Source organism: Mycobacterium europaeum, assembly GCF_002102155.1.
Lineage (GTDB): Bacteria > Actinomycetota > Actinomycetes > Mycobacteriales > Mycobacteriaceae > Mycobacterium > Mycobacterium europaeum.
Genome location: NZ_LQOU01000046.1, coordinates 1 through 57,671 on the forward strand (window position 1 = coordinate 1; position 57,671 = coordinate 57,671).

At 65.1% G+C, this 57,671-nt stretch carries 53 protein-coding genes and 1 pseudogene (1 of these 54 running past the window's edge); 37 read left to right on the plus strand and 17 right to left on the minus strand.

The window, feature by feature from the left end; translation table 11 throughout:
- A pseudogene (locus tag AWC03_RS20940) lies at positions 1 to 203 on the minus strand (2-keto-4-pentenoate hydratase); the annotation flags it as partial.
- Positions 196 to 1,071, minus strand: coding sequence for an enoyl-CoA hydratase (locus AWC03_RS20945; RefSeq protein WP_085242636.1), 876 nt, complete (start codon positions 1,069 to 1,071; stop codon positions 196 to 198). The pseudogene AWC03_RS20940 and the gene AWC03_RS20945, both read right to left, overlap by 8 nt.
- Positions 1,072 to 1,288: 217 nt before the next feature.
- Between AWC03_RS20945 and AWC03_RS20950 the strand changes: the two genes are divergently transcribed.
- Positions 1,289 to 1,726, plus strand: a complete 438-nt coding sequence (locus AWC03_RS20950; RefSeq protein ID WP_158089987.1) for an SRPBCC family protein — start codon at positions 1,289 to 1,291, stop codon at positions 1,724 to 1,726.
- 253 nt (positions 1,727 to 1,979) lie between these two features.
- Here AWC03_RS20950 and AWC03_RS20955 read toward each other — a convergent pair whose 3' ends face one another.
- The gene (locus AWC03_RS20955; RefSeq protein ID WP_085242717.1) at positions 1,980 to 2,342 is read right to left on the minus strand and encodes a hypothetical protein; all 363 of its coding nucleotides are present in this window, start codon (positions 2,340 to 2,342) and stop codon (positions 1,980 to 1,982) included.
- Positions 2,343 to 2,506: 164 nt separating this feature from the next.
- Positions 2,507 to 3,313 carry an SDR family NAD(P)-dependent oxidoreductase gene (locus AWC03_RS20960; protein ID WP_085242718.1) on the minus strand — a complete coding sequence of 269 codons (807 nt, stop codon included), beginning with the start codon at positions 3,311 to 3,313 and terminating at the stop codon, positions 2,507 to 2,509.
- 238 nt (positions 3,314 to 3,551) lie between these two features.
- On the opposite strand from AWC03_RS20960, the gene AWC03_RS20965 reads away from it, so the two are divergent.
- From AWC03_RS20965 to AWC03_RS21030, 14 genes are all read left to right on the plus strand, one after another.
- Positions 3,552 to 4,400, plus strand: a complete 849-nt coding sequence (locus AWC03_RS20965; protein ID WP_085242638.1) for an MlaE family ABC transporter permease — start codon at positions 3,552 to 3,554, stop codon at positions 4,398 to 4,400.
- 7 nt (positions 4,401 to 4,407) lie between these two features.
- A complete protein-coding gene (locus tag AWC03_RS20970) occupies positions 4,408 to 5,253 on the plus strand; it encodes an MlaE family ABC transporter permease (RefSeq protein ID WP_083178771.1) in 846 nt (281 codons plus the stop codon).
- Between the two features lie 13 nt (positions 5,254 to 5,266).
- The gene (locus tag AWC03_RS20975) at positions 5,267 to 6,454 is read left to right on the plus strand and encodes an MCE family protein (protein ID WP_085242639.1); all 1,188 of its coding nucleotides are present in this window, start codon (positions 5,267 to 5,269) and stop codon (positions 6,452 to 6,454) included.
- Complete coding sequence (locus AWC03_RS20980) at positions 6,451 to 7,476, plus strand: MCE family protein (RefSeq protein ID WP_085242640.1); 1,026 nt, start codon at positions 6,451 to 6,453, stop codon at positions 7,474 to 7,476. The genes AWC03_RS20975 and AWC03_RS20980 overlap by 4 nt, the downstream gene beginning before the upstream one ends.
- Entirely contained in the window at positions 7,476 to 8,555 is a 1,080-nt protein-coding gene (locus AWC03_RS20985) for an MCE family protein (RefSeq protein WP_085242641.1), read from the plus strand. The genes AWC03_RS20980 and AWC03_RS20985 overlap by 1 nt, the downstream gene beginning before the upstream one ends.
- A complete protein-coding gene (locus AWC03_RS20990) occupies positions 8,555 to 10,042 on the plus strand; it encodes an MCE family protein (protein WP_085242642.1) in 1,488 nt (495 codons plus the stop codon). Before AWC03_RS20985 ends, AWC03_RS20990 begins: the two co-directional genes overlap by 1 nt.
- The gene (locus AWC03_RS20995) at positions 10,039 to 11,286 is read left to right on the plus strand and encodes an MCE family protein (RefSeq protein ID WP_085242643.1); all 1,248 of its coding nucleotides are present in this window, start codon (positions 10,039 to 10,041) and stop codon (positions 11,284 to 11,286) included. Before AWC03_RS20990 ends, AWC03_RS20995 begins: the two co-directional genes overlap by 4 nt.
- Positions 11,286 to 12,872, plus strand: a complete 1,587-nt coding sequence (locus AWC03_RS21000; protein ID WP_085242644.1) for an MCE family protein — start codon at positions 11,286 to 11,288, stop codon at positions 12,870 to 12,872. The genes AWC03_RS20995 and AWC03_RS21000 overlap by 1 nt, the downstream gene beginning before the upstream one ends.
- A 59-nt stretch (positions 12,873 to 12,931) precedes the next feature.
- Positions 12,932 to 13,390: an Rv2253/PknI dimerization domain-containing protein gene (locus tag AWC03_RS21005; protein ID WP_142278461.1), complete on the plus strand. Its 459-nt coding sequence runs from the start codon at positions 12,932 to 12,934 to the stop codon at positions 13,388 to 13,390.
- Positions 13,391 to 13,490: 100 nt separating this feature from the next.
- Positions 13,491 to 13,844 (plus strand): hypothetical protein, encoded by a 354-nt coding sequence (locus tag AWC03_RS27960; RefSeq protein ID WP_085242646.1) that lies wholly within the window; start codon positions 13,491 to 13,493, stop codon positions 13,842 to 13,844.
- 28 nt (positions 13,845 to 13,872) lie between these two features.
- Positions 13,873 to 14,298, plus strand: coding sequence for a hypothetical protein (locus tag AWC03_RS21015; RefSeq protein ID WP_085242719.1), 426 nt, complete (start codon positions 13,873 to 13,875; stop codon positions 14,296 to 14,298).
- A 158-nt stretch (positions 14,299 to 14,456) separates the two neighbouring features.
- Complete coding sequence (locus AWC03_RS21020; protein WP_085242647.1) at positions 14,457 to 15,299, plus strand: hypothetical protein; 843 nt, start codon at positions 14,457 to 14,459, stop codon at positions 15,297 to 15,299.
- On the plus strand, positions 15,296 to 15,934 hold the full coding sequence (locus AWC03_RS21025) for a twin-arginine translocation pathway signal (protein WP_142278455.1): 639 nt from the start codon (positions 15,296 to 15,298) through the stop codon (positions 15,932 to 15,934). The genes AWC03_RS21020 and AWC03_RS21025 overlap by 4 nt, the downstream gene beginning before the upstream one ends.
- Before the next feature lie 107 nt (positions 15,935 to 16,041).
- Complete coding sequence (locus AWC03_RS21030) at positions 16,042 to 17,313, plus strand: amidohydrolase family protein (RefSeq protein ID WP_211279263.1); 1,272 nt, start codon at positions 16,042 to 16,044, stop codon at positions 17,311 to 17,313.
- Positions 17,314 to 17,545: 232 nt separating this feature from the next.
- On the opposite strand, the gene AWC03_RS21035 is transcribed toward AWC03_RS21030, so the two are convergent.
- Positions 17,546 to 18,034: a MarR family winged helix-turn-helix transcriptional regulator gene (locus AWC03_RS21035; RefSeq protein ID WP_085242649.1), complete on the minus strand. Its 489-nt coding sequence runs from the start codon at positions 18,032 to 18,034 to the stop codon at positions 17,546 to 17,548.
- Between the two features lie 93 nt (positions 18,035 to 18,127).
- Between AWC03_RS21035 and AWC03_RS21040 the strand changes: the two genes are divergently transcribed.
- Both AWC03_RS21040 and AWC03_RS21045 read left to right on the plus strand, forming a co-directional pair.
- The gene (locus AWC03_RS21040) at positions 18,128 to 18,751 is read left to right on the plus strand and encodes an NADPH-dependent F420 reductase (protein ID WP_085242650.1); all 624 of its coding nucleotides are present in this window, start codon (positions 18,128 to 18,130) and stop codon (positions 18,749 to 18,751) included.
- A gap of 67 nt (positions 18,752 to 18,818) precedes the next feature.
- Positions 18,819 to 19,718 carry a TIGR03619 family F420-dependent LLM class oxidoreductase gene (locus AWC03_RS21045; protein ID WP_085242651.1) on the plus strand — a complete coding sequence of 300 codons (900 nt, stop codon included), beginning with the start codon at positions 18,819 to 18,821 and terminating at the stop codon, positions 19,716 to 19,718.
- A 523-nt stretch (positions 19,719 to 20,241) separates the two neighbouring features.
- Here AWC03_RS21045 and AWC03_RS21055 read toward each other — a convergent pair.
- The 8 genes from AWC03_RS21055 to AWC03_RS21090 all read right to left on the minus strand — a co-directional run bounded on the left by AWC03_RS21055 (position 20,242) and on the right by AWC03_RS21090 (position 28,190).
- Positions 20,242 to 21,066, minus strand: coding sequence for an enoyl-CoA hydratase/isomerase family protein (locus tag AWC03_RS21055; RefSeq protein WP_085242652.1), 825 nt, complete (start codon positions 21,064 to 21,066; stop codon positions 20,242 to 20,244).
- 48 nt (positions 21,067 to 21,114) lie between these two features.
- Complete coding sequence (locus AWC03_RS21060; protein ID WP_085242653.1) at positions 21,115 to 22,299, minus strand: iron-containing alcohol dehydrogenase; 1,185 nt, start codon at positions 22,297 to 22,299, stop codon at positions 21,115 to 21,117.
- Between the two features lie 38 nt (positions 22,300 to 22,337).
- A complete protein-coding gene (locus AWC03_RS21065; protein WP_085242654.1) occupies positions 22,338 to 23,363 on the minus strand; it encodes a zinc-binding dehydrogenase in 1,026 nt (341 codons plus the stop codon).
- Between the two features lie 237 nt (positions 23,364 to 23,600).
- A complete protein-coding gene (locus tag AWC03_RS21070; RefSeq protein ID WP_085242655.1) occupies positions 23,601 to 24,191 on the minus strand; it encodes a TetR/AcrR family transcriptional regulator in 591 nt (196 codons plus the stop codon).
- A gap of 37 nt (positions 24,192 to 24,228) precedes the next feature.
- Positions 24,229 to 25,383, minus strand: a complete 1,155-nt coding sequence (locus AWC03_RS21075; RefSeq protein WP_158089989.1) for a CaiB/BaiF CoA transferase family protein — start codon at positions 25,381 to 25,383, stop codon at positions 24,229 to 24,231.
- On the minus strand, positions 25,380 to 26,174 hold the full coding sequence (locus tag AWC03_RS21080; protein ID WP_085242657.1) for an SDR family NAD(P)-dependent oxidoreductase: 795 nt from the start codon (positions 26,172 to 26,174) through the stop codon (positions 25,380 to 25,382). Before AWC03_RS21080 ends, AWC03_RS21075 begins: the two co-directional genes overlap by 4 nt.
- A 20-nt stretch (positions 26,175 to 26,194) precedes the next feature.
- Positions 26,195 to 27,004 carry an enoyl-CoA hydratase/isomerase family protein gene (locus AWC03_RS21085; protein ID WP_085242658.1) on the minus strand — a complete coding sequence of 270 codons (810 nt, stop codon included), beginning with the start codon at positions 27,002 to 27,004 and terminating at the stop codon, positions 26,195 to 26,197.
- Position 27,005: 1 nt separating this feature from the next.
- On the minus strand, positions 27,006 to 28,190 hold the full coding sequence (locus AWC03_RS21090; RefSeq protein ID WP_085242659.1) for a thiolase family protein: 1,185 nt from the start codon (positions 28,188 to 28,190) through the stop codon (positions 27,006 to 27,008).
- 146 nt (positions 28,191 to 28,336) lie between these two features.
- On the opposite strand from AWC03_RS21090, the gene AWC03_RS21095 reads away from it, so the two are divergent.
- The 14 genes from AWC03_RS21095 (at position 28,337) to AWC03_RS27085 (ending at position 44,695) form a co-directional block, all read left to right on the plus strand.
- A complete protein-coding gene (locus AWC03_RS21095; RefSeq protein ID WP_085242660.1) occupies positions 28,337 to 29,905 on the plus strand; it encodes an AMP-binding protein in 1,569 nt (522 codons plus the stop codon).
- A 44-nt stretch (positions 29,906 to 29,949) separates the two neighbouring features.
- A complete protein-coding gene (locus AWC03_RS21100) occupies positions 29,950 to 31,107 on the plus strand; it encodes an acyl-CoA dehydrogenase family protein (protein WP_142278456.1) in 1,158 nt (385 codons plus the stop codon).
- A 118-nt stretch (positions 31,108 to 31,225) separates the two neighbouring features.
- Positions 31,226 to 33,343: a hydantoinase/oxoprolinase family protein gene (locus tag AWC03_RS21105; RefSeq protein WP_085242662.1), complete on the plus strand. Its 2,118-nt coding sequence runs from the start codon at positions 31,226 to 31,228 to the stop codon at positions 33,341 to 33,343.
- Complete coding sequence (locus AWC03_RS21110; protein WP_085242663.1) at positions 33,340 to 35,379, plus strand: hydantoinase B/oxoprolinase family protein; 2,040 nt, start codon at positions 33,340 to 33,342, stop codon at positions 35,377 to 35,379. Before AWC03_RS21105 ends, AWC03_RS21110 begins: the two co-directional genes overlap by 4 nt.
- A complete protein-coding gene (locus AWC03_RS21115; protein WP_085242664.1) occupies positions 35,380 to 35,673 on the plus strand; it encodes a DUF1330 domain-containing protein in 294 nt (97 codons plus the stop codon).
- The gene (locus AWC03_RS21120) at positions 35,674 to 36,738 is read left to right on the plus strand and encodes an alcohol dehydrogenase catalytic domain-containing protein (protein ID WP_085242665.1); all 1,065 of its coding nucleotides are present in this window, start codon (positions 35,674 to 35,676) and stop codon (positions 36,736 to 36,738) included.
- Positions 36,735 to 37,487, plus strand: coding sequence for an SDR family oxidoreductase (locus AWC03_RS21125; RefSeq protein WP_085242666.1), 753 nt, complete (start codon positions 36,735 to 36,737; stop codon positions 37,485 to 37,487). Before AWC03_RS21120 ends, AWC03_RS21125 begins: the two co-directional genes overlap by 4 nt.
- Complete coding sequence (locus AWC03_RS21130) at positions 37,484 to 38,530, plus strand: phosphotransferase family protein (RefSeq protein ID WP_249025926.1); 1,047 nt, start codon at positions 37,484 to 37,486, stop codon at positions 38,528 to 38,530. The genes AWC03_RS21125 and AWC03_RS21130 overlap by 4 nt, the downstream gene beginning before the upstream one ends.
- Positions 38,530 to 39,783: an acyl-CoA dehydrogenase family protein gene (locus AWC03_RS21135; protein ID WP_085242668.1), complete on the plus strand. Its 1,254-nt coding sequence runs from the start codon at positions 38,530 to 38,532 to the stop codon at positions 39,781 to 39,783. The genes AWC03_RS21130 and AWC03_RS21135 overlap by 1 nt, the downstream gene beginning before the upstream one ends.
- Complete coding sequence (locus tag AWC03_RS21140) at positions 39,776 to 40,936, plus strand: acyl-CoA dehydrogenase (protein WP_085242669.1); 1,161 nt, start codon at positions 39,776 to 39,778, stop codon at positions 40,934 to 40,936. The genes AWC03_RS21135 and AWC03_RS21140 overlap by 8 nt, the downstream gene beginning before the upstream one ends.
- Before the next feature lie 30 nt (positions 40,937 to 40,966).
- A complete protein-coding gene (locus tag AWC03_RS21145; RefSeq protein ID WP_085242670.1) occupies positions 40,967 to 41,779 on the plus strand; it encodes an SDR family NAD(P)-dependent oxidoreductase in 813 nt (270 codons plus the stop codon).
- Between the two features lie 392 nt (positions 41,780 to 42,171).
- A complete protein-coding gene (locus AWC03_RS21150) occupies positions 42,172 to 43,614 on the plus strand; it encodes a lipase family protein (RefSeq protein ID WP_249025927.1) in 1,443 nt (480 codons plus the stop codon).
- 80 nt (positions 43,615 to 43,694) lie between these two features.
- Positions 43,695 to 44,390, plus strand: a complete 696-nt coding sequence (locus AWC03_RS21155; protein WP_085242672.1) for a DJ-1/PfpI family protein — start codon at positions 43,695 to 43,697, stop codon at positions 44,388 to 44,390.
- A 77-nt stretch (positions 44,391 to 44,467) separates the two neighbouring features.
- The gene (locus AWC03_RS27085) at positions 44,468 to 44,695 is read left to right on the plus strand and encodes a hypothetical protein (RefSeq protein WP_142278457.1); all 228 of its coding nucleotides are present in this window, start codon (positions 44,468 to 44,470) and stop codon (positions 44,693 to 44,695) included.
- Between the two features lie 512 nt (positions 44,696 to 45,207).
- Here AWC03_RS27085 and AWC03_RS21160 read toward each other — a convergent pair.
- Positions 45,208 to 45,642 (minus strand): nuclear transport factor 2 family protein, encoded by a 435-nt coding sequence (locus AWC03_RS21160; protein WP_142278458.1) that lies wholly within the window; start codon positions 45,640 to 45,642, stop codon positions 45,208 to 45,210.
- A gap of 203 nt (positions 45,643 to 45,845) precedes the next feature.
- Complete coding sequence (locus tag AWC03_RS21165) at positions 45,846 to 46,781, minus strand: alpha/beta hydrolase family protein (RefSeq protein WP_085242674.1); 936 nt, start codon at positions 46,779 to 46,781, stop codon at positions 45,846 to 45,848.
- Between the two features lie 125 nt (positions 46,782 to 46,906).
- On the opposite strand from AWC03_RS21165, the gene AWC03_RS21170 reads away from it, so the two are divergent.
- Entirely contained in the window at positions 46,907 to 47,503 is a 597-nt protein-coding gene (locus AWC03_RS21170) for a TetR/AcrR family transcriptional regulator (RefSeq protein ID WP_085242675.1), read from the plus strand.
- A 257-nt stretch (positions 47,504 to 47,760) separates the two neighbouring features.
- Here AWC03_RS21170 and AWC03_RS21175 read toward each other — a convergent pair whose 3' ends face one another.
- Positions 47,761 to 49,563, minus strand: coding sequence for an NAD-dependent malic enzyme (locus tag AWC03_RS21175; protein WP_085242676.1), 1,803 nt, complete (start codon positions 49,561 to 49,563; stop codon positions 47,761 to 47,763).
- Between the two features lie 772 nt (positions 49,564 to 50,335).
- Between AWC03_RS21175 and AWC03_RS21180 the strand changes: the two genes are divergently transcribed.
- The 5 genes from AWC03_RS21180 (at position 50,336) to AWC03_RS21200 (ending at position 57,036) form a co-directional block, all read left to right on the plus strand.
- Entirely contained in the window at positions 50,336 to 51,805 is a 1,470-nt protein-coding gene (locus AWC03_RS21180; protein WP_085242677.1) for an NAD-dependent succinate-semialdehyde dehydrogenase, read from the plus strand.
- A gap of 374 nt (positions 51,806 to 52,179) precedes the next feature.
- A complete protein-coding gene (locus tag AWC03_RS21185; RefSeq protein ID WP_158089990.1) occupies positions 52,180 to 52,884 on the plus strand; it encodes a Crp/Fnr family transcriptional regulator in 705 nt (234 codons plus the stop codon).
- 101 nt (positions 52,885 to 52,985) lie between these two features.
- On the plus strand, positions 52,986 to 54,668 hold the full coding sequence (gene hcp, locus AWC03_RS21190) for a hydroxylamine reductase (protein ID WP_085242679.1): 1,683 nt from the start codon (positions 52,986 to 52,988) through the stop codon (positions 54,666 to 54,668).
- Positions 54,668 to 55,726 carry an FAD-binding oxidoreductase gene (locus tag AWC03_RS21195; RefSeq protein ID WP_085242680.1) on the plus strand — a complete coding sequence of 353 codons (1,059 nt, stop codon included), beginning with the start codon at positions 54,668 to 54,670 and terminating at the stop codon, positions 55,724 to 55,726. The genes hcp and AWC03_RS21195 overlap by 1 nt, the downstream gene beginning before the upstream one ends.
- Before the next feature lie 305 nt (positions 55,727 to 56,031).
- Positions 56,032 to 57,036 (plus strand): glycoside hydrolase family 6 protein, encoded by a 1,005-nt coding sequence (locus AWC03_RS21200; RefSeq protein WP_142278463.1) that lies wholly within the window; start codon positions 56,032 to 56,034, stop codon positions 57,034 to 57,036.
- A gap of 119 nt (positions 57,037 to 57,155) precedes the next feature.
- On the opposite strand, the gene AWC03_RS21205 is transcribed toward AWC03_RS21200, so the two are convergent.
- Positions 57,156 to 57,671, minus strand: the 3' portion of a protein-coding gene (locus tag AWC03_RS21205; RefSeq protein ID WP_085242682.1) for a mycofactocin-coupled SDR family oxidoreductase. 312 nt of this gene lie beyond the right edge of the window; only the last 516 of its 828 coding nucleotides appear in the window; the start codon falls outside the window, past its right edge; the stop codon is at positions 57,156 to 57,158.

The window sequence follows — 57,671 nt, forward strand, 5'->3', positions numbered from 1 at the left end:
GCCTTCGACGACAGGCCCACCTTGTGCCCCAGCACGCGGGCGCCCTCGGCGACCCGCTGGCGGATGTTGATGAGCTGAATCTCGTACGCGTCGACGACGTCGATCTCCGGGTGAACAGCGGTCAGCGGAGCGATCGGCTCACGGCTCCGCTCAGCCTCCGCCAGCTGGACACCCAGCTGGCGCCGTAATTCCCTGCTAAGCACGAGAACTGCTTCCCTCAGCATTTGCAGGCGAAGTCATTGCCTTGGCGTCCATCCCGCCGAGTGGGCCGGTGCCGATCTCGGCATTATGGGCATGCGCGAAGTGGTGAAGACCGAAGACAGCCTCCATGCCGTTGCGTAATCCCATGTGGTCTTCGCATTGGTTGACCGCTCGCTTGGCCAGGGCGAGCCCGAATTGGGGCATCGCCGCGATACGCGTTGCAAGGCTCAAGGTTTGGTTCCACAGCTGCGATCGCGGAACGACTCGATTGACCATGCCGATTTCGTAGGCGCGCTGTGCGCTGAACCTCTCACCTGTGTACAGGATCTCCTTGGCAAACCTGGGTCCGAGCACCCAAGGGTGGGCGAAGTATTCGACGCCCGGAATACCCATGCGCACAACGGGATCGCTGAAGAAGGCATCATCGGCGGCCACGATCAGGTCGCAGGCCCAGGCCAGCATCAGTCCACCGGCCACACACGCGCCTTGCACCATCGCAATAGTGGGTTTGGGGATCTCGCGCCACCGACGGCACATCCCAAGGTAAACCTCCGCCTCCCGCGCAAAACGTTGGTCGCCGGCTGGCTTGTCAACATGGTCCCACCACAACACCGCCCGATTTTCGTAGCGCACATTGTGGTCGCGTTCGGGGGTGCCGATGTCATGGCCGGCGCTGAAGTGCTCGCCGGCCCCGGCCAACACGATCACCTTGATGTCGTCGTCGTTGACTGCGCGGCTAAACGCGGCATCCAGGGCGTAGGTCATCGCCGAGTTCTGCGCATTGCGGTAGCGCGGACGGTTCATGGTGACCACAGCGACCCCGGAAGTCACTTCATAGGTGACCACCTCGTCTACATCTGGCGTGTCCATGTTGATGCCTTCCGTCACCACGCATTCCGGTCCCGACCATCATCAGCGCAGTCCGACTCAGACAGGTGGTCGGTGTCCATACACCGGGAGTCATCTCGCTCACAGTTGTTGGGATCCATCCCGGCAATCAGTGCGGCACCGCCACGTCACTCGGAGCATCCCGACTGTCGGGATTACCGAACCAGTACATGCGCCGTTGTCTCGTAGCGTCAACGCTATGCGCTTCTCCTGCCGCTTCGAGCGGACATGTGCCGCGCCGGCGCAGATCGTTTACGACCTGCTCGCTGACGTCGCGCGATGGCCGCAGTGGTTGGACGGTGTACGGGCGGCCGACTGGGAGTACCCCGGAACGGCCAGCTCCCGGATAGGGGCTATCCGCCGAATCACGGTGAGCGGCTTGACCATGCGGGAAAAGATTCTCATTGCCGATCGGCCGTACCACCACGCCTATACCATCCTGTCGGGAATCCCCGTCACCGATCACCGTGCCGACGTTCACATATCCACGACACCTAGCGGATCTCGCATCGTGTGGAAGGCAACGTTTCGCCCCCGCATCCCGCTCACGGGGCCGCTGATCTGGCTGCTGCTGCGCGCGAGCATGCCCACGATGGTGACCGCTCTAGCCCGGGGAGCCGAAGCGCAGCCGACGTAACCACCGTGCCGGTGAGCATGGATTGCAACCGGTCTCGGCTGCAGGATCACGATGTCCCAAAGCCATTTGCCGCCAGGCTCGTTGGTCGTTACACGCGGCCCGACAACGGGCTGGGTTTGGTGTCCCACGTGGGCCGGATCCAGCCCGTTGTCCTCGCATCGCCGATCACCGCTACCCACACGTGCGGACCAGTGACCGAAAGTCGTTGATGTTAGCCACTCGCCGCGCAGGGGAGGAGGTTAGAATGCACGAGCTACATGCGCACCAGGGTGAACGGGTACGTGTAGGTTCCCGCCGGCGACCCGTTACAGCCCGAGGAAAACGAGGAGTCCAACGAGCCGGCAAGGGTGGACGCATCCCATGCGTAGACGTCGTGCGTGGGTATCACGGGGCCGTAGTAGATGTCACCACAGCGCAGACCGTCGGGAACGTCGACACTCAAGATATAGCGGCCATCGGCGAACCGCGCGCTGCCATGGTACTCGAATGCCCTGGCCACCGGTTGGGGTATCGCGCTCACGCTGACACAGTCACCGCTGCACGACGAAATCGCCCAGATCCAGGTATGGAAGTCGTACCTGCCGGTGATCAAAAGCTGGTAATTGCCGGTTCGCATCTCCGCATGGGCCACGGGCGCGAGCCCTAAGGCCGCCGGCGCCAGGCAGATGCCCAGTATGAGCGCCTTCATGTTCGTTCCATTCTGCTTGGGCCGAGGATCAGACAACATGCCATTACCCACCGCAATGGTGGCCTGCTCATGGCGAAGCCGCTGGTTTCGGCTCACATATGCGAGCCGCCGTCGACACGGACTTCGGTGCCGGTGATGAAATAGGCGTCGGGACAGCCCAGCATGGCCACCACGGCGGCTACGGCGTCTGGTCTGGCGAAGATCGCGCCGTCAGCCAGTGGAAGCACAGGCTGCACCTTGCCGAAGAGGGAAAAGTCGACGTCAGCGGGTAGGCCCGGACCGATGCTCTGCTTCGATTCTCCTGTGCCATCAGTCATTCCGGAGGAAATCGAACCCGGCTGCACTGAGTTGAACCGGATTCCCTCTTTGCTGAACTCCATGGCCAACGCATGTGTCATCGCCTGAATTCCGCCCTTGGACGCGGCGTAGGCGGACATATACGGGTGAGCAAAGGCCGCCGAGGTGGAGCTGAAGTTGACCACCGCTGGACCGACGCCCTGGCGTAGGGCCGGGATCGCCTCGCGGGTCATCAGGAAGGTGCCGACCAGGTTGATGCGGAGTACCTGCTCAAAATCGGCCGCGGTGGTCTCCAGGAAATGGGCCGAGCGCAGAATCCCCGCCGCGTTGACCAACGTGTCGAGACCTCCCAGCGCGGCGAGCGCCCGGCCGACACCGTCGCGGACGGACTGCTCGTCTCCGACGTCCAACGTCACCGTGGCGAGTCGGTCCGCATACGTGTCGGCCTTGGCCACCGTGTCCTTCAACCCGGACTCGCTGATGTCGGCGGCCACAACTCGCCCGCCTTCCTCCAGCACGCGCAGCACGGTTGCCTGTCCGATGCCCGAGCCACCCCCGCTGATCAGGACGCGGCGATTCGCATATCTCTGAGGACTGTTCACAGCGGGGATGGTGCTCCGCGGAATCGGCAATGTCAGCCGCGTGTCCCGGTGGGTGGTCCTCTCCTCGGCGGGAACGGCCCGGAATGGACCCGGTTCGGGCACCCTCGCGCCGTGATCCGCAGCGATGGATAGGCGTCCCGGTAAGCGGGACATCGTGTGGTCCACGTCTCACCCGACTGGGAGGGTTCTGCTCGACGCAGCTCGGACCGATGTGGTGCAGGGCGTGACCCGAGCTGCGATGTCTGCTGTCGACGAGGTGAAGGAGCCACAGCTAGTGATCACGAAGGCGCCCGACCGTTGGTCGCCGGGGCTTTCGTCGTATGGCGCCAAGCTGGCCGGGCCCATGCAGGCTATCGGGGGGCTGGCCGCGATGGCGGCCGATGCGGCGAAGTTCGCTGTCCGCAGGCCATTTCAGGGACGAGAGTTCCTGGACCAGTCGTGGTTTGTCGCGCGCGTCTCGCTGATGCCCACGCTGCTGGTAGCCATTCCGTTTACCGTGCTGGTCAGCTTCACGCTCAATATCTTGTTGCGCGAGCTGGGTGCGGCCGACCTTTCGGGGGCGGGTGCGGCCTTCGGGGCGGTCACCCAGGTCGGCCCCCTGGTCACTGTGCTGATCGTTGCCGGCGCCGGCGCCACGGCGATGTGCGCCGATCTGGGTTCGCGCACCATCCGTGAAGAGATTGACGCGTTGGAAGTGTTGGGAATCAATCCCGTTCAACGATTGGTGACTCCGCGCATGCTGGCGTCGGGACTGGTGGCATTGCTGCTCAACAGCGTCGTCTGCATCATCGGCATTCTTGGTGGCTACACGTTCTCGGTGTTCGTCCAGGATGTCAACCCGGGTGCCTTCGCAGCGGGCATCACGCTGCTGACCGGGGTGCCCGAATTGATCATTTCCTCGGTCAAAGCGCTGCTGTTCGGTCTGATCGCCGGCCTGGTGGCCTGCTACCGCGGGCTGACGATCACCGGTGGCGGCGCCAAAGCTGTGGGCAACGCCGTCAACGAGACGGTGGTATACGCGTTCATGTCGCTGTTTGTCATCAACGTCGTGGTGACGGCTATCGGTATTCAGATGACGGCGAAGTAGGCAGCCGGTGACGCTGCGAGCGGCATATCCGGGCCTGGCCCGGGAAATCAACAGACCGATCACGGCGCTGACCGGGATCGGTGACCACGTCGCGTTCTACGGGAAAGCGATCGCCGGGGCCCCGTTTGCGGCCACCCGCTACCGGCGAGAAATCATCCGCTTGATCGCCGAAATCAGCATGGGCGCTGGCACCTTGGCGATGATCGGCGGGACAGTGGTCATCGTCGGGTTCCTCACCTTGGCGACGGGTGGGACGCTGGCTATCCAGGGATACAGCTCGCTGGGCAATATTGGCATCGAGGCGTTGACCGGCTTTTTGGCCGCGTTCATCAACGTCCGTATCTCGGCGCCGATTGTCGCCGGTATCGGCTTGGCGGCCACCTTCGGCGCTGGCGTGACCGCCCAACTGGGTGCCATGCGCATCAATGAGGAAATCGATGCGCTCGAAAGTATGGGGATCCGGCCCGTTTCCTACCTAGTGAGCACACGGATCGTCGCCGGGATGCTCGCGATCACGCCGCTGTACTCGATCGCGGTCATCTTGTCCTTTGTGGCTAGCCAATTCACCACCGTGGTCGTGCTGGGGCAATCCGGTGGGCTCTACGGTCACTACTTCTCGACCTTTCTGAACCCAACCGACCTCTTGTGGTCATTTCTGCAGGCGATCCTGATGGCCTTGGCCATCCTGTTCACCCACACCTACTACGGCTACTTCGCCAGCGGCGGACCCTCGGGTGTCGGGGTCGCAGTGGGCACTGCGGTGCGCACGTCCCTGATCATCATCGTGTCGGTCACCCTGCTGGTTTCGCTGGCCATATACGGCGCCAACGGCAATTTCAACTTGTCGGGCTAGGGGAAGAAAGCTGATGTGGAACAACGCAGTCCGCCCCTTGCTGGGTCTGGCCACCGTCGCGGTGATCGGCGCGATCGTCGCTGCCACCGTCGTGTTGTTTGAAGGCGGCGCCATCGAATCGGTACCGGTCACGGTGCTGTCGCCCCGGGCGGGACTGGTGATGAACCCCGACGCCAAGGTGAAGCTGCATGGTGCACAAGTGGGCAAGGTTTCCTCGATCGACAACCTGCCCGACGGCCGGGCCGCGATTCACCTGGCGATCAATCCCTCCTGGCTGCATCTGATTCCCGCCAATACCGGCGTCGACATCGAGTCCACGACCGTCTTCGGGTCGAAATTCGTGCAACTCATCCCGCCGCGCGATCCCTCCCCCCAGTCGCTGAAGGCGGGCCAAATCCTTGACTCCGAGCATGTCACCGTCGAAATCGACACCGTATTCGAGCAATTGGTGTCGGTGTTGTCGCAGATCGAACCCGCAAAGCTCAATGAGACGCTTGGCGCGCTCGCGCAAGCGTTCAGCGGTCGCGGTGACAAACTCGGACACACCCTGGCCGATCTGGACACCCTGTTGACCAAGATCGACCCGAGCCTGACCTCCCTGAGCCACGAACTCTCGGTGGCCCCAGAGGTGCTCAACGCCTACGCGGACGTGGCCCCCGACCTGGTCAAGACAATCCAAAACGCGACCCGGCTGAGCGACACCGTGGTCGACCGGCAGCGTGATCTGGACACCGCGCTCATCAGCGCGATTGCACTGGCCGACATCGGAAACGACGTCCTGGCCGGCAACGCGCAGGCGTTCACTGCCGTCCTTCATCTGTTGGTCCCCACCACGAACCTGACCAACAAATACAACCAGGCCATCACCTGCGCCCTGGGTGGCCTCAAGCCGCTGGCCACCGGTCCGCCCCTGCCCGTACCGGGTGTCCTGTTGCTGGATTCGTTTCTGCTGGGCACCGAACGTTACCGGTACCCGCAGAACCTCCCCAAGGTCGCGGCGACGGGCGGTCCGCAATGCATGGGCCTACCAGACGTGGGCTTCGGGAACCGCCCGCCCTACCTGGTCACCGATATTGATGCCAACCAGGCACAGTACGGAAACCAGGGAATCCTGCTGAACTCCAATCGCCTTAAGCAATGGCTGTTCGGGCCGATCGACGGGCCGCCGCGCAACACCCCACAGATCGGGATGCCGGGATGACGGGCTCGGTCGCGACGACCATCAAGTTTGGGGTGTTCGCGGCGGTGACCATTGTGCTGACGGCTGCCCTGTTCGCCATCCTCGGCCAATACCGCACCGGTTCGACATATGGCTATTCCGCGGTGTTCAGCGATGCCTCCAGCCTGAAGACCGGTGATTCGGTGCGTGCCGCCGGGATCCGGGTCGGCACAGTCAACGGTGTTGCACTGCAACCGAATAACACCGTATTGGTGCGTTTCGACGCCAACCGCGAGGTCAGGCTCACTACCAGCACGCGCGTCGCGGTGCGTTACCTCAACCTGGTCGGGGATCGCTACCTTGACCTGCTCGACGCGCCCGGTTCTGCCGGGATTCAGCCGCCCGGATCGCGGATTCCGCTAACCCGCACCGAGCCGGCGCTCGATCTCGATTTGTTGTTGGGTGGGCTCAAACCGGTGATTCAGGGCCTTAACCCTCAATCGGTGAATGCACTGACCAATTCGTTGATCCAGATTCTGCAAGGCAGCAGTGGCGATGTGGAGTCGTTGTTCGCCAAGACCTCATCGTTTTCCAATGCGCTGGCAGACAACGGGCAAGTGGTGCAGCGATTGATCGACAATCTCAACGAGGTGGTCGCTACGGTGGCCAAGGACGGCAGCAAATTCTCGGCGACGGTCGAGCGCCTCGAGCGGCTCATCACCGACTTGTCGGCTGACCGCGATCCGATCGGAGACGCCATCACCGCGCTCGACAAGGGAACCGCATCGTTGGCCGACCTGCTTACCCAGGCCCGTCCGCCGCTGGCCGGTACCGTCGACCAACTCAACCGGCTGGCTCCGTTGCTCGACAATGACAAGGCGCGGCTGGACCTCGCGCTGCAGAAAGCCCCCGAAAACTACCGCAAACTCGTGCGGTTGGGCGCCTACGGAAGCTTCATCAACCAATACCTGTGCGGCATCTCCATTCGCGTCACCGACCTGCAGGGCCGCACGGCCGTCTTCCCGTGGATCACCCAAAACACCGGACGATGCGGGGAACCCTGATGTTGAAATATCGTGGCGCACAACTTATCCGGGCCGGCTTCATCGCGTTCGTGCTGGTCGCGCTAGTCATCATCATCGGCCTGCACCCCCAACAGCTGGTGTCGATGGCCACCTCCATCCGGTACCAGGCGCTGTTCACCGAGGCCGGAGGCCTAACTCCAGGCAACGACGTCCGAGTGTCGGGCGTGAAAATGGGAACGGTCTCCGACGTCACGCTCAGCCATGGCAAAGCATTGGTGACGTTTAGCCTCGACGCCAAGGTGCACCTGGGATCGAGCACGACGGCCCACATCAGGACGGGCACCCTGCTGGGTGCGCGGATGCTGGCCGTAGAGCCCGCAGGCACCGGCAGCATGCACGCCTCCGATGTCATCCCGGTACATCGGACGTCCTCGCCATACTCCCTGACCGACGCCGTCAGCGACTTCACCGCCAACACCGCCGCCACCGACACCGGCGCGCTCAACGCATCCTTGGACACCTTGGCCGAAACGATCGAGCGGATCACACCACGACTGGGGCCCACGTTCGACGGCCTGAGCAGACTGTCGCAATCGTTGAACAGCAGGAATGAATCGCTGGCCCATCTGCTCAAAAGCGCCGCCGATGTCACCGGCATCCTGTCGGAACGCAGCCAGCAGGTCAACACCATGTTGCTCAATGCCAACGACCTGCTCGGAGTTCTGAATCAGCGTCGCCACGCGATCGTCAACCTGTTGGCCAACACCTCGGCGCTGGCCAAGCAGCTCTCGGGCATGGTGGCAGACAACGAAAAAGAACTGGCGCCCACGCTGGCCAAACTCAACTCGGTCACCGCGATGCTGGAGAAAAACCGCGACAACATCGCCAAGGCGATCGTCGGACTCGCCAAATACCAAGTAACCCAAGGCGAATCGGTCAACAACGGCTTCTATTACAACGCATTCGTCGGCAATCTGATCCCGGCGCAGGCCCTGCAACCGTTCCTGGACTACGCGTTCGGATTCCGGCGAGGCGTCAATGCGGGCCAACCACCCGACAATGCCGGCCCGCGCGCGGAATTCCCCTGGCCGCACAACGGCATTCCCGGAGGACGATGATGGCGGCCGGGCCGAACAAGGCGTGGTACACCAAGGCGCTGCTGTTGACGTTGGTGGGACTTGTCGCTGCGGGAACGGCTCTCGTGGTACATGCCGAGGTCTTCGGGCCCAAGATGATTACCGCATATTTCAGCTCCGCGACCGCCATCTACCCCGGCGACGAGGTACGCGTGGTCGGGGTCAAGGTGGGCACCATCAAGTCCATCGAACCCGAAGGAACCCAGGCCAAGATGACACTGGCCGTCGACCGTGATGTGCCGATCCCGGCCGACGCCAAGGCCGTGATAGTGGCACAGAACCTGGTGGCGGCACGGTATGTGCAGCTGACGCCGGCTTACGACGCCGCGGGAACCGGCGGCCCCACGATGGCCGATGGGGCGGTGATCGGCGTGCAGCGAACCGCGGTGCCCGTCGAGTGGGATCAGGTCAAAACGCAACTGATGCGGCTGGCCACCGAATTAGGTCCCGCAAGTGGCCTTTCCACCAGCTCGCTCGGGCACTTTATCGACACCGCGGCCAACGCCATGGCCGGCAACGGCGACAAGCTCCGGCGGACGATCACCGAGCTGTCTCAGGTTGGGCGCATCCTTGCCGGCGGTAGCGGCAACATCGTCGACATCATCAAGAATCTCCAGATCTTCGTTACCGCCCTGCGTGACAGCAACGTCCAGATCGTCGAATTCCAAGACCGCCTCGCAGCGGTGAGCAGCGTCGTGGACGGTAACCGGTCAGACCTGGACGCCGCGCTGACCAACCTATCCTCGGCGGTCGGCGAGGTACGCCGATTCATCGCCGGAAGCAGAGACCAGGCCGCAGAACAGATTCAACGGCTGGCCAACGTGACGAAAAATCTCGCCGACAACCGCATGGCGGTGGAAAATCTTCTGCACGTGGCGCCCAATGCAATCGCCAACGGCTACAACATCTATAGCCCGGACTCCGGAACGGCGCGGGGAGCCTTCGCCATGTCGAACTTCGCCAATCCGGTGGCACTGGTGTGCTCGGCGATCGGCGCGGTCAAGAATGCCACCGCGACCGAAACGGCGAAGCTGTGCGCCCAATACCTGGGCCCCGCACTGCGTTTGATCAACTTCAACTACCTGCCGATCCCGTTCAACGCCTATCTGGCCAAATCGCCGAGCCCGGACAACCTCGTCTACTCGGATCCGAACCTGATGCCCGGCGGGCCGGGCGGGGTCCCCCCCATCCCGACCGATCCACCCGCAGTATCGGCGTACACCGGCGCGGGTGACATACCACCCCCTCCGGGATGGGAATTGCCCCCGGGTCCTCCGGGAATTTACGCCCCCGACGGATTACCCGCGGACCCTTCGCCAGCGCTGTTTCCCCGTGCGCCAATCCCACCGGGAGTGCCCCGGCCAGCCCCAGTGGCCCCCGGACCGGCCAACCTGCAGGACATGCTGCTGCCGGCTGGTCCGCAACCACCGCTGCCGGCCGCATCGCAGCCCGCCGGAGGCACACCATGATCGACTTGCGATCAACGCGTCGTCTCGCAACGATCGCGTCATGGGTGGTGTTGACGGCGAGCGGATGCGCCTTCGATGGCCTCAATTCACTGCCTCTGCCCGGCACTGTCGGACGCGGCCAGGACGCGGTGACCTACCACGTCCAAATCGCTAACGTCGGTACACTGGAATCTAATTCGCCGGTCATGATCAACGACGTCGTCGTTGGCAGCGTGGGCAAGATGACGCTGCGCGACTGGCACGCCGACGTGGATATCTCGGTGCGTCCCGACACCGTGGTGCCGGCCAACGCTATCGCCAGGATCGGCCAGACAAGTCTGCTGGGCTCGATGCACCTGGAACTGAACCCCCCACCAGGCGTGCCCGCGGCCGGCAGGCTCGCGCCCGGGGCGACCATCGGTCTGCAACGCTCCTCGACCTATCCATCCACCGAGCAGACCCTGTCTTCGCTGTCGGTTGTCGTCAACGGTGGGGGACTGGGCAAGGTAGGCGGCCTCATCAACGAGTTCAATGCGGCACTGGGCGGGCGCGAGGACAAGATCCGTGATCTGCTGACGCATTTGAACGACTTCGTCGGTGTTTTGGATTCCCAGCGTGACAACATCAACGCATCCATCACGGCATTGAACGCCCTGGCCGGCACCCTGGCCGGGCAAAGCGGCGTCATCACCCAAGCACTGCAACGGATTCCTCCCGCCCTGGACGTTCTGATCAAAGAGCGGCCCAGGATCACAACAGCGCTGGAAAAATTTCGGGTGTTCAGCAACACCGCTACCGGATTGATCAATGCCACGCACGCCGATCTGGTCGCCAACCTGAAGAACCTGGAGCCGACCGTGCGCGCACTCGCCGACGTCGGCCCGAGCCTCGACACCGTCCTGGCCTTCGCGCCGGCCTACCCCTACCCGCAGAACTTCATCGACCGCGCGATCCGGGGCGACTATTTGAACGAGTTCATCACCTTCGACTTCACCATCCCGCGACTGAAGAGGGGACTGCTGCTGGGCACGCGATGGGGGCAGGAGGGAGCCACGCTGGTGCCCGCCCCGGGAGATCCCTGGTATGCCACCTTCACCAAGGATCCGCTCAACGCCCCCCTCACGGCCCCGCCCACCGCGGTGGCGACGCCGCCCATGGCCGGTCCGCCAACGCCAGCCGGCGCCCCGCTGACCACCCAACAGCTCAGCCAGCCACCGATCCCGGCGCCTACCGATTTCGTGCCACAGGATGTGGGGGACCGCTGATGTTGACGCGCTTCGTCCGAATTCAGCTGACCATCTTCACCATCGCGTCGGTCATCGGGATGACCGTGATGATCGTCGAATACCTGCAAGTGCCCACCCTGCTGGGCGTCGGCCGCATGCGCGTCACGCTGGAATTGCCGGGCACCGGCGGACTTTACCGGTTTTCCAACGTGACCTATCGCGGAGTGGAGGTCGGAAAAGTCACCGACGTGCGGCCCACCCGCGCCGGCGCCGTGGCCACACTGTCGTTGAACACCAGCCCGAGAATCCCGGCGGAGCTGCGCGCAGAAGTGCTCAGCGTTTCGGCGGTCGGAGAGCAATATGTGGACCTCCAGCCAGCGACGGCGGCGGGTCCGTACCTACACGACGGTTCCATCATTCCCGCGGCACACACCTCGATCCCACAGGCCGTCGGACCGATGTTGGATCAAGTCAGCACACTGATCAACAGCGTCCCCAAGACCAAGATCAGCGGGCTGCTCGACGAAACGTTTAAGGCCTTCAACGGATCCGGGTACGACGTCGGGTCGCTGCTGGACTCCTCGTCACAACTCATCGGCGACGCCAACGCCAACGCCGAGCGGTCACGCACCCTCATCGACGACAGCCGGCCCCTGCTCGACGGCCAGGCGCAATCCGGCGACGCCATCCGCACGTGGGCGCGCAGCCTCGCCGGCATCAGCCAACAACTCGTCACCGACGACCACCAGACACGGACGCTGCTGCGCGGGGCACCCGGCGCGGCCGATGAGGCGTCACGCCTGTTCAACCAGGTCAAGCCGACGCTGCCGATGCTCCTGGCGAACCTCACCACGCTGGGCCAGGTCGGTGTCACCTATCACCCCTCCCTCGAACAGCTGCTGGTGTTGCTGCCGCCCACCATCGCCTCCACTCAGTCCTACGGCGCCCCCAAGAACAATCCCACCGGATTCTCGCTGGGCGACTTCACCCTTACCATCGGTGACCCGCCCGCCTGCACGGTAGGGTTCTTACCGCCGTCGTCGTGGCGGTCACCAGAGGACACCACGGTGATCGACACTCCCGACGGCCTGTACTGCAAACTGCCGCAGGATTCACCCATTGGTGTGCGCGGCGCCCGGAACTACCCGTGCATGGGCCATCCCGGTAAGCGCGCGCCCACGGTCGAAATCTGCAACAGCGACAAACCTTTCGAGCCGTTGGCGATCCGCCAACACGTCCTGGGTCCCTACCCCCTCGATCCGAACCTCCTCACGCAGGGCATCCCGCCCGATGACCGCGTCACCTTCGGAGACCAAATCTTCGGACCACTCGAGGGCACCCCGCCGCCAGGACCGCTGCCGCCAGCGGCCGGCCCCGCGCCCGCGCAGCCGGATTCGCCGCCGCCCGCCCCGGCCCCAGCGCCGCCACCCGACGGTTCCGAGGGGCCAGCCCCGGCTGCCGCGCCGAGTGCCTACACACCCCAGCGGCCCGGCCCATCGGTTGCCGTCGCAACCTATGACCCGCGAACCGGGCGGTACGCCGCCCCCGACGGCACCGTGTATCGGCAATCCGACCTGGTCCCCCACGCCGGTACGCGGTCCTGGAAAGACCTCTTCCCCACATGAGCAGCCGCTCACGCCGACGTCTTCGGATCGCAGCCCTCATCGGCGCCGTCGTGGTCGCGATGCTGGGCACCGCACCCCCCGGCAGCGCGACCGGCGACTGGGGCCTCAACGGCACCTACACCGCGACGTCCAACGGGGAGTGGGCCAAGACCAACGAAATCTTTCACAACGAGGCCAGCATCCGAAGCATCTGGACGATCAACACGACCTGCAGTTATCCCACCGAATGCACCGGCACGGTAGTCAGTGACTGGGGCTGGCGGGCACCGATCTATCAAACCGGCGGTGTCTGGTTCGTCAAGCACATCGTCGACAATTGGCAGCCCTGCCCGGACGGAACCGCGGTTCAGGGATTCCAGGTCTTCAGATTCGCCCCCACCAACCCCGACGGAGATGCCGTCGATCCAACCTCGGCCGTTCTCACCGGCGCCGACGAGACGACCGGCGTCAGCGGCGCCTGCGGACGAAGTAAGACATGGTTCATCAGCATGCCGTTCAAGCTCGTCAAGACGGGGTGAGGGGTCGAGAATGAAACCGTACATCCCCTTGCAGCATTCGGGTCGTCTTGCACTCCCACGCCTCAAAAGCATCGCGACGCAAGCGATCCTGCCCGCAGCCATGGCGGTGACGGCCCTCGTGGCGTGCACACCCGTCCACGCGTGGGCCGAACCGTCCGCATGTGACAACCCATCCTGCGTCCCGGGTATCACCGGAGGTGTCGTGCTGGGCGCGCCGTGCCCGGACACCACCCACTTCGTGTTCGGCACCACCTCGTGGGGCCGGTTGGTCTTCTGCGGATCTCCGCGGCGTTATGAACCGCGATACTTCCGTTCCCCCTCGATGTGGGGAATCAAAGATGAGAACTCGAACTGCGAGGGCTTCGAAAACTCGGTCGCACAAGCCCCCGATGGCCTGTTCCTCACCTGCGTGTCTGTCGACGGTGCACCCCGGTGGGTTCGTGGCGACACGTAAATCACCCCACGTGACCGTGGCGAACAATATGCTCAGGCGCCCCGCGCAGTCCCTCGCCGGGCTGGCCGCGACAATTCTCGTTGCGGCGGCCGCAGCCGCAACGCCGGTCACCCGCGCTGACGAGCCGGTGCTGCACCACGTCACCTACACCGTGACCGCGCAGCGCCGCGTCACCGCAGACATCTACTTCCGGGACGCCGATCCACCCGGCTGGGCCGAATATAGCCACGACCCCTACCAATTCAGTCCCAAGGTCGAGGCCGACGTGGGTCCAGGCACACGGTGGACGCGGGACGTCTGGTTGGCAACTCCCGATGAATGGGCCATGGTCATCGCCACCAGCGGGATGTCGCCGGCCACGCCGGACTTTCACTGCGAACTCGCCGTGGACGGGACAGTCGTGGCCACCAACAACGGCGCCAAAGGCGCGCTGTGTTCGGTGCGTCACTGGTAACTCGGCGGCCACCGGTACCCAGGTGAATGCTCACTGAGCGGGAACTACAGTCCACGACCGTTTCGCCGAGGCCTATCGTGTGCTCTATTAGCCGCTGGTATCAACCAACCGCCGGGTCGGCTTCCCTCATACCCGGTGGAAACGGAGAGAGGACGGCAATGCCCGCCACGAATTCATCCCCGAAACGTGACGCCGGCCCTCTCGATGTCACCTCAGAGCGGGCCGATGATGCAGACCTCATCGAAGCAGCGGAGGCAGCAGCTGCCGAAGCCGAAGCACTCGCTGCGGCTGCGCGCGCCCGCGTCCAGGCCATCCGGCAACGCCAACAGGCCGAAGCAACCGACACCGCATCGGCAGAAACCGCTGAGACCTCCGCCGACGATAGGGCAGCAACCCCCACTGACGAAATAACCTGCGCTGCAACCCTACTCGCCGATCCCGAGCGCACCTATGGCACCGAACCGCCTGATCAAGGCGGGGCGCCACCCCGACGGCGCAGGAAGACACACTTTCGCCGCCCGAAACTAACCACAATGGTGGCTGTCATCGGGATACTGAGCACCGCGGCGCTTCTCGCAGCAAGCGCGGTCATGGTCCGACACCACGATCAGCTGCTCAGCAAGCAACAACGGGGCGCGGAATTCACGGCTGCCGCGCGACAAGCCGTCGTCACCCTGATGTCGATTAGCGCCGACAGCGCTAAAGACGACGTACAGCGCATCATCGACAGCTCGACCGGCCAGTTCAGAGATGACTTCCGCGGCGCGGCCGACGAGTTCGTCAAAGCCGCGCAGACTGCGAAAGTCTCGACCAAGACAACTGTGCAAGCCGCGTGCCTCGAGTCCATGACCGAAGACACTGCGGTCGTGGCCGTTGCTGCCAGCTCCACGCTCACCAATACCGCCGGCGCCGCCGAGCAGCCACGCTCGTGGCGGTTGAGCGTCAAACTGGCCCGCGACGGTGGGAAAATCAAAATGTCGAGCATGGAGTTCATCCCATGACCATCGGACAGCTCGAAAACCAAAGCCTCACTGACCTTGAACTCGCCCTCGCAGTGGCCGGCGACGACCAGCGCGACGACATCACCGGTGACGATCAACGGACGACCGCGAACGACGCCACCAACAGTCGCCGCATCCGGATAGGAACCGCACTATCGCACTGGCCACTACTGATCGTCGGCCTGCTGTTGGTCGCGGCCACTATCGCAGCCGCCGCGCTGTACTTCGGTGAATATCGACACGACCAGCAAACCAACGACTCCACAGCCAAGTCGGTGATCAGTGCGGCAAGCGAGGGAACCGTCGCGCTGCTGTCGTATACGCCCGAGAAACTGGACAGTGACCTGGCCGGCGCAAAGTCACACCTGACCGGCGACTTCTTGACGTACTACGGCAAATTCGCCGACCAAATAGTGGCGCCCGCGGCCAAGCAGAAAGCCGTCAACACCCAAGCCGCGATCAAGCGCGCCGTCATCAGCGAATTGCACCCAGACACCGCCAGGGTATTGGTCTTCCTCGATCAAACCACAACAAGCAAGGATGCACCTGAGCCGGTTCAGACCGCCAGTAGCGTCATGGTTAGCTTAACCAAAGTCCGTGGTGCATGGCTTATTTCGGCATTCGATCCCATCTAGGATTGCCCTCACTCCACCCGGGCGGGATTGATTCCGCTGAACGAAACATTCAGCGTATCGGCTACGAGACAATGACCGGTGTCGCATTCTCATTGAGGAGATGATTGATGGCCACCCCTGAGACCCCGTCCCGCTACACTGTCATTTCTGCGGATACCCACGCCGGCGCCGACCTCCTCGAATACAAGCCGTATCTCCCGCAGGCTTTCCATGACGACTTCGACGCGTGGGCCAAGACGTATGCGAGTCCATTCGATGACTTGATCATCGCCACCGCGAAGCGCAACTGGGACCATGAGTTGCGTATCTCCGAAATGGACGCTGACGGGGTCGCAGCGGAGCTGTTGCTGCCCAACACTGTTCCTCCCTTCTTTCCGACATCCCCCAACATCACCATCTCGTTGCCCGAGAACCGAGCGGAATTCGAACACCGCTGGGCGGGCGTGCAGGCGCACAACCGATGGCAGGTCGATTTTTGTTCGCTGGCACCCGCACGCCGGCGAGGATTGATCCAGGTATTCCCCAACGACGTTGACGCCGCACTGGACGAAATCCGTTGGGGCAACGAGCAAGGCTGCTTTGGTGGAGTGTTGCTGCCCCCGGTATCGCCGGGCGACCCCAATGTCGCCCCGCTGTTCCACACTCGATATGAGCCGATTTGGCGGTTGTGCAGCGAACTGGATCTGACGATCGTGCAGCACGGCGGCCCCGGAAGTCCGGCAATGCCCATGGATCAGCCGGCATCCAACGCCGTGCTCATTACGGAAATGGCGTTGTGGGCACAGCGGACCCTGGGACATCTCATCCTGGCCGGGGTTTTCGAGCGTCACCCCACGCTGAGGTTCGCCCCCACCGAGCAGGGCACACTGTGGGTGCAGCAGCAACTGATGATGCTCGATGCGATGGTGCCGACGATGAAGTCCGAAGCCGGCAACCGCACGTACGGCATGTTCGGTGGTTCCTCGGTCGATGGGCTTACCCTCACGCCGAGTCAGTACGCCCAGCGGAACTGCTACCTGGCCAGCGAATTGGCGCCCTTCGAATCAGTCATGATCGATTTCATGGGTGCAGACCACATTCTGTGGGGAAGCGACTACCCGCACGAGGAGGGCTTCGCTCCGCAATCCAGGCTGGCCATCCGGTGGGCGCTACACAACAGATCGGAAAGCGAGTGCCGAAAAATTCTGGCGGAGAATGCGGCCCGGCTGTACCGATTCGACCTCGACGCGCTGGCACCGATTGCAGCCGAGATCGGGCCGACCGTGGCCGAAGTGCATACGCCCCTCGAAGACACCGGGTACCGCGCCCCAGCCGCATTCGGCTACCGCCCTTTCGAAGGCGGACTCGCGTTGAAGCGCCTCGCTCCCCAACGCCAGTAAACGCGGTCTCTCACGAGAATCTCAAAAGCCCAGTGCATAAAACTTGCCTGGGATTAGGCTCCGCGTCACCCGGTAGAGCGGTCTTGTGCAGTGCGCTGTTTCCGGCCTACTGCGGCGGTTGTCTCGGTGTTAGATCCAGAGTCGGACGTGGTGATGGGGGCCGCCCGGCACAACCGTTCGGTTCCAGGATCCGCCGTAGAGGTGAGCGCCTTTGATGTCTGTGCCTATGAAGTTATGAAGGCTCTTCTTTGGCGGCTTTGGCGGCGGAGTCTTCTGTGGCGAGATGGTGCAGGACGCGTTCGTTGAGGGCGGCGAGTATGTCGAGTTCAGCCGGGCTGAGCAGGTCGATGAAGTTCCGGCGGACATCCTCGACGTGGGCGGGCGCCGCCTTCTCGATGGCGGCGCGGCCAGCCGGTAGCAGGCAGACCATGGTGCTGCGGGCGTCGTCGGGGTTGGGCTCGCGGCGGATCAGCCCGCCATTCTGCATGCGCCGCACCTGATGGGAGACACGGCTCTTCTCCCAACCCAGGGCGTGGCACAGCTCGTGCGCGGGCATGCGGTCCCCGTCGTGACTCGAGAGCACCGCGAGGATCTCGTAGTCGGCCCCGGATAAGCCGGACTTCTGCAGGCCCCGACTCAGGTGCACGTCGAGCCGATGATGCGCGTGCTGGAAGGCGCGCCAGGCACGGTCTTCACGAGGGTTCAGCCAGTTCGGTTCCATCGAGCCCCACTCTACCCGATTGGTTGACATGTCATCCAACTGCCATTAAGGTGGACATGTCAACCTTTTCGACTCGTTCAGACGGAGACCCTCATGAGCAGCATCAGCATCATCGGCACGGGAAACATGGCCCGGGCCATCGGGGCGCTGGCGGTAGCGGGCGGCAACACCGTCGAGGTCATCGGCCGCGATCGGTCCAAGGCCGCCGACCTGGCCAAGGATCTCGGCGGCGGCGCCACGATTGGAGAGTTCGGCGCCGTCCCGGCCGGGGACATCGTCATCCTGTCCGTGCTGTACGCCAACGTCGTTCCGGTCGTCGCCCAGTACGGGGACGCCCTCGCGGGCAAGGTCATCGTCGAGATCAGCAACCCCTTCAATGCCGCGGCTGACGGGCTGGCCATCCCCGGTGACACGTCGATCGCGCAGGAAGTGGCCAAGGCCGCCCCGGCCAGCGCCAGCGTGGTGAAGGCGTTCAACACCATCTTCGGCGCGGTCCTGGCTCAGGGCCGGCCGCTCGACGTCTTCGTCGCCGGGGACGACGCGCGCGCCAAGGCGGGCGTGGCGGAGTTCATCGAGAGCCTCGGGCTGCGCCCGCTGGATGTCGGCGGCCTGCACATGGCGCACTGGCTGGAAGGAACGGGCCTCGTCATGATGGGTCTTGCCCGTCACGGGGTGGGGAATTTCGATTTCGCCCTCGGCGCCGTCGTTCCGGCCTGAGCCGCGTTGACGACCGGGGCGCCTTGTGCCCCGACAATGGTTGATGGATCACCGAAAGGAACTCCTAATGAAGCTTGGTTTCGCAATTCCGATGGTCGGGCCCGCCGTCAGCGGCGCCGCTGGTCTGGGCGTGTTCTGTCGCGGACTCGAGGATCTGGGCTACGACACGCTGTGGGTCGGCGATCGGCTGGTCACGCCGGTTGCTATGCACAGCACCTATCCGGGCAAAGAGCAGCCGTACCCGCCGCAGATGACCCGTTACCTCGATCCGGTGCTGCTGTGGACGGTCGCCGCGACGGCGACCACCCGGATCCGGCTGAACTCCAGCACGCTCAGCACGTTCTATTACGAGCCGCCGCACCTGGCCCGCCTGCTGACCACGCTCGACGTGCTCAGCGGCGGCCGCCTGGACGTGGGCGTGGGAATCGGATGGATGAAGGACGAGCACGACGTCGCCCGCGGCGCGGACTGGAGCCGGCGCGGGAAGATGCTCGATGACCTGCTGGCGTTCCTGCGCGAGTGGTGGACGACCACCCCGGTGAGCTGGGAGAGCGAGTTCTTCTCGCTGCCGCCGGTCCATGCCGACCTGCGCCCGGTCCAGCCCGGCGGCCCGCCCATCTGGATCGGCGGTGCCAGCGAGGCCGCCATGCGCCGGGTCGGCCGCAGCGGCACCGGCTGGCTCGGGGTCGAGGGACTGCAGGCCGAGGTCACCGACCACCTGTGGTCGGTCGCGCGTCGTGCGGCCCAGGACGCCGGCCGTGACCCCGACGCGCTGAGGACGGCCATGCGGATCAACCTCGAATCGGGCACGTCGGTGGACTCGGTTGCCGACAGGCTCGAGCGGCTCGCCGGGTCCGGTGTCGATGAGGCGATTGTGGATGCCTTCGCGATGTTCCCCAGCCTTGACCAGATGCTCGACTTCGCCGGCCAGGTAATCGCCCGATGGAGTGGTCATCGGAAAGCTTGACGGCAAGGCGGCGGTGACCACGGTTGGATCAAGCGGTATGCCGCACCGCCGGTGCCACGTTGTCCGTGGACGAGGAAGCTCACGTTTTCGTCTCGGGTCGGCGGCAGGAAGCCATCAAGCCGGTCGGCCGGAATATGATTGGCGTGCAGGCGGATTCGGCGCGGTCAAGCGGAAAAAGGGACGCCGTCGACGTGCTGTGGGGTAGCGCCGGGACGGGCGAGCACCAGTTGTCACTTCGAGGAGACGGGGTGCCAATAGCGTGCACGAAGGCCAGCGAACGGTATCACTTCCGCAGACACGGTTTGTGCGCAAGTTCTTGGTTCCAGGACCTGCCGTAAACTTAAGAAACACGCTGCCGGCAATCTCCCGAGAATTCCACAAACCCACAGTTAGAGACATGTCCTCTCATGACCGAAGGGGAATTGCAGCGGCCCCCACCCAACCATCACGGTCGTGTTCAACATGCATCACGTTGCGGCTTGGTCGAGCGCAGTCATGATGTTAAACGCCCTCTTGCTCTACGCTATCGCCGTTCTGCGCCAACAGAGTCTTCGAAGACCGGAGGCCGTTTCTCGGAGAATACGCGCACACCTTCGAGGCCGTCGGGAGTGGCGCCAAGCCGAGAGATGTTGTGCGCCTCCACATCAAGGTGCGCGAACAAGTCGGTCGTCATGCTTGACCGGATCAGTCGCTTGGTGGTGGCAAGGGATTCTCGCGACATTGACGCGAGAAGCGCGGTAACCTGGTCCACCGTTTGGTCGATGCCGGCATTCGAGTCACTCACCGGCCCCACAAGTCCGGTGCGCTCCGCCTCATCGACTCCCACCGTCCGGTTGGTTAGCGTCATTTCCAACGCTCGGCCCAGGCCGACACGCTGAGTCAAGAACCATGACCCACCACAGTCCGGAGACAGTCCGACGCCGGTGTAGGCCATTTTGAATTTCGTTGCCGGGGACCCGATGACGATGTCTCCGACCAAAGCCAGCCCGACTCCGCCGCCGGCAGCTACGCCATCGACGACGGTGACAATGGGAACCGGCGCCGTCACAAGAATTTTGATGGCTTCATGGATCGACCCGGCAACGTAGTTGAGCTCGGCGGCCATGTTCGCCACGCTGGTGAAGTGAACGAGATCGCCGCCGACACAGAACCCGAACCCTTCGTTGCGTAGGACTGCCACTCGCAGCCGACCAGCCTTAGCGTCGGCCACCACCCGATCCGCCCATGCCACCAACGAATCCGCGAGAAGGCGGTCGATCCCGTTGCCCACGTCACCACGGCATAGCGTCGCGGTCATGACGGCCCCCCGCTGCCTGATTCGAATACGTTCGTCGCTCACAGCGTGCATCAGCCTCTCCGTCTCTCGGGTCGTCTTTGAGTAGGTGGGTAGCGCCCGTCACCATGCCGCGTCGAGGAGCGCGAGGATGTCTTGTTTGCCGACAGGTCGTCGGCTTGCTGCGACGGCGGCATCGCCCATGATGTGCTCGGCCAAGTCGGCCAATCCTTCGCGGGTGCCTCCGGCTGCCGAGATGGTGTTGGTGACGCCGAGGCGGGTGACCAGGTCCCGAACGGCCGAGATGGCTTGCTGCGCAGCAGAAGCGTCGTCTAAGTCGCGTGTGTCGCGCCCCAGCGCGTCGGCGATGCGGCGCAGTTGCGGCGCGGTGAGCGCGGCATTGAACTCCATGACGTGCGGCAACATGATGGCCGAAGTGACGCCGTGGGTGATGTCGAATTGCGCGGCGAGCTGATGCCCGATCCCGTGCGACAGACCCATGCCGACGTTGGTGGCGCCGAAGATCGACAGCCAGCTGGCCAGCAAACAGTTGGTGCGCGACTGCGCGTCGTGGGGATTTTTGGTGCTGTGCTCGAGGTTGGCGGCCAATAGGCGCAGTGCCTCGAGTCCGAGGGCGTCCGCCATGGGCATGCTCCTCGCCGAAAGTATTCCCTCCACTGCGTGGTCGATGGCGCGGACCCCCGATGCCGCCCAGAGCCAAGGGGGGGTGCGTGCCGCTACTTCGGGGTCGAGGATGACCGACTTCGGTGTAAGGGTTGGCGCCGTGTAGGCGTGCTTTGTGTGGGTGATCTCGTCGGTGACGCCCGCCAGCCCGGTGTGTTCGCCGCCGGAAAGGGTGGTCGGAACCGCGACGTGCGGGATGGCGTGTCCGGGGATGGCGGGGACGTCGTACACATCTGGATAGGTGAAGCGAATTCGGTACTTCTCGAAATCGTCGGGTGTCGTGATGCCGGTAGCCAGGCACATCGCGACGGCTTTGGCGCAGTCGATGGGTGTTCCGCCTCCGATGCTGATCAAGCTGTCAGCACCGCCGTCACGCGCCATCGCGGCGGCCTCGAGCACGGCCGCCCTCGGTACGTGCTGGGGAATGCTGGCATAGACCCCGACCAGGGCGTCGCCGAACTGAGCTCGAAGCGCTTGGGCGACATCGGTTGCCGCCAACGATCCCGACATGATGGCGGCGGGCCGGCGCCCTCCCTGCGCGCGGACAGTATCGCCCAGTGCGTCGAATGCCCCCTCGCCGTAGGTGATTCCCTCGACCTTGGGAACGGTGAATGTGCGTGCCATGGTGTACTCCCGATGTGCCGTGGTGTGGTGCCGAGTGACTATGCCGGTGCCGCGATGTCGACGACGACGTTTCCCGCGCCCGTCCCGGCCTCGACGGCTTCGTGGGCTGCGGCGGTGTTCTGCAGGCAGAAGCGGCGCCCTATCCGTGGGGTCAGGTCGCCGGCGGCGATCCAGCGATTGAGATCGTCTGCGGCGAGCCGATGTTCGTGGTGCGGGAGGTTGTAGAGCAGCACGTTGCGTAGGTTGACGCTTTTGTTCATCAGGCGCCACAGCGGCAGCTTCGGTGCGTGACCGGAGTCGGTCGCATAGACGGCGATGGTGCCGTTCGTCGCGATCACCCGGCTGTCGGTGTCGATGTTGGCCGCGGCGTCCACTTCGACGATCCGGTCGAATCCGTGGCCGTCGGTCAGCTCCAGGAGTTCGTCGGCGATACGGTCGGAGCGGTAGTCGATGACATGATCGCATCCCGCATCGAGCGCGACCTTGCGGTTCTCTTCGCGGCCAACGGTTCCGATGACTCGGGCGCCGCTGAGCCGGGCCTGTTGTACGGCTGAGTGACCGACCGAGCCTGCCGCACCCGCTACCAGCACCGTGGCGCCGTCGATGGGCCCGTCGGTGAACAGGCATCGATGCGCGGTCCTGCCGGGGATGCCCAGGGACGCTCCTGTTGCGAAGTCGACACTCGCCGGCAGCGGCTCGACCTTGATGTCTGGAACGCAGACGTATTCGGCCGCCGTCCCGGTCTGTCGTCCGAGTCGTGCGTCGAACACCCAGACGCGGTCGCCTTTGTGCACACCCGCCACGCCGGGTCCGACCGCGTCGACGACCCCGGCGCCGTCGTCGTGGGGAATGAGGTAAGGGGTGTCCAGCGTAATCCGGCCCCATCCCGAACGCCGTTTGACATCAGCGGGATTCACGCCGGAGGCATGGACGCGGACACGGACTTCTCTGTAGCCCGGCTCGGGGACGGGCAGATCCACTTGTTCGAGCACTTCCCTGGCTGGACCGGTTCTCGTGTACCGCACCGCGCGCATATGTTGTCTCCATCGCCACCGTTCGTCCATTCTATCTTTACTAATCAGTAAGTATTAATCAAGCGAGCGCTCACCCGATCGGTGCGCATTTCGGGCGGCGGTTTCGAACTTATCGGGTGGCCGCCACAGCCGATCCGCACGAACCTCGAATTAATCCTGGGCGCCCGCCTCTACCGGGCCATCAGGCACGGCAACAGCGAGTGCTGTTCTACGCCCGGGATGTTGCCTCAAGGATCGCCCAGCGCGGACCGGCCCGAGGAACGGCGGCTATTCGAAGACGCTCCCGAACAGCAACCAGATCTGTTCTGCCAGGCGTTCTGGCGAGGTGCTGCCCTCGGGGTCATACCACCGATACAGCGTCGCCAGCATCGATTCGAGCAGGTTGGCCGCGATACGGGTGTCGACGTCCGGGCGCTTTCGTTTCGAGCCGGCGCGTGCGGCGAGGCATTCGTCGAGTAGCGAGGCGAATTCCTTCGTTTGCTGATGGGCCCAGCTGCGGAACGTCTTTCGTGCCGCGTCCGAGAGTTCGGCCTCCTCGCTGAAAACGATCGCGTAAAACGTTCTGTTCGCCGACGACGCCTGGATGTGGGCCATGATCGTCTTCCGGAGGCGCTCCACCGGGTCGTCGGCAGCGGACTGGACGCTGCGTAGTTCCTCTTCCAGTTTCATGGTCATCTCATCGACCATGAGATCGAGAAGCTGTTGCTTGGTGCGGGTGTACTTGTACACCGTCGGCCGGGATATACCGGCGGCCAGGGCGATGTCGTCGATGGTGGAGTTGCGGTAGCCCTTTTCCCGGAATGTTTTCGCGGCGGCTGACACCAGCGCTTGCGTATCGGTTGCGCGTTCCCTGGCCATCAACCCTCCGATGGATCGGATCGGTAATATTACCCAGTCAATATAGAGCTTGGATCGGGCTCTCGGGCGTTGCGGCGAGTCGATCGACCACCTCGGGTGGCACACCGGCTTCTCGGAGAATCTCGGCGGTGTGCTCGCCGAGGCGTGGGGTCCCCCGTGTGGGCCCGTGGGGCACACCGTCGACGATCAAGGGCTGCCGGACGAAAGACCTCTCACCGTCCGGGGTCGCGACTGACTGAATCATCTGTCGGGCCAGGGTGTTCGGGTCACCGAGCACATCGGCCAGTGTGCTCACCCGGCCGTAGGGCACGCCGGCCGCTAGCAGGACCTTGTCCCAGTGGTCGGCCGGTGAGGCGAGGATCCGCGCCGCGATCAGGCCGCGCAGACGTTCGCGTTCCCCGATGCGCTCCGCGGCCGAAATGGCACCGATTTCAGGCAGGTCCAACGCCACGCAGAGGGCCATCCAGAAGTGGTCCTCGAAGGCGATGCTCAACGAGATCCATTCGCCGTCGGCCGTGGCGAACAGGCCGTACCCGGGGTCGAGGCCCAGAGTGTCGGGCGGCTGACCATTGGCCGACGGGACCAGCCGTGTCGCCGCCAACGTCAACAGCGTGTCCAACATCGCGACGTCGTAATGGCCGCCGCGGCCGGTCTTCTGGGCCGCGACGACACCGGTGAGCGCGGCGAACGCGGCGAACATCCCGGCGCTCAGATCCGCGAGCGCCAACACCGGCGGGTGCGGGGCCGCCTCGGAATCGAGCAGCCCGGCCATCGCCTGGAAACTCAGGTCGTGCGCCGGATGATTCCGCAACGGGCTCTCCTGACCGAAACCGGAGACCGACACGTAGACCAGGCGTGGATGTCGGCGCAGGAGTTCGTCGGGCCCGAAGCCGAGTCGGGAGAGCACACCCGGTCGGAAACCTTCCAGCAATACGTCCGCGTGACTGACGAGCCGGCCGAATGCGTCCGCGCCGTCGGCATCCTTGAGATCCAGGGCCACCGAGCGCTTGCCGCGGTTGAGCGCGTCGTAGTGGCCGGGGAACGCACGTGACGGGTCGCCCCCGTTCGGGCGTTCGACCTGGACGACGTCAGCACCGAGGTCGCTCAGCAGCAGCGTGGCGAACGGGCCGGGAAACTGCTCGGCGAGGCTGACGACACGGATGCCCGCCAGGGGCGCATCGGGGGTGGTCATGCCGAGACGGCGTAGCCGCCGTTGACCGGGTAGGTCTGGCCGGTGATCCATTCGCCGGCAGACGAGGCGAGGAACACCACCAGGCGCGCGGGATCGTCGGGCTCGCCGAAGCGCCTGACCACGTAGGAGCGCAATGCCTTCTTGGCCACGTCGGGGTTCTCCAGGGCGGTCGCCACCCCCGGGGTGTTGATTCCGGACAGGGCAACGCAATTCACCGTGATCCCGTAGCGGCCCACGGCCTTGGCAAGGCCGCGGGAGAAGCCCGCGGCGCCGGCCTTGGCGCCGCCGTACACCACGAGATTGGGTTCACCGATGCGGCCTGCATCGGAGATGACGGTGATGATGCGCCCATACTGCCTGTCGACCATCCCGGGCAGCACCGCGCGAGAGGCGTTGAGCACGCCGAAGAAATTCGTCCCGATCCACGGCCCCCAGTCCTCGGGGCCGGTTTCCCAGAAGGGCGGTGCGGGTGCCATCGGGTCTTCGGCCGGCCCAGCGTTTCCCGCGTTGTTGACCAAGACGTCGATGGCGCCCAACTCGCCGGATGCCCTGCGCGCCATCTCCATCACCGCGTCGAATCGGGTGACGTCGCACTGGATCGGCAGTGCGGTGCCGCCACCGCACTCGATCTCCGCGGCGACCGCCTTCGCCCGCTCCTCGTGGAAGTCGTTGACTACCAACGCCGCGCCCTGTTTGGCGCAGTGCAACGCGACCGCACGCCCGACGCCCTGCCCGGCCCCGGTGACGAGCACGACGCGGCCGGACAAGCTCAGGAAGTTTTCCTCAGTCATAGGATGTGGCTCTCTTTCCGTTATCGTCCAACGTATTTCGGCGGGCGCTTCTCGTTGAATGCTGCGAGGCCTTCGCGCCAGTCGGCTGAGGTCTCGTGCAGGGCGGACTGCTCGAGCTCGATCGTCAGTCCGACGTCCGGTGGTACCTGCAGGGCGGCATTGGCGAGCATCTTCATCCGCGCCAGGCCCACGGGGCTCTTGGTCGCGATCTGCGCGGCGATCGCCTCCACCTCGGGTTCGAGCCGGTCGTCGTCGACGACGGCGACGAGCAGATCGGTGCCCTCGAACCGTTCCGCGGGATGGAGCTCGCCGGTGAACATCAGATGTTTGGTTCGGGACAGTCCGAGTCGACGTGTCAGACGGACCGAGGCGCCGCCTCCGGGGATCTGGCCGTAGGTGGCATGGCCGTCGCCGATGCGTGCGGAGCGGGAGGCGAGCGCCATGTCGCAGCACAGGACCAGTTCCAGGCCACCCCCGACGGTGATCCCCTGGATGGCGGCGATGGTGGGCATCTCGACGGCCTCGAGCCGGTCGAACAGCTCGCGGACGCGGCGCAGAAAGAGTTGACCGGGGCTGTAACGACCGGGCGGCCGCTCTTGGGCCGCCAGGGACCGCGCGTACGCCAGGTCGGCGCCCGCGCAGAACGCGCGTCCTGATGCCGCGATGACGATGCAGCGGGTGCCGGGGTCGCCGGCGGCCTGATCCAGACCGCGGTGCAGCCCGTCAAGAATTTCCTGATTCAGCCCGTTCATCGCGGCGGGCCGGTTCAAGCGCAGCCATAGCGCGCTGTCACGCCGTTCGACCAGCACCGCATCACTGCCAGTAGCCATGTCAGTCCCTGCTCAAGATGGTGACCGCGCAGGCGGCGGCTTCGGGATGGCTGTAGCCCCCGGCGTTTTCGGCGAGGGCCCGGCGTGCGCCACTGACCTGGCGGTCGCCGGCACGCCCGCGCAGTTGGGTCACGAGTTCGACGATTTGAGCCGCGCCGGTCGCGCCGACCGGATGTCCCTTGGACACCAGCCCGCCGCTGGTGTTGACCGGCAGGTCCCCGCCGAGGGCGGTCGCGCCGCTGCGGGCGAGTTTCGGGCCTTCGCCGGGGGCGCACAGACCGAGCTCTTCGTAGAGGATCAATTCGTTCGGCGATGCGGCGTCGTGCAGCTCGACGACGTCGAGCTCGTCGGGCCCGAAACCCGCCTGCTCGTAGGCGGCCTCGGCGGTGCGGCGTTCCAGGGTCTGGCTGCCGCCACCGGGTATGCCCGTGCGTACCACCGACGCCCGCACCCGCACGGCGTCGGGGGACTCGGTGTCGTCGGTCGCGCGCAGCACCAGCGCCGCGGCGCCGTCGGCGACCGGCGAGCACATCAGCATGGTCAGTGGGTCGGCGATGAGCCGGCTGGCCAGCACCTCGTCGGGGGTCCGTCGAGTTCGGTACTGCGCGTGCGGGTTGAGCGCGGCATGACCGGAGTTCTTCGCGGCGGTCGATGCGAAGTCCAGCGGGGTGGCTCCGGAGCGGGCCATGTAGTCGCGGGTTTCCTGCGCGTAGATCTCCATGAAGAAGGACTCGGCGCCGTCCGTGCGGCCGGTCAGCTCCCGGTTGAACTCCTCGATCCGGTCGACGTCCGCCGCCGTGGCCAGTGCATCCAGGACCGCGCGGGTGCCGCGGCCGCTCATCTTCTCGTTCCCCACGACCAGGACGGTGCGGTACATGCCCGACAGGATCGCGGCCGTGGCCAGGTGCAGAGCCGTCGAGCTGCTCGCGCAGGCGTTTTCGACATTGACCAGGGGGGCCCCGGCCAATGCGGTCCCGGAGACGACGACCTGTCCCCGGGTCATCTCCTGCCCCGTCAGCAAACCCCCGGCGGCGTTGGCGTGGACGACGAGGTCGATGTCCCCCTCGGCCACGCCGGCGTCGGTGAGAGCTTCGGCGATCGCCGCCGTCCCGAGATCGCGCAGCGACCGGTCGGGGAACTTGCCGAACGGCGTCATCCCCACGCCGACGATGCTCACGGTGTCCATACGGCCTCCGAACTGGCAATTTGTATTAAGTCGACATTCACTATTGCGAAATACTAACTGATAAGTCAAGATTGGCTGAGCGGAGACCCGCGTCACAGCGGCGGGATCTGTGAGGTGGACGTCACGAGACGGCAGAGGAGCGATGTGTGACCACGACAGCGGCTACCGGGCCGAACTACAGCAGCCTGATCGTCGAGGCGCTGACCCGGTATCCCACCCGGGAGGCGTTCGTCCTGGGGGATCGACGCGTCACCTATGCCGAAGCCGCCGACACCACCGCCCGCATCCAGCGGGTCATGCACGACCACCGCGTCGGGCGCGGATGCGGCGTCGGGGTGCTCAGCCCCAACGCACCCGAAGTCTTCATGACCCAGGCCGCCGCCTTCCTGTCGGGCGCCCGCTACAGCGGACTGCATCCGATGGGATCGATCAGCGATCACGTATTCCTGTGTGACGACGCCGAAATCGAACTGCTGGTGGTGCACCCCAAGTTCGCGGAAGCCGCCGCGATCATCGCGGAGCGCGCCGCCTCGGTGCGCCACGTGCTCACGATCGGACCCACCGGCGGTTTCCCGGACCTGCTGGAACTCGCCGGCCGCGTCGCACCGGGCCCGCTGCGGGCGCTGCCGGTTGACGAGGAGGAGGTCGGCTGGCTGCAGTACACCGGCGGCACGACCGGCAAGCCGAAGGGGGCCATGTTGTCCCACCGCGCCCTGGTTCAAGAGGTGCAAAGCCTGACCGCCGGCTGGGGCTTGCCGGAGAACCCGCGCTACCTGGCCGCGTCGCCGATCACCCACGCCGCGGTGCTGCCGCTGCTGCCGACGCTGTTGCGCGGCGGGACGGTGGTGCTGCAGCAGGGCTTCGACCCCGACGCGTGGCTGCGTGCCGTTGAGGCCGAAAGGGTCAACTACACCTTCCTGGTGCCGACCATGCTCTACACCCTGCTGGACAAGACCGACCCGGGCGCGGTCGAAACGTCGTCATTGGAGACCCTCGTCTACGGCGCGGCACCGATGTCGGCGGCCCGCATCGAGGAGGCCCAAGAAGTCTTCGGCCCGGTCCTGCTGCAGGTCTACGGACAAACCGAATGCATGGGCATGACGACGAGCCTGCGCAAAGACGAACACGACCCGGTCCGCCGGCCCGAATTGCTGGCCTCCTGCGGGCGCCCGGTACCGGGAGTGGAAGTCCAACTGCTCGACGACGCCGGGTCGCCGGTCGCCGACGGGGAGATAGGCGAGATCGCCGTCCGTTCGCGAAACCTGATGAACGGCTACTGGAAACGCCCCGACGAGACCGCCGCCGCCCTGCGCGGCGGCTGGCTGCACACCGGCGACATGGCCCGCAGGGCCGACGACGGATTCTTCTACATCGTCGACCGCAAGAAAGACATGATCGTCACCGGCGGTTTCAACGTCTTCGCCAAGGAAGTCGAAGACGCCATCGCCGCCCACGCCGACGTGTCTGCCGTCGCGGTGATCGGCGTGCCCGATGAGAAGTGGGGTGAGGCGATCACCGCCTTCGTCGTCGCCCGGCCCGACGCGACGATCGATGCGGACCAACTGATCGCATCGGTGCGGGCCCGCAAGGGTCCCCATCAGGCGCCGAAACGGCTCGAGATCGTCACCGACCTTCCGATGACCGCGGTCGGAAAGATCGACAAGAAGGCGCTTCGTGCCCGGCACTGGGCCGATCGTTCGCGCCAAATCAATTGACCACCAACGTTACCGGCAATTCAACGCTTCGGGAGGAAGCCCCTGTGTCACCTTCGCCGTTCATCCTCGATGAGGACCATCTCGCCTTCCAGCAAGACGTCCGCAAGTTTGCCCGGCGCGAATTCCTGCCCGGCTATCTCGACCGCGCGAACAGCACCGAGTTTCCCCACGCCGAACTCGCCCAGCTGGCGCAGGCCAACCTGACCACGCTATCGCTCTCGGAAGAATTGGGCGGTCAGGGAGCAGACCTCCTCGCCGTCGGCATCGCATGCGAGGAGATCGCCTACGCCGACCCGAACATCGGTTACATCTTGTTCAGCACCAACAGCCTGGTGACTCTGCTGGCCGGGCATTCGTCCCCGGCCGTCGCCGCGCACGCCGCCGCGGTCGCCAGCGGGAAGACGCTGGGCTGCTGGGCGGTCACCGAGCCCGGCGCCGGATCCGACGCCGCGGCAATGACCACCAAAGCGGTGCGCGTCGACGGTGGATGGTCGCTGAGCGGAGAGAAGACGTCCGTGACCCAGGCGCCCCACGCCGGGATTGCCGTCGTTCTCGCCCAGACGGACCCGTCCAAGGGCTCCAGGGGAATCGGCTGTTTCCTGGTCGACATGACAGCGGACACGGTGTCATCGCAGAGCTTCGACGACCCGGGATTCAAGCCGCTCGGGCGCGGATCGGTGATGATGGATAGTGCTTTCGTCCCCGACGACTGTGTAATCAGCGCTCCCGGAGCGGGATTTGGCGCCATCATGGCCGAGTTCGACCTGAGCCGCACCCTGATCGGTCTGCTCACGGTCGGCACCGCCCAGCGCGCCATCGACATGGCGACGGCCTACGCGCGGGACCGCCGAAGCTTCGGCCGGCCGTTGGCGGCGCACCAGGGTGTTTCGTTCGCCATCGCCGAGCACACGACCTACCTCGCCGCCGTGCGATCACTGGCCTACCACACCCTGGGTCTGCGCGCAGCCGGACTGCCGCACACCAAAGAAGCGGCGATGCTCAAATGGTGGGCGCCGAGGGTGGCGTTCAACGCCATCCAGGAATCGGTCGTTCTGCACGGGCAGGTCGGTTGGTCGAACGAAATGCCGCTGCAGGCCATGCTGCGTGACGTGTCGGGCTACCAGATCGGCGACGGCACACCGCAAATTCAGAAGATGATCATCGCCCGGGATGTCATTGGCCGCGATGCCGTGACCGGCTGACCCACCCATGCCCCCAGGACGCGGACCCGTCTGGCCGACGAGACCATGTCGCGGCGCTCTGCCCACGGCCAGGCGACTGGCCTGCGCTCAAACACAATTCGAAGGATAGGAAGCGGCAATGACCGAGCAGGTTCAGTATCAGATCGGCTGTGATATCGGCGGCACGTTCACCGACGTGACCGCGGTCGACAGCCGCGGCAACGTCTACTCCGACAAGTCCGACACCACCCCCGACGACCTGAGCGTGGGGTTGGTCGCCGCGCTGGAAAACCTCGCCGAGCGGATCGGTGTGCCGCTGGACCAGGTGTTGGCGCACACCACCCGCTTCGTCAACGGCACCACCGCGGTGACCAATTCGATCGCCGAACTGCGGGGCGCGCGCGTCGGTCTGCTGACCACGCGGGGGTTCGGCGACAATCTCCTCATCGCCCGGTCGGCCCGCAGCGCCGACCGGGATCACCACCGCCAGCTCAACATTCCCCAGATCGTTCCCCGCGAACGTGTCATCGAGGTCAACGAACGCATCGACCGCAAAGGGGCAGTCGTCGTCCCGCTCAGCGACACCGAGGCCCGCGCGGCGGTCCGGCGGCTGGTCGACATGGGCGTGGAGGCCATCGCCATCTCGCTGCTCTGGAGCTTCGCCAACCCTCACCACGAAGAGCAACTCGCAGCCGCGGCCGCCGAGGAGGCGCCCGGCTTGTTCGTCAGCGTCTCGTCGCGACTGCACCCCGTGATCCGGGAATACGAGCGCACCATGACCACCGTCCTCAACGCGTTCACCGGAATCCGAGTCGCGGAGTACACCGGGCGCATCGAAAAGGAACTCGGCGACCGCGGCCTGCGCACGCCCATCGGATTCATGCAGGGTTTCGGCGGGACGCTGACCGCCGATGAGGCCCGCGAACGCCCCATCACCCTCGTCGACAGCGGACCGGCCGGCGGAGTGATCGGCGCCCAGGCACTGGCCACCCGCCTCGGAATGCACAACGTGGTCACCGCCGACATGGGCGGCACCTCCTTCGACGTCTCGGTGTTGCAGGGCAACAAGCCGTTGGTCACGCAGCGCGTCATGCTGCGCGACCAGTTCCTGACCGCCCTGCCCAAAATCGACGTCCTGCCCATCGGTGCCGGCGGCGGCAGCATCGCCTGGGTCGACGCGCGCGGCATCCCGCAGGTCGGACCGCGCAGCGCCGGCGCCGACCCGGGACCGGTCTGCTACGGCAAAGGGGGAGTGGTACCCACGGTCACCGACGCCTCGGCCGTCCTGGGGCTGCTTGCGCCGCAAGCATTTCTGGGTGGGCGCCGCGAGCTGGCGCTGGAGCCGGCCCGCCAGGCGATGGAAAGCGAAATCGGGAAGCCGCTCGACGTCGACGCCGTGCATGCCGCGGCGGCGGTCTACCGGATGGTCACCGCGAACATGAGTAACGCGGTGCGCACGGTGACTGTGGAGCGCGGGCACGATCCGCGGATCTTCAGCATGGTCGCCTACGGCGGCGCCCTGGGTATCTTCGCTGCCGACATCGCCCGCGAGGTCGGCATCCGGCAGGTCGTTATCCCCGCGGACGCCGCGGTCTTCTCGGCCACCGGCCTGCTCAACAGCGACGACGTGCGCACCAGGTCGCAATCGGCGATGTGGGCCGGCGGGGACGCAGGGCCCATCGCGGCGGCGCTCGGCGAGCTCGACGACGAACTGACCGCCACGCTGCGCACCGCCGGATACTCCGACGACGCCATCGACGTGGTGTGGGAGGGCGAGTTCAAATACGCGGGCCAGCAATGGGAGTTGCCGGTCTCGCTGCCGCGCAACCGCAACCTCGGCGAGGCCGATCTCGTCGACGCCCAACGGCGCTACGGCGAATTGTACGAAGCAGAGTACGGCTCGGGCAGTGCGTGGGTGGGCAGCCCGGTGGTGCTGGTGGCCGTGCGGGTCACCGCCACCGGACGAGTCTCGGCGCTGGAACCCGTGCCCGCGCAAGCGGTCCCGGAGTCCGAACGGGTCCTGGCCCCCACCGGAAGCCGGCGCGTCTTCTTACCCCTGGAGGGGCGGGAGGCCGATGTGGCGGTCTACGACACCGGCAGCGCACGCGCCGGTCACGAGGTCACCGGACCGGCGATTCTCGAGCATCCGCTGACCACCCTGCAGATCCCGCCGGGCTGGACCGCCCGCATCGATGAGTGGGGCAACTTCATCCTCACCGACCAGACCGCATCCACGACCCAGGAGAACGCGCAATGAGCACACCGACCATGCAACGCGGTGCCGCGGCAACCGATCTGCCCGTCGACCCCGTCACCATCGAGATCTTCTCGAAGGCCTTGGAGAACGTCGCCCACGAGATGGGCGTGGTCATGATGCGCGCCTCGGGCAGTCCGGTGATCGCCGAAGCCGTCGACTTCTCGACGTTCATCGCCGACGCCGACGGCGACATCATCTGTTACGCCGGATACATCACCATCTACATCGGCACCGCCCGTCAGGCCGTCAAGCACATTCTGGCCACGGTGCCGCGCGATCAGATCCGCCCGGGCGACCTGTTCATCTGCAACGACCCGTTCACCACCGGCAACGCGCACCAGGTCGACGTCGGCGTGGTGCGTCCCATCTTCTACGGGGACGAACTGATCGCCTGGTGCTGGGCCGAGGCGCACGTCAACGACTTCGGCGGCTTCGCGCCGGGGAGCATGGCGCCGATGGCGACCGAGACCTATGGCGAGGCGCTGCGCCTGCCCGGGGTCAAGATCGTCGACCAGGGCCGTCCGGTGGACGACATCTGGCGGATCATCGAAACCAATATCCGCGTGCCCAGCGTGGTGATGAACGACATCCGCTGCTTCATCGCCGCCTGCAACCGCTGCGACGACCGGCTCCAGGTGCTGATCGACAACTACGGCACCGACGCGTTCAAGCGCTACGTCGAAATCGCAAAGGACCTCGCGGAGAAGGCGGTTCGTGACCGGATCGCGGAATTGCCCAGCGGCGTCTACACCGATGTCGACTACGAAGAGCACAACGGCCACACGGATGACATCTACCCGATCCGCTGCACCATGACCGTCGATGACGGCACCATCACCATGGATTTCAGCGAGTCATCTCCCCAGACAGACGGTTTCGTCAACTGCAGCGCGGCGATCACCTTGGGCTGTGCCTTCAGCCCGGCCTTGTTCATGCTGTTTCCCGATCTGCCGATCAACCAGGGCACGCTGCGCCCGATCCAGGTGATCACCCGGCCCGGGACGATCTGCGACGTGCAGATGCCCGCGCCGGTGTCCGGCGGGCATCTCGAAACCGGGCTGCGGCTCGGCCGGCTGGTGACGAGGATGCTGGCCAAGATTCAGTCGCAGAGCAAAAGCCTGTTCGTGCGTGAGCATTTGATGGCGCAGTGGCAGGACTCGTGGAACGCGGGCTTCTTCTACGCGCCCAACGAGGACGGTGAACTGGTGCCGTTCCCGGACATGAACGGCGGCAGTGGCGGGGGCGGCGCGCAGCCCGTGGCCGACGGCATGGACGTCGCCGGCGCGCTCGCCCAGCCGTCGAACAGCCTGCCCGACATCGAGATCAATGAGCTCGCCTATCCGATCCTGTATCTGTGGCGCAAGCTGTATCAGAACTCGGGCGGCCCGGGGCGATACCGCGGCGGCAACGGCCTGGAACTGGCGTGGACACCCTGGTACACCCCGGGCGGCCAACAGCATGTCATGACTCCCTGCTGGCAGGTCCCGCCGACGGGCCAGTCGGGCGGCTATCCCGCCTCGACGAGCGGCTTCACGCTGGTGTCCGGTGCGGGCGCCGATGGCGTGCTGGCCGCAGGCCGCGTGCCGACCTCGTTGGAGGATTTCGCGGCGACGCCAGAGTTGCTCAACGGCAAGCAGTTCGGGTTCGGCATCATGCCCGGCGACGTGCTTCGGCTGCGGTCCGGGGGCGGCGCCGGCTACGGTGACCCCCTCGAGCGGCCCGCCGACGAGGTGGTCCTCGACGCCCGGTGGGGCAAGATCGACCGGCAGGCGGCGGCCAACGCCTACGGTGTCATCCTCACCGACGGCGGGGACCTCGACCGCGCGGCGACCCAGCAGCGCCGCGACGCCATCCGCGCCGAACGCCGGTCATGGCCCATCGAGGATGGCCATGCGGTGCGACGCACGCTGGCCGCCGATCGCCTGGCCGAGCTGGGCCAGTGGTGCCAGCCGCGCCAGGGCATCGAGCTCGTCGAGGTCGCCGACCCGGTCACCGGCGAACTGATCAGCGCCGACATCAGCGTGCGGGAGGCGTAGGTGTCCTGCTACTTCCTCGCGGTTGTCGACAAGCACGACCGAGAGCGCTACGCCGACTACTCCAAGGCCAACGTGCAGCTGCTGTCGGGCGTCGACGTCAAGGTGCTCGCGGTCACCGACGACGTCAAGGTCCAGGAAGGCGAATTCGACGCCACCACGGTGGTGCTGCTGGAATTCGCCGACGACCGCGAGTTCCGCAATTGGTTCCACAGCGAGCAATACGCCGCGGTCAAACCCATCCGGCTGGAGTCGTCGACGGCGAAGTTCGCGGTGACCTTCGGTGAGGACGCCTGAGTGCAGGCGATTACCTACCAGGGCCCGGAGACGGTCGGGCTGGAGCACGTCAAGGATGCCCAACTGCCCGACGAACTGGGCGCCGTCGTGCGGGTCGCGGCCGCGGGTATCTGCGGCAGCGACCTGCACATCTATCACGGCCACGGGTTCAGCGACGACATCGGCTACCCGCTCGGCCACGAGGCCGTAGGCGAGGTCGTCGAGATCGGTTCGCAGGTCAAGAGGTTCGCCGTCGGTGACCGGGTGTTGGTGGCGGCCTCGGTTGGCTGCGTGTTCTGCGCGGCGTGCGCGGCCGGCCACGTCACCGCCTGTGAGCATCGGCGCCAACCGTGGAAAGAGTTGTGCTACGGCATGAGTCACCGGTTGCCCGGTAGCCAGGCGGAGTTCGTCGCGGTCCCGCACGCTGACCGCAACCTGTTCACGGTTGGTCTCTCGGTGTCCGACGACGCCGCCCTGGCGCTGACCGACAACGCGCCCACCGCGTGGTACGGGGCACGCCGTGCCGGGGTGGGGCCCGGCGACACCGTGGTGGTGATCGGCGGTGGGCCCGTCGGTCAGTTGGCCGTGCAGTCGGCCTTCCTGCAAGGCGCGGCGCGGGTGCTGATCGCCGAGCCCGTCGATCACCGCCGCCAGGCGGCAGAGTCGCTCGGTGCCGAGCCGATCGACGCAATGGACCCGAAAGCTCACATCCGTGAGCTCACGTCAGGGGAAGGCGCCGACGCCGTCATCGAGGCGGTCGGCCTGGATGAAACGATCGCTCTGGCGATCAGCGCAACCCGGAGGGCGGGCCGCGTCAGCGTCATCGGTGTCAGCCAGAACGATGCGTTCTCGTTCCGGATGCAAGCTGTGCAAACCAAAGAACTCCAGTTCTGCGCTGGGTTGTGCTCCGCCCAAAGGGAACTGCCGATCCTGCTCGCGCTGACGGCGGCGGGTCGCTTCGACCCCGGGGTGGTGGTCTCCCATCACCTGACGTTTGCAGAGGGCCCGGCCGGGTACGCGATGCTCGCCGAGCGCGCCGCAGGGGTCGGCAAGATCGCGCTTCGACCCGATGGTGCCGTCGCGTGAGTGCTCAAGCGGGACGCGTCGCCGTCGTGACCGGCGCCAGCCGCGGCATCGGTCTGGCGATCGCGCAACGCCTCGTCGATGACGGGGCCACGGTGTGTATCACCGGCCGCAAGCAAGGCGACCTGCAGCGCGCCGTCGAACAGCTCGGTTCCGCGCGGGCCATCGCCGTCGCCGGTCACGCCGATGACCCCGACCATCAAAGCCATGTCGTCGACACGGTGATGGGGACCTTCGGCCGTATCGACCTGCTGGTCAACAACACCGGCATCAATCCCGTCTTCGGAGCGCTGGCCGACCTGGACCCGGTCGCCGCACGCCGAACCTTCGAGGTGAATTGCCTGGCGGCGCTGTCCTGGACCCAACAGGTGCAGACCCGCTGGATGGCCGGCAACGGCGGCGCCGTAGTCAATGTCGCCTCAATCGCCGGACTGATCGCCTCACCCGGAGTCGGCTTCTACGGAGCAACCAAGGCAATGCTCATGCATCTGACCAAACAACTCGCCTTCGAGATGGCGCCACAGACGCGGGTCAATGCGGTTGCTCCCGCGATGGTCAAGACCAGGTTCGCTGCCGCCCTCTACGAGAACCGGGAAGAGCAAGTCGCCGGCCGGTATCCGCTGCAACGGTTGGGCACACCGACCGACGTCAGTGCGGCGGTGGCGTTTCTCCTCTCTGATGACGCCGGATGGATCACCGGACAGACGCTGGTCATCGACGGTGGCGTCACGCTGGCTGGTGGTGACGCGTGACCGAAAGTGCTACGAGCGCCGGGACACCGGGACTGGACATGGATGCGTTGCAGCGCTGGCTGGATGGCGCGCTGCCCGGTGACGGCGCCGGCCCGCTGACCGCCACGTTGCTGGCCGGGGGGAAGTCGAACCTGACCTATCTCATCCAAGACCAACAGCGTCGTTGGGTGCTGCGCCGCCCACCGCTGGGGCATGTCCTGGCCACCGCACACGACATGCACCGCGAGTACCGGGTGCTCGCTGCTCTGCACGGCACTGGTGTGCCCGTCCCGGCCGTTTACGCCCACTACGCTGCCACCGACGTGATCGGCGCGCCTTTCTACGTCATGGAGTTCATCGACGGCGCGGTCTACCGCACCGCCCGCGAACTCGCCGCCACCGGCCCGGACGCCACCGCGGCCATCGCCGCGGCGATGGTAAGGGTGTTGGCGGACCTACACCGGGTCGACATCCACCGCGTCGGTCTCGCTGACCTCGGCAGGCCGCAAGGTTATCTGGAACGCCAGGTCAACCGGTGGGCCAGGCAATTGGATGCATCGCGCAGCCGGAGCCTGCCGCAGGCCTCAACCCTCGTCGGCCTGCTGCGCCGCCACGTCCCCACCGAAACCCGGACAACCCTGGTGCACGGCGACTTCCGTCTCGACAACCTGTTGATATCGGGAACCGAGGTCCACGCCGTCATCGACTGGGAAATGGCGACTCTGGGCGACCCCCTCACCGATGTGGCCCTGCTGGCCATTTACGGCCGGTTGCCGGCGCTGGTGACGACGCCTGCCCTCCCCGACGTCAGTAGGGCCCCAGGCTATCCGAGCGAATCGCAACTGTTGCAGGCCTACGCCGTGGCGAGCGGCCACGACCTGCGGTCGTTGACCTTTCACCTCGCGCTGGCCTGTTTCAAGTTGGCGGTGATCTTGGAGGGCATCCACTACCGCCACAGTCACGGGCACACGGTCGGGACGGGCTTCGAGTCAGTCGGCGCGGCCGTAACACCCCTTCTGGAGGCCGGCATCCGCGAATTATCCACGCACAGCAAGGATTACTGATGGACTTCACTTTCGACGACGTCACCAAGGATCTGCAGAAGCGGTTGACGGCGTTCATGTCCGACCACGTCCACCCCGCCGAGCAGCGGTTCAGAGCCGATCTGGAAGCCTTGACCGATCCCTGGGCGTGGTCACGCACCCCGACGTTGAGCCGACTGCGAGAACTGGCCCGCGGTGAGGGATTGTGGAACCTGTTCCTGCCCGGCGCGCACGGCGGGGGCCTGACCAACCTGCAGTACGCGCCGCTGGCCGAGATCACCGGCCGCAGCCTTGCTTTGGCGCCGCCGGCGCTGAACTGCTCGGCACCGGACACCGGCAACATGGAGGTGCTGTCCATGTTCGGCACCGATGCGCAGAAGGAGCAATGGCTTTACCCGCTGCTGGCTGCTGAGATCCGTTCCGCATTCGCCATGACGGAACCGGCCGTCGCCTCCTCGGATGCCACCAACATCGCCACCCGAATCGACCGCGACGGCGATGATTACGTCATCAATGGCCGGAAATGGTGGATCACCGGTGCGATGAACCCCGATGCCGGCGTCTTCATCGTGATGGGCAAGACCGACCCGACCGCAGCCCGGCACCGGCAGCACAGCCAGATCCTCGTTCCGCGAGACGCCCCAGGGGTCAGCGTCGCCCGGGGGATGGAAGTTTTCGGGTACGACGATCGCGACCACGGCGGACACGCCGAAATCGAATTCCGCGACGTCCGGGTGCCGGCCGCCAACCTCATCGGCGACGAAGGCGACGGCTTCGCCATCGCCCAGGCACGGCTCGGGCCGGGGCGAATCCACCACTGTATGCGCGCGATCGGGGTCGCCGAACTCGCCTTCGACCTCACCTGTCAGCGAGCATCCGGCCGCGTCGCCTTCGGGCGGCCGCTGGCCGAACAAGGAGTGGTGCGGGACTGGATTGCCGAGGCACGGGTGCGCATCGAACAGCTCCGGCTGCTGGTCCTTAAAGCGGCCTGGTTGATGGACCGGGTGGGCAACCGAGGCGCGCACGGCGAGATTCAGGCCATCAAGATCGCCACCCCCCGGACCGTGGAATGGGTATTGGACAAGGCCATCCAGGTGCATGGCGCGGCCGGCCTGAGCCAGGATCTGCCACTCGCCGCCGCCTTCGCGAGCATCCGCACCCTGCGCTTCGCCGACGGCCCCGACGAAGTCCACAAAGACGCCCTCGCCAAGTCGGAAATTCTGCGCCGACAAGCCGACGGCGCGACTACCGCAGAGGAGAAGGTCGGTGCCTGAGCGCACGTCGTTTGATCTGTTTCAGTTGCCGGAGGAGCATCAGGAGTTGCGGGCGGCGATTCGTGCGTTGGCGGAGAAGGAGATCGCCCCGCACGCCGCCGATGTCGATGAGAACTCGCGGTTCCCGGACGAGGCGCTGCAGGCGTTGAACGCGTCGGGTTTCAATGCGGTGCATGTGCCCGAGGAGTATGGCGGGCAGGGTGCGGACTCGGTGGCGGCGTGCATCGTGATCGAGGAGGTCGCCCGGGTTGATGCGTCGGCGTCGCTGATCCCGGCGGTGAACAAGCTGGGCACGATGGGGCTGATCCTGCGGGGGTCTGATGAGCTCAAGAAGCAGGTGCTGCCGCAGATCGCCGACGGTTCGGCGATGGCGTCCTACGCGCTTTCCGAGCGGGAGGCCGGCAGTGATGCGGCCTCGATGCGCACCCGCGCCAAGGCCGACGGCGACGACTGGATCCTCAACGGCGCCAAGTGCTGGATCACCAACGGCGGCAAGTCGAGCTGGTACACGGTCATGGCGGTCACCGACCCGGACAAGGGCGCCAACGGTATCTCGTCGTTCATGGTCCACGCCGACGACGAGGGCTTCACGGTGGGTCCGAAGGAACGCAAGCTGGGCATCAAGGGCTCCCCGACCACCGAGCTGTACTTCGAGAACTGCCGCATCCCGGGGGATCGGATCATCGGCGAGCCGGGCACCGGCTTCAAGACCGCGCTGGCCACGCTGGACCACACCCGGCCCACGATCGGCGCCCAGGCGGTCGGCATCGCCCGGGGCGCACTGGACGCCGCGATCGCCTACACCAAGGAGCGCAAGCAGTTCGGCCGTCCGGTCGCCGACAACCAGGGCGTGCAGTTCATGCTCGCCGACATGGCGATGAAGCTGGAATCGGCGCGGCTGATGGTCTACCACGCCGCCGCGCGCGCCGAGCGCGGCGAATCCAACCTGGGCTTCATCTCCGCGGCCTCCAAGTGCTGGGCCTCCGATGTCGCGATGGAGGTGACCACCGACGCGGTACAGCTGTTCGGCGGCTACGGCTACACGCAGGACTTCCCGGTCGAGCGGATGATGCGCGACGCCAAGATCACCCAGATCTACGAGGGCACCAACCAGATCCAGCGCGTGGTCATGTCACGGGCGCTGCTGAAGTAGCAGGGTGTTTCCCGACCGAGAGGAGCATCTATGACCGAGGCCAGAGAACTCGATGGGCTCGTTGCCATCGTGACCGGGGCCGGGTCCCAGAGCGATGGGATCGGCAACGGCCGGGCGGCCGCCGTGTTGCTGGCACGTGCGGGCGCGAACGTGGTCCTCGTTGATCTCGACGCGGAGCGGCTGAGTCATACGGAGAACATGGTCGGCGCCGCCGGGGCCGAATTCCTGTCGCTGACCGCCGACGTCTCCACCGAGGCGGGCTGTCGAATGGTCGTCGACGCCGTCATACGCAAGTGGGCCAGGCTCGATGTCCTGGTGAACAACGTCGGTGTCGTTGGGCCGCCTGAATCAGTGATCGACATCGACATCACGGAGTGGGACAACCTTTTTCGCATCAATGTCACCTCGACGATGCTGATGTCGAAGTACAGCATTCCCTCGATGCGCTCCGCCGGCGGCGGATCCATCGTCATCGTCTCGTCGCTCGCCGGTGTGCTCACCCACCCCCGTCCCGCATACGCCACGACAAAAGGTGCGCTGTTGAGCCTGACCCGGTCGATGGCCAGCCGGCATGGTCCAGAGGGCATTCGGGTGAATGCGGTGGCGCCGGGGCCCGTATACACACCGATGGTGCAGGCTGAAGGTCTCACCGAAGAGGCTCGTGCGGCGCGCTCTGCGATGGTGCCGCTTCGCACCGAAGGCACTGGCTGGGATGTCGGTGAAGCCGTGCTCTATCTCGCGGGCCCGCGATCGCGATGGGTCACCGGGATTACCCTGACCGTCGACGGCGGCTTCTGCGCGGACCTGCGGATGTCTAACGCGACAACGGTCACACCCGCATGACGCCCACAAGCACTGCCGCGCATGCCGATTCGCTAACGGCATCGAAATTGTCAACCAGACCACGTTCGCCGCCAAGCCGAATGATGCAACGAACTATCTGCGGGCAATCCCGTAACCTCATTTTCCGCGCCGTCCTGTAACCGACGGCCGGCAGCAACATCCCGCCAGCCCCGGCGACGGCGCGCGCACCGGGGCTTCTAACACACCCCAACGCTCGAGGCGCTGCTCGCCCGCGTCCACATGCCCCGCGCTGTCCCTTCAGCTCCAGCCGTGGGCCAAGGGGCAACGTCAGACGCCCAAAGTCGTTCAGCAGCAGCACCGTTCGGTGCACCTGCGCCGCAACGTCGAGCCTACACCGCAGTTATCGCATTCGGCCAATCAGCGCCTTCTCCGTGGGCGCAATCCGTTTGAATGCCGACAAAAGGAAAACCATGCCAACCTCGACCAGCTGTACCCAAGCTCGCCACGACGAAACATCGGCGGCTGCCGCAGCCTCTCGGGCGGCCGGCCTGCTGGATCGGTCACGACCACGCCATACGTTGTGGGTTCTCGCTCGGGCCGTCACGGCCGCGCTCGTAGCCGGTGCGGCGGTATTGCCAGCGCCTCCGTCCGCACAAGCCGACGAGTCGCAGTACGAGGAGTTCTATACGCCGCCGGATCCGCTTCCCTCGGGCGACAACGGCGATCTGATCCGCACCGAGCCGTCGCGGCTGGTGTTGGAGCCATCCGGCCAGTTGGGGGCTTTCGTCGGGACCGGAACGCGGATCATGTACCGCAGCACCGACGCGCAAGGAGCGCCGATCGCGGTGACAGGCACCTATATCGAACCGGACAACCCGTGGACAGGCAACGGCCCGCGCCCGCTGCTCGCTTATGCGACCATCCCGTACGGGATGGGTGAGCAGTGTGCGCCGTCGCGGATGTTCAACCAGGGCATCCACGCCTCGTTGCAGACCGGTTTCGACGTGATGTTCAACGTCGAAGAGGGTTGGATCGCGACGCTGTTGGCCCGCGGATTCGCCGTCGTGGTGACCGACGGCGTCGGCATGGGCATCCACAGCCCGATGTCGCCCCAGTTCCTCAATCGCGTAGCGGGCGGTACTGCGCTGATCGACGCAGCGCGTGCAGCGATGAAATTGCCCGGCACCTCACTGGACCCCCATGGTCCCGTGGCATTTTGGGGTTGGCTAGCCGGCGGGCACGCCGCGCTGTCGGCGGCCGAACTTGCGGGGTCCTACGGGCGTGAGCTCAACGTCGTGGGAACGTACGCGGCGGCGGCTTTCACCGACATCGCCGAGCTGATAGCGCCCGTGGACGGCAACTTCTTGGCGGGATCGACGGGATATGTGCTGCGCGGCCTCATCGCCGCCTACCCGCAAATCGAGCAGCCGCTCCGGCAGACCATGACTCCGCGCGGCCTCGAAATGCTGGACAACACTGGACGTCAGTGCCTCATCCAAACCGGGATCGACTACATGTTCCGCCATCTCAACGGGTGGTTCAAAAACGACATCTACGAGGCAGTCAAAGCAGACCCGTTCAAAAGTCTTCTTGCGGCGCAACGCATAGGCAACATCAAACCCACGGGCCCAGCATATTTCGAGCACAACCGGTGGGATCCGTTCGGCCCCTACCAGTCAGCCCGCCAGACAGCGGCGGATTGGTGCGCCAAGGGCGCCGACGTCACCTTCTGGACGAACGAGGAGCCCCCATTCCTGAACAAACTCGACATCAACTCCATGTTGCCCGCCTTCGTCGACGGCGAGAGAAGTATGGCCTGGATCTCCGACCGGTTCAACGGCGTACCCACCGCGTCGAACTGTGGCGACCTGTAGTCCGGCGGCGCCGGCACGGCCGCGTCGACAGGTGGATTCGGTGGGGCGAATTCAGTTGCCATACAACAAGAGCATGCGATATGTCTGACAACGAACCGCGCGTGACGCGCATTGCGATGCTGCTGTATCCGCAGTTCACCACCTTGGATCTCATCGGGCCACACCAAGTGTTGACCTGCCTTCCGAATACGCAGGTCGACCTGTTCGCCAAGAGCAGCGAGGCGGTCACAGCTGATTCGGGGGTTTGTCTTCTCCCTGACAAATCCTTCGATCAAGCTGGTGAGGACTACGATGTCCTTTTCGTTCCCGGCGCAGTGAGCACCCACCTGATCGTCGAGGACGGCGAAACTCTGTCGTTCCTGGCCGCGGTCGGTGGGAATGCGCGGTACGTGACCAGCGTTTGCACCGGATCCCTGGTGTTAGCGGCCGCGGGACTGCTCGCTGGGTATCGGGCCAGTTCGCACTGGGCATTTCGAAACCTGCTCACCGGCTACGGCGCTATTCCGGAATCGGGGCGCATTGTGGTGGACCGTAATCGCATAACCAGCGGTGGGGTCACCGCGGGCCTCGACTTCGGTCTGCACCTGGCGGCCCTGCTCGCCGGCGAGGACACCGCGAAGATGGTCGAACTGTTACTGGAGTATGACCCCGATCCACCGTTCAATGTTGGCCACCCCTCTCGCGCTGACGCGAAGACACTGCTCTCGGCGACCGAGAGGCTGGCACCCCTGGTAAAGCTGATGCGGGTCGCCTCCGAGCGGGGCTTTAGGCATTAAGCGGCACGGGGTTACGGAGCAAGCACACGCCGGGGGAAGATCAGCGTTTCCGGCGCGGCCTTGCTCGAGTCGTTGGCGTGCGCGCCACACTCAGGCGGTCGAAGACCCAGTGCAGTTCGTCCTTCTCGACGGTTGGCCGGATCGGCGATCTAGAGGTGGTGAAGATCCTCGAACCGGTGCTGGCGCCCGGCGCGCTCATTCTCGGTTACAACGTCAATCTGGACCCGAATCATGGCTACCTCAACGACATTCACGCCCCGGCGACGGTTACGTCACTACCGCGCTACCCCTCGACAAGGCAGTAGAGCTAGCCGTCCCCGCGTAGGGCGCCGGTGCAGCGGTGGCTGGTTCGGTGCGTTCCGGCTCACGCCGGCTGCTAAGTGGGCATCAGGACCACGGGCCACGTTGATCTCATCAGGACATCGTGGTCACGACCGCAGCCTCGCGACCGGGTTGGCGGCTCATCCCTCCTGGTGCGCGCCTTGAGCTGGTAGCGGAGGATGGCAAGGCTCCGAGCCGAGGGGATACAGCAAGCCTTGGTACGCGGGGGACCGTGCCCGGCTGGCGGCGCGGCCGCCAGCGGGAGATGAAGTGGGCAGCGTGGATGGTCGCCGGAATCAGCACCGGCGTCAGGACCGCCATGACGAAGAGAGCGATTACCAGTACGGATTCAAACATCCGGTCACCTATATCTCTGCGCTGTGAGACGTAATTCGGACACGCTGCCTTGTTGACCGCCGATGCGATGGCTTCCTTGGGCTATGTAACGATTCCCCTGGTCACGAACAACCACGAAAGCGTCTGTCGCTCAATGTGACTAAGCCCGGGCGGGCAAGTCCGACACCGGGACGAGTGCCAGCGCCGGAATGCCGATAGCTGGCGCCAAACGGTTCTGCACTGCGACGACGGCCGGTAACGGACGCCAGCTGATCGTCATGGAGTCGATCTTTCCGGTGTCGTCGGTGTGGATGTAGTCCATGCCCTCGACGTTGGTCGATCCCGCTTTGATCTTGAACACTGCGGCGAAATGCGTGTCGCTGACCAGGAAATCGACAACGGTGAACTCATCGATGATGCCGAGCAAGTGCGTCAAGATACCTGCCGCCTGGTCGCGACCGACGAACGGCTCCACCACGATTGGGCTCTTGAGCGTGACATTCTCGGCCAGATATTGAGCGGCGCCCTTGGCGTCGCGGGCATGCATAGCGTCTAAGAACGACTTCAGCCCTGAGGGCAAGCCATTGGTAACCATAGGGTCTCTCGCTCCGAGGTTTAGGTTGTTAACTGCACAGTTAGTATATAAACGTTGGTGCTGTCGCTGCAACCCGAGATCCCGTTGTCGTCCGCATCGGGCGGTCCACGATGAGTGAAGCCGGTCAGCGAGCTCTTATCCCGCCCGCCCCGCGTGGATCACGTAACAGCCTCGTGAGGCGCGTCAGTGAAGCGTGAGAGCGTTCACTTCGATTCGGTTCGTGCCATGTGCCTGGCAGTGGCGGCGACTCTTTGTCGTTCGGAAGTCCATGCGCTGTCGTCGATGCCGAGTGCGGTGCGCAGCCAAGCCACCGCGGCATGCTGGACGAGCGCCACGCGCTCCGGGCTCTCGTCGGTGGTGCGGGTGTCGTTGTAGCCTTGGATGCCGCCGAGGCCGTGTTCTCCGCCGGCCAGCACGAGCAGGTCCGTGGCGCCGGGGCTGAGCCGGTAGCCGTCGAGGAACCAGTCCGGGCCGCGCACACTGAGTGGGGACTGGTCGTGGTCGCCTGCTACCACCAGGCTCGGGGTTGTGAGATCTGCGAAATCTGGATTCATGAAGGGGAAATACTGTGCGGCCAACGGGGTCAGATCAGGGCCACCGGTTCCGGGCAGGCACAGCAGCAGCGCGGCCTTCACCCGTGGGTCGGCCATACTTGGCCCAGGTGCGCCACCGGCTTCGATGACGCGTGCGCCGCTGAGCATGCTGGCGGTCTGCGCTCCCCATGAATGTCCAGCCACCACCACGCGGCCAACGTCGATGCGTCCGATTAGGCCCGGCACGGCGGCTTCCACGCTGTCGAGTTGATCGAGGATGGCTGTCAGATCCCGGACCCGAATTCGCCAGATGTCTGGTGTGCGTGGGTCATCGGGGGAAAGCCCAAGGGAGTCGAGATGGGTTGGCTGTATCACGACGAACCCACGCGAAGCCCAGTATTCGCTCAACGGTGCGTAGTCGTCCATGGTCAGCGTCATGCCATGCGAAAAGACGATGACCGGCAGGCCCCCACCGTGCGCCGGCGCTGAGACGCGCACTTGCAGGTCCTGCCCACGGCTTGGGGCGGTCAGGGTAACGGGACGAACTGAGATGACGGGCGTCGTTCGCTCGGCGTGATCCTCGGGAGTCGTGCGGGGGTCGCTCATGGTGTCAAACCTCTTCTGGCTCTCTCGGTGATGGGAAGAACCGGGATCTAGGATGAAGCGGAACACGGCTCCGTTAGCTTAACGGAGCATCGCTCCGTTTTACAACTGGACCGAGGAGGAGATGTGTGACGCCTCAAAAACCCGCAGCTCGCGTGGGTTCGGCCAAGCGCGCCGACGCGCGCCGCAATGAACAAGCACTCTTGGATGCCGCGGCAGCGGTGTTTGTGCGTGGCGGTGTCGACGCGCCCGTGCGTGAGATCGCGGCCGAGGCCGGCGTCGGGATGGGCACCATCTACCGGCATTTCCCCACCCGTGCCGATCTCGTCGTGGCTGTCTTTCGGCATCAACTCGATGCGCTGTCTTCCCTGGACACGATCGTCCCGCCGCCCGACGAGGACCCGTATGGAGCGCTGCGGTCCTGGGTGCATCGGTTCGCCGACTTCTTGGTGACCAAACACGGGTTGGCTCGGGCGTTACGCTCAGACCAGGCCGGCTTCGACACGTTGCATGCCGAATTCCTTGAACGGCTATTACCCGTGTGCGATCGACTGCTGAAAGCTGCCGTGGCGAAGGGTCTTCCGCGGGGCGATGTCCGGACGCTCGATTTCCTGCACGGCGTCGGCAACCTGTGCATCGGCGTTGAAGCCGATCCCGAGTATGACGTGCACGGCATGATCGATCTGTTCATCGCGGGCTTGGCGCAACCATTGATTGCCCAGTAGGCGGCGCGCATCGCGTGCGGTTCGAGGATCCGCCATGAAGATGAGAAAAACGCATCCACCATCTTCATGAGAAACCTGCAAACCTGCTGGGGAAAGACATCGCGATCCGCCACGCAGTTTGAGAACCTACAGCGGCGTGTGTTGTAGGTTCTCAAGTCCGGTGTCCAAGTCTCAAATGCGGATGTTCAGACGCTGTCCAGTTGGACACTCGGGTGAGACCAGGACTCGACCGCAGACCCGCCCGCGCTGTGAAACGCTCAACGACGAGCAGGTGGCACGACGCCCACTGTGCTGTCGGGATATTCGGGTGTCCACCGCACCTGTGTGATCCGTTGAGCGAGTTCTCGGTCGCTGCGTTCGGGGGCCACTCCGTCGGTTACCGCTTGCGTGGCCACCGCGTGGGCGATCCGGACGGCGGCGTCGGGGACGTCCGCCCACTCCGGCAGCAGCGGTTCGTCGGGGTCGGCGAGCGCCGGTGACAGGTCCCCCAACGTCGCGGCGGCGACGCGCATCATGTCGTCGGTCACCCGTGTCGCCTGCGCGGCGGTGACTGCGAGCCCTACTGCGGGGAAGATGTAGACGTTGTTGCATTGGGCGATCGGACGTGTGGCGCCGTCGCGCTCCACCGGAGCAAAGGGTGAGCCGGTGGCGATCAGGGCACGTCCGTCGGTCCAACGGTCTAGTTCGGCGGGGTGCGCCTCGGCGCGACTTGTCGGATTGGAGAGCGGAAAGATAATGGGCCGCTGGGTTTTGGCGGCCATTTCCCGCACGATGTCTTCGGTGAAGGCGCCCGCAGCGGTGGACAGGCCCAGAAGAACCCCGACCTCGACGTTGTGCACGACATCCTTGAGCTGAGCGTGACCCTCCAGCCCCCAACCCGCCACCCGTCCGGCAGGTTGCGCGAAGTTCCGCTGGGCATCTGTGAGGTCGGCGCGATCGTCAGTGAGTAGCCCAATCACATCGACGACCCAGATCCGTTGTCGAGCCACCGCTTCGGACAGGCCCTCGTTGACCATCTCCCGCCGGATCATGTCCAGGACGCCGATACCGGCTGAGCCCGCACCCAGCATCACGACCTGCTGCTCCGACAGCGGGCGGCCGGCGACCTTTGCTGCGCCGTGCAGCGCGCCGAGAGTCACTGCGGCGGTCCCTTGGATATCGTCGTTGAAGGTGAGCAGCTGATCGCGATAGCGGTCCAGGATCGGCTGCGCATGCGCGGTTGCGAAGTCCTCCCACTGGAGTAACACGTCGGGTAGCTGTTGTTGGACCGCGCTGACGAATGTGTCGATGAATGCGTAGTACTCATCGTCGGCGATCCGCCGGTGACGCCAGCCGAGATACAGCGGATCTTCGAGGAGCTCGACGTTGTCGGTGCCGACGTCGAGCACGATCGGCAGCGTTCGCGCGGGGTCGATTCCGCCGATGAGTGTGTAGAGCGAGAGCTTGCCGATCGGGATCCCCATGCCGCCGATACCCTGATCGCCCAGACCCAGGATCCGCTGCCCGTCGGTCACCACAATGACGTCGACGTCACGCCGGGGCCGATTGCTCAAGATCTCATCAAGACGATCATGGTCCGGATACGAAATAAACAAACCCCTTGGCCGTCGGTAGATTTCGCCGAAGCGCTGGCACGCCTCGCCAACCGTGGGGGTGTAGACGATCGGCAGACTTTCGCGAATGTGGTCGTGCAACACGCGGTAGAACAGCGTCTCGTTGCGGTCCTGCAGAGCGCGAAGATAGATGTGTTTGTCAAGATCATCGTGGCGAGAGCGGAATTCACGCCAGCAGTGCTCGGCTTGTTGGTCCAGAGTTTTGACTGCCGTCGGTAGCAGGCCCAAGAGTCCAAGCGCGCGTCGCTCCTCCTCGGTGAAGGCGGTGCCCTTGGTGGTCAGAGCATCAGAAAGTCTTGCTTCACCGCGTATTTGGTCAGACACGGTCAGATTCCTTCCTAGTCGGGCAGGCAGTGGTTCGGTGAATGATTGGTGCGCACGGCCAACTGCTGTCGCCGGCGCGCGACAGCTTGCGCGGTGTCCAACGCGATGCACGCAGTCGAGCATCGGACCCCGGCAAATCGGTGAATGATCGGCAGAAGTTGCTCGACGGACGCCGCGAGGTCCTCGACAAGTGAGTAAAGAGCGCCCTGGTGTTCGACTTGACCCCCTGATCTCGCAGCTTTTGGCCTGCGGGGAATCGACGCAGAACGCCTCGGCTGTCGTTCCGCCTCGACGGTGAAGCGCATGGGTCAACCGCGGGGTCGGCGCTGAGGCGCGGGGCAATCGCGGATTCCGCGCCCAGCTTCATGCCGCTAACGGTGCCGCGATCGCAGTGCGGCAACCGGGGGCGCTGGCTTAGGAAGCTGAAAGGTGTCGACGCCGACCACGGCCTGCTCGTGCATGAACACCTCCGGATGCTTAACGTAACAAAAGTTACATCAACCCTAGAGCACGCGAACACTGGCGGCACGGCGTGAACCGTTCAACTGCCGGCATCGCCAGGGCGCGAGATGTTCGACAGCCGCCGCCCACGCCGGAGCCGCCGAAGTACGCACGGCAGAGAAGGTTTGAGTGACCTATTCAGATCCGCACCGAGTGTGCGGCAATTGGACTCGCCGCGCTGTCGAACGAGCGCGGAGTCCGGATTGTGCTGACTCGGGTCATGCGGCATACTCCTTAACGAAGCTTTCGTTGCATCTGCTGGTATCTGAGGGAGCGTCCCTCGAGCAATCCAAGATCAGCCGCGGTTCCGCCACCCACGGCGACATGATGGTTATCGGCTTACTATCGCCGCTGCAACCGCCGCGGCACGACTCATGACCGCAGGAGGCTCGAGATGGCCACTATCACACCCGCACAAGAGCGTTCGGTCATCGACGCAGTGCCCAAACAGCTGTTCATCGCTGGGAGTTGGCAAAACGGTCATCACGGAACGTTCACTGTCGAAGACCCAGCTACCGCGCAACCGCTGTGCGAGGTCGCCGACGCTACCGCCGAGGACGCCATCAGAGCCCTCGATGCCGCGGTCGACGCCGCACCGAGCTTCGCCGCATCCGCTCCGCGCGAGCGTGCCGAGATCCTGCGGCGCGCGTTCGAACTGATCGTTGCCCGGATTGATGATCTTGCGCTGATCAACACGCTCGAAATGGGCAAGCCCGTCAAGGAGGCAAAGGCCGAGATCCTCTACGCGGCGGAGTTTTTCCGTTGGTTCTCCGAAGAGGCCGTCCGCATCGACGGACGCTACACCCGCCACACCGACGGTGGAGGCCGCGTGCTCACCCTTAGGCAGCCGGTCGGGCCCTGTCTGATGATCACACCATGGAACTTCCCACTAGCCATGGGAACTCGCAAGATCGGTCCCGCGATCGCTGCAGGCTGCACGATGATCATCAAGCCGGCCGAGCAGACACCACTGTCAATCCTGGCCCTGGCCGCGATCCTGCACGAGGCTGGACTGCCTGGCGGCGTTCTCAACGTCGTCAGCACGTTGTCGGCACCCGAAGTGCTGGCACCGGTCATCAATGACCCTCGGCTGCGGAAATTGTCATTCACAGGGTCCACACCGGTGGGCCGTGCACTGGTAAAGCAGTCAGCCGACCAGTTACTCCGTGTGTCAATGGAACTGGGCGGCAATGCGCCGTTCATTGTCTTCGAGGACGCTGACGTCGACGCCGCGGTGGACGGCGCGATGGTCGCCAAGATGCGCAACAACGGCGAAGCATGCGTCGCCGCCAATCGCTTTCACCTGTCGGACAAGATCGCCGCGGAGTTCATCGACAAGCTCACCGAGAGGATGAGCGCGCTGCGAATCGGTCGGGGAACCGAGGACAACGTCGACATGGGTCCGCTGATCGATGCCGCACAGCTCAAGACGACCTCCGGGCTCGTCAGCGACGCGATCGAGCGCGGCGCGGAGGCAGTGATCGGCGGCAAAGCACCCGAGGGCCCCGGCTACTTCTATGAGCCGACTGTCCTTGCGAACATCCCAAGCGACGCACCGCTGCGCCAGTCCGAATTGTTTGGCCCGGTGGCCCCGATCTTCACCTTCTCTGACGAGGAACAAGCGATCGCCGACGGCAATGACACCGAATACGGCCTCGTGTCCTACCTCTACACAAACGATTTGAAGCGAGCGCTCCGCGTGAGCGAGGCACTACAGACCGGAATGGTCGGCCTCAACCAGGGCTTGGTGTCCAACCCCCAAGCGCCGTTCGGGGGAGTCAAACAATCCGGATTCGGGCGCGAAGGTGGCTATGAAGGCATCGACGAATACGTCGAAGACAAGTACATAGCAATCAATCTCTAACCACAGGCCCTACCTCGTGCGACGAGCGGTCCATCAGCCGCACGCCCGCAGCGTGCAGGCCATGCACGGGGATGAGGACCTGTCCGCGGCCTTGCCGTCGTACAGCGTGAGACAAGCCGGTCTGGACATCAGCTGAGACAACTTCGATCGCCGCGGATCGCGTCGTCGTGACGGAGCTTGAGTTCCCCGTCGAGATTGGCGATGGTGATAGCGACGCCGGCGCTTCGTCGCTGTCGGGGAGCGCGCCCACAAAAGTCGGAGAGGAAATCGCCAAGTGACCATCAGGAACCATGCCGAGGCAGCGCTTTCGATCTGCCGAAGCCGGGGCCCGCTCGATGAGTGCTGAGTTGCGACTGGCAATTGCGTCCGCCCCCATGTTCGACGGGCTGGATAGCAAGCATGTGGACTTCCTGGCCGCCGAGAGCCGTGCGATCTTCCTGCCCGCGGGCCAGGTGCTGTTCCGTAAAGGGACCCCATCGACCGGCTTCTACATGGTGCGCGACGGCCTCATGCAGCTTTCGGTTTCCAATTCGGAAGGCGTGGTCAAGGTAGTGGAGATCATCAGGCCGGGCGGTGCTTTCGGCCATGCAGTGATGTTCGTACACGAGCCCTATCCGGTGGACGCCACCGCGCTGGTCGACACGCATCTGGTGTTCGTCCCCGCAGCCGCGGTCGATCGGGTCCTCGACGAAGAGCCCGCGATGGCACGCATCATGCTGGCGTCGATGGCGCGTCGGCTGCAAAGCAAGATTCAGGACATTGCCATGCTGTCTCTGCAATCCGCGACGCAGCGGATCGTTGCCTACATCCTCGGCGCGATAGGCGCGGGGACTTACAGCGTGGGTGGGGGAGCCGGCGTTTCCGAAAGCGATGCGAGCCGAGCCGCCCCCTCGGCCAGCGTCGAGCTACCGGCCCTCAAGCAGGTGCTGGCCTCACGGTTGGGCATGACGCCCGAGACCTTCTCCCGCGCGATACGCACCCTTACCGATAAGGGCCTGATTCGGACGGATGGCGCAGTGGTGCAGATCCCTGATGTCGCGGCGCTGGATGCGTATGCCCGGAGCGTCTCCATCCTGTGACCACCCCCACAGGCCTGACTTGATCTAGGTCAAAGGCACCGCTTCCGCCGGTTCGTAGCGTGAGTTCGTCAATCGCGTACCGCCGCCGGAGGAGACCTCGAATGTTCTGTTATCAGTGCGAACAGACCGACCGCACCGATTCACCCGACCGCCCCAATCTGCTGACCTTCGGTTGCGCGAGCACGAAGGGGAATTGCGGTAAGGATGCCACCACCGCGGCGCTGCAGGACGTGTTGGTTCACGTCAATCTCGGCATTGGACAGTACGCGCGGCAGGCCCGCCGGCTCGGGGCCGCCGACCCGCGATTCGCCGCGCACGCCAGTTTCGACCTGTTCACCACACTGACGAACGTCAACTTCAATCCCACCCGGTTCATGGCTTTGATCTCCGCGGCGGTCGACATGCGAGAGCAGGCGAAGCAAGCCTATGAGAATGCCGCCCGAGCCGCCGGCGCGGTGCCCGAAACCCTCTCCGGTCCAGCACAGTTCGCGCCGGCTACAACGATTGCGGAGGTGGTCGCGCAGGCCGCCGCCGTCGGGGTGGACACCGACCTCGACACTCTTGGCCCCGATGTGGTAGGGCTGCTGAACCTCAATCTGTATGGCTTGAAAGGTGTTTGCGCGTACGCGCACCACGCCCACGCCCTTGGATACCAAACCGAGACGACCGATGCGGGCATCGAATCCGCTCTGGCGTTCCTGGCGGACGCACCCACTGATCCCCAGGCCCTGCTTGCCCACGCGCTGGAGCTGGGCTCGGTAAACCTCAAGGTGATGGAGATGCTCGACGCTGCCAATACCGGCAGCTTCGGTAGCCCCGTGCCCACACCGGTGCGGATTACGCCAGTCGTCGGCAAGGCCATCCTGGTATCCGGTCATGACCTGCACGACCTGCAGAAGATACTGGAGGCCACCGAGGGTACCGGGATCAACGTCTACACCCATGGCGAAATGCTGACCGCACACGGATATCCCAAACTGCACGCGTACAGTCACCTCGCCGGCAACTACGGCGGCGCCTGGCAGGATCAACAGCGCGACTTCACCGGCTTTCCCGGGCCGATCGTGATGACCTCCAACTGCCTGATCGAGCCTCAGCCGGCCTACCGCAACCGGATCTTCACCACCGGGCCGGTGGGCTGGCCGGGCATCCGTCACCTGGACACCGCCGACCTTTCCCTGGTCATCAGGGCCGCACAGTCCCTGCCTGGATTCACCACCGAGGTGCCGTCGGAAACCATCACCACCGGATTCGGGCGTGAGGCGGTGTTGTCGGTCGCCGACACCGTCATCCAGGCAGTCAAAGACGGTGCGATCAAACGCTTCCTGCTCATCGGGGGATGCGACGGCGCCGCACCAGGACGCAGCTACTACGCCGACGTCGCCGACGGCGCGCCCGAGGACACGGTGCTGCTCACCCTCGGGTGCAACAAGTTTCGGTTCAACACCCATGAGTTCGGCGACATCGGCGGCATTCCCCGGTTGCTCGATGTCGGCCAGTGCAATGACAGCTACTCGGCTGTGCAGATCGCACTGGCGTTGGCAAACGCCTTTGACTGCGGGGTCAACGACCTGCCGCTCAGCCTGTTCGTCTCGTGGTTCGAACAGAAGGCCGCCGCGGTGCTCTTGACCCTGCTGTCATTGGGAATCCGCAACATCCGCCTCGGGCCGACGCTGCCGGCATTCCTCAGCCCCGCCGTGGTCGACATCCTCGTCGAGCAGTTCGCGCTCAAACCGATCGGCGATCCCGAACAGGATCTGGCCGATGCGATGGCAGGCGCGTGATGACCGAGACCATCGCGCTACCCGTTGACGCCGAGTTGTCAAGCTACGACGTCGTTCTGGTCACCAACGACGGCGAGGAGTCAACGATCTCCTGCGATTCGCAGACCACTGTGCTCGCCGCCGCCGAACAGGCGGGCATGGTGCTGAAGTCAACCTGCCAGACCGGCGGGTGCGGAGCATGTTCGGCCGTGCTCTCCGGCGGGCAGGTGGACATGGGCAAACACGACCCAGACGTGATCGAAGTACCCGAGAACCAGGGCGGAATCCTGTTGTGCTGCAGTGTTCCCCGCACTGATTGCCGCATCGAACTGCCCTATGACCGCGGCCAGGTCATTGCTGCGCCACCGAGACAACAGCAGGCTCGGGTCACCGGGCTGACGCTCGTCGCCGACGAAGTGATGCACCTGAAGGTCGGTCTGGACGGCTCGGCGCCCGCAGACTTCGACTCAGGCCAGTTCGTGCGAATCACCGTCCCGGGCACCGACTCCCGACGCGCCTACTCACCGGCAAACGTCGCCAACTGGGACGGAGAGCTCGAGTTCTACATCCGACTGCTGCCCGGCGGCCTGATGTCGCAATACTTAACCGAGCAAGCGGCCGTCGGCGACGTACTCACCGTCTCCGGTGCGCAGGGATCGTTCACCCTGGCCGAAAACGGTCTGCGACCCCGCTGGTTCCTGGCAGGGGGCACGGGATTGTCGCCGCTGCTGTCGATGTTGCGCCGAATGGCCGAATGGGGCGATCCGCAGCAGGCGCGTCTGTTCTTCGGCCTCACCCGCTATACGGAGGTTTTCGCCCAGGACGAGCTCGCCGAACTCGCAGGGTTGATACCCGACTTTCGGGCCGACACCGCGGTCTGGCAACCGGATCCTCGGTGGACGGGCGCCACCGGCAACCCGGTCGATCTCGCAGCGGCCGAAGTCCCGATGCTTGACGAAAGCCCAGATGTTTATGTGTGCGGGCCACCGCCGATGATCGAGGCCGCCTACACCGCGCTCACCGCCGCCGGAGTGTCCCGCGACCAAATTCATGCCGAACGGTATTTCACCACCGCCTAAAACCAGCACGAACTTCGCGTGGTAGGTGGAAAGCGCTGTTCTACGTCGGCCGTGCAAGTTGACGTCGCACAGCAAATTCGCCTCGCTCCGCCGGATAGCCGTCGGGGGCCACCGCGCGCGGTCTAAGGCTCGAAACGCTGGGCGGAAAGTAGCAGTGAAAGGCTTGGTCACAAGCGGCCCATGGTCATCGCACCGAGGCACGAGGTTCACTCGCTCGGGCCGGCCGTTCGCCCATCGTGTCCAGCTATGTCTGCTCCACGGACCTTGATTTCCGCTCAACGCCGTTAAGCACTAGTTTCCCTAAAGTGATGTCGTCAGCTGCTAGCGCTCTCGCGCGCTGGATTGCTCCCTTCCTGACCGTTGCGGGCATTGCCTGCATGGGTGTTTCGGCCGGCCCACCGCAGGTCGGCTCCGCCCCGACGGTGCGCTTGGCCAGCGACGGGGACCCCTTGGCGGGGGCGCCGTTCTACGTCAATCCCAATTCGGCGGCCATGCGCGCCGCGCAGAGCGCCGATCCGCCGAGTCCCGAGCTGACCGCGATCGCCAACACGCCGCAGGCCTATTGGATCGTCCCGGGCTCGTCGGCGGGCACGGTCGGGAAGTACGTTGGCGACGCGAACGCTGCCGGCGCCATCCCGGTTCTGGCGCTTTATGGAATCCCGCACCGGGATTGCGGCAGCTTCGCCGCGGGCGGCATGGGGTCGGGCGCGGACTACCGAGGCTGGATCGACGGCATCGCATCCGGCGTGGGAGCCTCGCGGGTAGGGATCATCGTCGAGCCCGACGCGCTCGCGATGGCCGACTGCCTGTCGGGTGATCAACGCCAAGAGCGCTATGACTTGATTCGCTATGCCGTCGACACGCTCACTCGGGACCCGAACGCGGCCGTTTACGTCGATGCCGGCCACTTGCGCTGGCATAGCCCCGAGGACATGGCCGCCAGGCTCAACCAGGCCGGCGTCGGTCACGCGCGGGGCTTCAGCGTCAACACCGCGAATTTCTTTACGACCGAGGACGAAATCGGCTACGGCGAAGCCATTTCGGCGCTCACGAATGGTGCCCATTACGTGGTCGACACGTCGCGCAACGGCGCCGGACCAGCGCCGGACGGCGAGCTCAACTGGTGCAACCCCAGCGGCCGGGCACTGGGCACTCCGCCCACGACGGCCACCGCGGGTGCGCACGCCGACGCCTACTTGTGGATCAAACGCCCCGGTGAGTCCGATGGATCATGCGGCAAAGGTGATCCGGCGGCGGGCACCTTCGTGAGTCAGTACGCCATCGATCTGGCCCATAGGGGCGGGCAGTAATCGGAGCCTCGGAATCCCGCACCGATCGCTTCCTCGCGCAATCGGCGTTGACCATGCCTAGCCGCCGGCCAGATCCGGGCTGACCGTCCAGGGCTGTGGCCGCAGCAAATTGTCGGGGCTCAGATCTTCAAATAGCCTTTGTCGGCGGGGATCTGGGCGGCGGTGACCAACGAGGAGGCGTCGCTGGCCAGCCAGACCACGATGTCGGAGATCAGGTCGGGGGCGGCCAGCGACTCGGTCGGCAGCGCGCCCGGCGAGAAGCTGTGGATGTAGTGCGGATGGTCTTGGAAGGTCTGGTACATCGACAGGTCGTTGCCCATCGGCGTGTCAGTGCCGTAGGGATGCACCGAGTTGACGCGGATGCCGAACTCACCGAGTTCCACCGCCAACGAGTTGGTCAGCCCGACCACACCGAACTTGCTGGCGCAGTAGTGCCCGCAGCCGGGGACGGCCTTGATGCCCGCCGCGGAGCTGATGTTGATGATCGATCCGCCATTGCCGGCGGCGATCATCGGCGGGACCACGGATTTCATGGTGTTCCACAGCCCGGTCAAGTTGGTGTCGATGGTCTCCTGCCATTGCTGAGCCGAAATTTCCCATAGCCTGCCCCAATTCAGCACGCCGGCGTTGGCCAC

Excerpts from the sequence above, each read along its gene's own strand:
- AWC03_RS20945 (WP_085242636.1), bottom strand. The coding sequence starts at position 1,071 with ATGGACACGCCAGATGTAGACGAGGTGGTCACCTATGAAGTGACTTCC.
- AWC03_RS20950 (WP_158089987.1), top strand. The coding sequence starts at position 1,289 with ATGCGCTTCTCCTGCCGCTTCGAGCGGACATGTGCCGCGCCGGCGCAG.
- AWC03_RS20955 (WP_085242717.1), bottom strand. The coding sequence starts at position 2,342 with ATGCGAACCGGCAATTACCAGCTTTTGATCACCGGCAGGTACGACTTC.
- AWC03_RS20965 (WP_085242638.1), top strand. The coding sequence starts at position 3,552 with ATGTCTGCTGTCGACGAGGTGAAGGAGCCACAGCTAGTGATCACGAAG.
- AWC03_RS20975 (WP_085242639.1), top strand. The coding sequence starts at position 5,267 with ATGTGGAACAACGCAGTCCGCCCCTTGCTGGGTCTGGCCACCGTCGCG.
- AWC03_RS20980 (WP_085242640.1), top strand. The coding sequence starts at position 6,451 with ATGACGGGCTCGGTCGCGACGACCATCAAGTTTGGGGTGTTCGCGGCG.
- AWC03_RS20985 (WP_085242641.1), top strand. The coding sequence starts at position 7,476 with ATGTTGAAATATCGTGGCGCACAACTTATCCGGGCCGGCTTCATCGCG.
- AWC03_RS20990 (WP_085242642.1), top strand. The coding sequence starts at position 8,555 with ATGGCGGCCGGGCCGAACAAGGCGTGGTACACCAAGGCGCTGCTGTTG.
- AWC03_RS20995 (WP_085242643.1), top strand. The coding sequence starts at position 10,039 with ATGATCGACTTGCGATCAACGCGTCGTCTCGCAACGATCGCGTCATGG.
- AWC03_RS21000 (WP_085242644.1), top strand. The coding sequence starts at position 11,286 with ATGTTGACGCGCTTCGTCCGAATTCAGCTGACCATCTTCACCATCGCG.
- AWC03_RS21005 (WP_142278461.1), top strand. The coding sequence starts at position 12,932 with ATGCTGGGCACCGCACCCCCCGGCAGCGCGACCGGCGACTGGGGCCTC.
- AWC03_RS27960 (WP_085242646.1), top strand. The coding sequence starts at position 13,491 with ATGGCGGTGACGGCCCTCGTGGCGTGCACACCCGTCCACGCGTGGGCC.
- AWC03_RS21015 (WP_085242719.1), top strand. The coding sequence starts at position 13,873 with ATGCTCAGGCGCCCCGCGCAGTCCCTCGCCGGGCTGGCCGCGACAATT.
- AWC03_RS21020 (WP_085242647.1), top strand. The coding sequence starts at position 14,457 with ATGCCCGCCACGAATTCATCCCCGAAACGTGACGCCGGCCCTCTCGAT.
- AWC03_RS21025 (WP_142278455.1), top strand. The coding sequence starts at position 15,296 with ATGACCATCGGACAGCTCGAAAACCAAAGCCTCACTGACCTTGAACTC.
- AWC03_RS21030 (WP_211279263.1), top strand. The coding sequence starts at position 16,042 with ATGGCCACCCCTGAGACCCCGTCCCGCTACACTGTCATTTCTGCGGAT.
- AWC03_RS21035 (WP_085242649.1), bottom strand. The coding sequence starts at position 18,034 with ATGGAACCGAACTGGCTGAACCCTCGTGAAGACCGTGCCTGGCGCGCC.
- AWC03_RS21040 (WP_085242650.1), top strand. The coding sequence starts at position 18,128 with ATGAGCAGCATCAGCATCATCGGCACGGGAAACATGGCCCGGGCCATC.
- AWC03_RS21045 (WP_085242651.1), top strand. The coding sequence starts at position 18,819 with ATGAAGCTTGGTTTCGCAATTCCGATGGTCGGGCCCGCCGTCAGCGGC.
- AWC03_RS21055 (WP_085242652.1), bottom strand. The coding sequence starts at position 21,066 with ATGCACGCTGTGAGCGACGAACGTATTCGAATCAGGCAGCGGGGGGCC.
- AWC03_RS21060 (WP_085242653.1), bottom strand. The coding sequence starts at position 22,299 with ATGGCACGCACATTCACCGTTCCCAAGGTCGAGGGAATCACCTACGGC.
- AWC03_RS21065 (WP_085242654.1), bottom strand. The coding sequence starts at position 23,363 with ATGGACGAACGGTGGCGATGGAGACAACATATGCGCGCGGTGCGGTAC.
- AWC03_RS21070 (WP_085242655.1), bottom strand. The coding sequence starts at position 24,191 with ATGGCCAGGGAACGCGCAACCGATACGCAAGCGCTGGTGTCAGCCGCC.
- AWC03_RS21075 (WP_158089989.1), bottom strand. The coding sequence starts at position 25,383 with ATGACCACCCCCGATGCGCCCCTGGCGGGCATCCGTGTCGTCAGCCTC.
- AWC03_RS21080 (WP_085242657.1), bottom strand. The coding sequence starts at position 26,174 with ATGACTGAGGAAAACTTCCTGAGCTTGTCCGGCCGCGTCGTGCTCGTC.
- AWC03_RS21085 (WP_085242658.1), bottom strand. The coding sequence starts at position 27,004 with ATGGCTACTGGCAGTGATGCGGTGCTGGTCGAACGGCGTGACAGCGCG.
- AWC03_RS21090 (WP_085242659.1), bottom strand. The coding sequence starts at position 28,190 with ATGGACACCGTGAGCATCGTCGGCGTGGGGATGACGCCGTTCGGCAAG.
- AWC03_RS21105 (WP_085242662.1), top strand. The coding sequence starts at position 31,226 with ATGACCGAGCAGGTTCAGTATCAGATCGGCTGTGATATCGGCGGCACG.
- AWC03_RS21110 (WP_085242663.1), top strand. The coding sequence starts at position 33,340 with ATGAGCACACCGACCATGCAACGCGGTGCCGCGGCAACCGATCTGCCC.
- AWC03_RS21135 (WP_085242668.1), top strand. The coding sequence starts at position 38,530 with ATGGACTTCACTTTCGACGACGTCACCAAGGATCTGCAGAAGCGGTTG.
- AWC03_RS21145 (WP_085242670.1), top strand. The coding sequence starts at position 40,967 with ATGACCGAGGCCAGAGAACTCGATGGGCTCGTTGCCATCGTGACCGGG.
- AWC03_RS21155 (WP_085242672.1), top strand. The coding sequence starts at position 43,695 with ATGTCTGACAACGAACCGCGCGTGACGCGCATTGCGATGCTGCTGTAT.
- AWC03_RS21160 (WP_142278458.1), bottom strand. The coding sequence starts at position 45,642 with ATGGTTACCAATGGCTTGCCCTCAGGGCTGAAGTCGTTCTTAGACGCT.
- AWC03_RS21165 (WP_085242674.1), bottom strand. The coding sequence starts at position 46,781 with ATGAGCGACCCCCGCACGACTCCCGAGGATCACGCCGAGCGAACGACG.
- AWC03_RS21175 (WP_085242676.1), bottom strand. The coding sequence starts at position 49,563 with ATGCTCGACTGCGTGCATCGCGTTGGACACCGCGCAAGCTGTCGCGCG.
- AWC03_RS21180 (WP_085242677.1), top strand. The coding sequence starts at position 50,336 with ATGGCCACTATCACACCCGCACAAGAGCGTTCGGTCATCGACGCAGTG.
- AWC03_RS21185 (WP_158089990.1), top strand. The coding sequence starts at position 52,180 with ATGTTCGACGGGCTGGATAGCAAGCATGTGGACTTCCTGGCCGCCGAG.
- hcp (WP_085242679.1), top strand. The coding sequence starts at position 52,986 with ATGTTCTGTTATCAGTGCGAACAGACCGACCGCACCGATTCACCCGAC.
- AWC03_RS21195 (WP_085242680.1), top strand. The coding sequence starts at position 54,668 with ATGACCGAGACCATCGCGCTACCCGTTGACGCCGAGTTGTCAAGCTAC.